This is a genomic window from Bradyrhizobium sp. Leo170 (genome assembly GCF_004296405.1).
GTDB lineage: Bacteria > Pseudomonadota > Alphaproteobacteria > Rhizobiales > Xanthobacteraceae > Bradyrhizobium.
Genome location: NZ_PSRR01000019.1, coordinates 1 through 50,024 on the forward strand (window position 1 = coordinate 1; position 50,024 = coordinate 50,024).

Sequence of the window (50,024 nt, forward strand, 5' to 3'; positions counted from 1 at the left end):
TGCAACCGGCACCCGGCTTTCCCTGCGCCCTCCGCTCAATGAGAGGGTGAAACGAACGCAAAGCTCGGACGCAAAGCGCCGCGAGAATGTGGACTCACATCCGCCGTTTGAATCCGACGTAGGATGGGTAGAGCGAAGCGAAACCCATCATTCGCGCAGCTTGCTCCCAAAGCTGATGGGTTTCGCTGCGCTCTACCCATCCTACGGAATCGCTGTTTGACATTTGAATCAGAACTCTCCGCACGTCATTGCGAGCGCAGCGAAGCAATCCATCGCGCCGCTTGCCGAGGCATGGATTGCTTCGCTGCGCTCGCAATGACGACAGAGGAAGCGCTGGCCCTCGCGGCGCCGCGCCTACTTCATCGCTCCGAAGCGGCCGTCGAAGGAGTTCGGCTGCACGATCGGCTGCGAGCCGGAGAGTTGCGTGTCCTTGGCGGCCGGCGCGGCTGCGGCGGTCGAGGTCGCCGGCGCATCGGTGACGGTCGGCTTGAGCGTCGGCTTGACGGCGGCGAGCTTGGTGTCGGGCTTCGGTGCGACGCGAACGACCGATTGCGGCTTGGTCTGAGCAGCCTTGATCTCAACAGCCTTGGCGTCGGCAGCCCTGGCCTCGACCGCCTTCGGCTTCGCGGCCGCCGCGGGTGCGGAGGGCGGCACGCTGGTGGCGGCGGCGTTGGCGTCGGCCGTGGCGCCGATCCCGACCTTGCGGGCGATGCTGGAGAAGAAGCCTTCCGACTGCTCGCCTGACTGCGTCGCGGGCGTCGCGGAAGCGACCTTGGTCGACGAGGTCGATGACGTCGATGAGGTCGACGACACCGCCACCACCGGCTCTTCGGGCTGCGCCAGGTTCGGCTTCGGCGGATTGACGGTGGACGGGATCGTGCCGGGCGCACGCGCCAACTGCAGCGACGCCAGGCTCTGGCTGTCGCCGCCCTCGGAGAGGCCGGTACTGCCCTCCGGCAGCTTGGAGGCAAAGATCTTGTTCATGCCGCCATCGATGCCGGTGTTCATCCGCGCCACTGGCGTGCCCTTGGAGATCAGCTTGGCGACTTCGGCCGCCTCCTGCTGCTGCCTCTCGCGCACGGCGCTCGCGATTTCGTCCGGGATCACATAGGCAGGGCACTTGGCGGACGCATCGAATGCCGGATCGCGGGTAGCGCCCGCAGGTTTGGCGGCGTCGAAGACATATTTCCTCTCGCAGAAGTCGACCTTCGGCTCCTGCTTCGTCACCTCGAAATGGTCGTAGCCTTCCTTGATCATCTTCCAGAAAGGCATGTTCGGGTTGTTGCGGTGCTTGGCCATGTTCACCGGCGTCATCCGGAACGGATAGGCCTGCAACTGGAATGCCTTCTGGCCGCCAAAGAAGGACTCGCGGCCGAGCGAATAGATCTCCGCGATCTGCTCGTCGGTCATCGCGTAGCAGCCGCGCGAGGAGCAGTCGCCATGCACCATCAACTGCGAGCCGGTGCGGCCGAGCGCCTTGTCGAAGGCGTTGGGATAGCCGGTGTTGAAGGAGAGATAGTAGGCCGATTGCGGGTTCATCTGGCCGGGGCTGATCGTATAGAAGCCCTCCGGCGCCTGGCGGTCGCCCTCGCGGATCTTCGGGCCCAGATCGCCGGACCAGCGGCAGATCGGATAGGTCTTCAGCAGCGCGAACCTGCCGGAGCGGTCCTGCTTCCAGACTTCGAGCTCGGCTTCCTGCTTGAACAGGCGGACCAGGATCGGCGACTGCAGATCCATGTCCTTTTCGGCAATCGCCGCGACCAGCTTCGGCGGCACCGGCTGGTTGGCCTTGGCATTCGATGCGAGTGAGATGTCGTCGCTATTGCAACCGGCGAGCAATACAGCGGCCGCAAGGGCAGCCGAGGCCAGAAGCGCGCGAACCAGCGTGCGGTGATTCAAGTCCAAGCTCCACACCCACCAGGCATTTCGGGCAACCCCAAGTCAGCCTTTATGCCTTGAAGCGATCGTTAAAATACTAACCTTTGGACTTCCCACCCGCAACCTGAACGGGGTCCGGCGGGCCGGAACCATGACAGGCATGGTCAAGCAAGGGTTAAAAACCCGCCTCTAGGCCGAATTGCGGCCAAACTGGCCGACCTGGAGCAAAATGCCGCGATTTGCGGCCAGCTAGGCGAGCTTGCGGCCGATATCGAGAAACTTCTGGCGGCGCTGCTTGCGGATCGCGTCCGCATCAAGATTTCGTAGGTCGTCGAAGGCCTGCGCGATGGCATCGCCGGTGGACGCGATCATGGCGGCGGGATCGCGATGGGCGCCGCCCGGCGGCTCCTTCAGGATCTGGTCGATCACGCCGAATCGCAGCATGTCCTGGGCGGTGATCTTCATGCTGTTGGCGGCTTCCTGCGCCTTGGTGCCGTCCCGCCACAGGATCGAGGATGCCGCCTCCGGCGAGATCACGCTGTAGATCGCGTGCTCCATCATCAGGACGCGGTTGGCCGTGGTGATCGCGATCGCGCCGCCCGACATGCCCTCGCCGGTAATGATCGCGACATTGGGGACGCCCAGCGACAGGCAGGCGTCGGTCGAGCGCGCAATCGCTTCGGCCTGTCCGCGCTCCTCCGCGCCGATGCCGGGATAGGCGCCGGCCGAATCGACGAGGGAGAGTACCGGGATGCCGAAACGGTCGGCCATTTCCATCAGCCGGACCGCCTTGCGGTAGCCTTCGGGCCGCGCCATGCCGAAATTGTGCTTGATCCGGCTCTCGGTGGAGGCGCCCTTCTCCTGGCCGATCACGCAGATGCTCTCGCCGCGGAAGCGGCCGAAGCCGCCGAGCAGGGCTTCGTCGTCGGCGAATTTGCGGTCGCCAGCCAGCGGCGTGAATTCGGTGATGAGCGCGCTGACGAAATCGGTGAGATGCGGCCGCTGCGGGTGCCGGGCCACCAGCGTCTTCTGCCAGGGCGTCAGATTGGCATAAAGGTCGGCCAGCGCCTGGCCGGCCTTCTCCTCGATCCGCGCGATCTCGTCGCCGATGTCGCTGCCGGACGCCGCCAGCGCGCGCAATTCGTCGATCTTGGATTCAAGCTCGGCGACGGGTTTTTCGAAGTCGAGGTAACTGCGCATCTGATCCGGCATTACGGCAATATAGGAAGGAACCTGGCGGGCGGCGAAGCGGGTCTGGGGTCTGGAAGAGAAGTTTTGTATCTTCAATAAGTTAACACGCAGCCTAAGCCGAGGCGCGTGGGCTGACCGCAAGCGGTGACGCTCTTTCCTGTGAGAAGCCGCGGAAGTCAAGGCGTAACCCGTAGCCCGGATGGAGCGAAGCGCAATCCGGGGATCGACCGGGCTAGGCCTTCTCCGCCAGCGGATGCAGGTCGCGCACCAGGCTCTTCAGCCGCTCCTCGACCACATGGGTATAGATCTGGGTGGTCGAGATGTCGGTGTGGCCGAGCAGGGTCTGGACGATGCGCAGGTCTGCGCCGTTGTGGAGCAGGTGGCTGGCAAAGGCATGCCGCAGCACGTGCGGGGAGACGAGCCGCGGCGCCAGGCCGGAGGCGGCCGCCAATTCCTTGAGGTCGCGGGCAAAATGCTGCCGGGTCAAATGGCCGCTCTCGCCGAAGGAGGGAAACAGCCATTTCGACGGCGCGGCCTTCTTCTCCGGCTTCATGACCTGCATCGCCGCGAGATAATCGGCCATCGCCTGCCGCGAGGCCTCGTTCAGCGGCACCAGCCGCTCCTTGTTGCCCTTGCCGCGCACCACGATCATGCGCGCATCGCGCCGCGCCGCCGATAGCGGCAGCGAGACCAGTTCGGAGACGCGCAAGCCGGTGGCGTACAGCACCTCGAGCAGGCAATGGAGCCGGAGCGCGCGCAGCCGCTGCGCCGGCGTCGTGTCGGTCTGCGTGAGTTCCTTCGCCCGCGTCAGCATGCGGTCGACGTCGGCGATCGACAGCACCTTGGGCAGGCCGCGGCCGCGCTTCGGGCCAGAGAGGATCGCAGCAGGATCGTCGCTGCGGATGCGCTCGTTGAGCAGGAATCGGAACAGATGCCGCATCGAGGAAAGCCGGCGGGCGACGCTGGTTGATTTGAACCCGCGCGTGTCGAGGTCGGCGAGGTAGTCGCGCAGCGTCTGGGTGTCCGCGCCGGCAAAGCTCTTGCCGGCATGGGTGAGGAATTCGGAGAGGTCCTCGAGGTCGCGGCGATAGGCGTCGAGCGTGTTCTCGCCCGCGCCCTGTTCGGCCGCGAGCATGTCGAGGAACAGGCTGATCAGCCCGGCATCGGATGTCTTGGCAGGTGTCTTGGCAGGTGTCTTGGCAGGTGTCTTGGAACGTGTCTTGGGACGCATCGCCGAATCATAGCGGCTATTTCTTGAGGAACTTATCCGGTGGGATCGTCACCGTCATTTCCCGCGGTTTCGGGGTCACGAAATTGGCCAGCGCGAAGATGATCCCGTAGCCGATACCGCCGATCACGGCGACGACCGTCAGGAAGCGGAACAGGCTCGGCATATCGAAGGCTCGGGCGGCGAATTAACCATCGGCATCATCCACCATGTTCCCTCAGCCGTTGCAAGACTCTGGCAACGGTATCGGCGGGGGTAGTATAGGTGACCGGAATGCCGCAAATTCGCCGAGAGACCGAGCTTTAGATGCCAGACAGCGCCCCACCGCTACCTGCGCTCCCGTCCCTGGAGGCCGACATCCTGGCCGCGCTGGGGTCGAGGTCGATCGTGCTGGTGGGCATGATGGGCGCCGGCAAATCGACCATCGGCCGGCGGCTGGCCGCGCGGCTGAGGCTATCCTTCACCGATGCCGACACCGAGATCGAGGCGGCGGCGGGCATGTCGATCCCGGAGATTTTCGAAACCCATGGCGAGGCCTATTTCAGGGATGGCGAGGCGCGGGTAATCGCGCGCCTGCTTAGCGACGGGCCGGCAGTGCTCGCCACCGGCGGCGGCGCGTTCATGCGTGAGGAGACCCGCAACTGCATCCGTGCCAAGGCAATCTCGCTCTGGCTGCGCGCCGATGCCGATGTCATCATGCGCCGGGTGCGGCGCCGAGCCGATCGCCCGCTGTTGCAGACCGCGGATCCCGAGGGGACGGTCAACCGTCTGCTCGGCGAGCGCGAGCCGGTCTACCGGAGCGCTGACCTGACGATTTCGTCGCGCGACGTGCCGCATGACCGGATCGTCGAAGAGTGCCTCGAAGCGTTGCATACCCATCTCTGTGGCAACGGCACGGCACAACCGGAAACGAACGGAATTAGCATCCCATCATGACTGCGCCACTGAAACACTCGGATCCCATCACCGTCGATGTCGCGCTCGGCGACCGCGCCTACGACATCGTGATCGGGCGCGAGGTGCTGCCGTCGCTCGGGCCGCGCATTGCGGCGCTCCGCCCGGGTACGCGCGCCGCCATCGTCACCGACCGCACCGTGGCGAAGCATTGGCTGGAGCCGACCGAGGCGTCGCTTGCGGCGGCGGGCATTTCGAGTTCGCGCATCATCGTCGAGGAGGGCGAGGGCTCGAAGAGCTACACCGGCCTGACCCAGGTCAGCGAAGCGCTGATCGCGGCCAAGATCGAGCGCAACGATCTCGTGATCGCGCTCGGCGGCGGCGTGGTTGGCGATCTCGCGGGCTTTGCCGCGGCCATCCTGCGCCGCGGCGTCGATTTCGTGCAGGTTCCGACCTCCCTGCTGGCGCAGGTCGATTCCTCGGTCGGCGGCAAGACGGGGATCAACTCGCCGCAGGGCAAGAACCTGATCGGCGCCTTCCACCAGCCGGTGCTTGTCGTCGCCGATACGGCCGTGCTCGACACGCTGTCGCCGCGTCAGTTCCGTGCCGGCTATGCGGAGGTCGCCAAATATGGCGTGCTTGGCGATGAGGCTTTCTTCGCCTGGCTGGAAGCCAGTCACGCCGACATCTTCTCGGGCGGCGCGGCGCGCGAGCACGCGATCGCAACCTCGTGCCGCGCCAAGGCCGCGATCGTCTCGCGCGACGAACGCGAGACCGGCGAGCGCGCGCTGCTCAATCTCGGCCACACGTTCGGTCACGCGCTGGAAGCGGCGACGGGCTTTTCCGACCGGCTGTTCCACGGCGAAGGCGTTGCCATCGGCATGACGCTGGCGGCAGAATTTTCCGCTTCCCTCGGCATGATCGCGCAAGCGGACGCGGCGCGCGTGAAACGCCACCTCGCCGCGGTGGGATTGCCGACCCGGCTGCAGGATATCGGCGGCTTCGCCCAGGAAGGACTGGCCGATGCCGACGCACTGATGGCGCTGATGGCGCAGGACAAGAAGGTCAAGCGCGGCAAGCTGACTTTCATTCTGCTGGAAGCCGTCGGCCGCGCGGTGATCGCGCGCGACGTCGAGCCTGCGTCGGTGCGTGACTTTCTGAAGGCAAAATTGGCCGAGAATTAAGAGCATGATCCGGAAAAGTGGGAACCGGTTTTCCGAAGAGATCATGCCCAAGACAAAGACGCTGCTCGGATGACGTAGCTTGACCTGGGTTTCGTTCGCAATCGTCGTCGTCTGCCTGTTGGTCTCCGCCTTTTTCGCGGCGAGCGAGACCGCGCTGACCGGCGCTTCGCGCGCCAGCATGCTGCGGCTGTCCAAGCAGGGCAACCGCGAGGCCGGCGTCGTCTCCAGCCTGTTCAACATGCGCGAGCGGCTGATCGGCGCGCTGCTGCTCGGCAACAACATCGCCAATATCGGCGCATCGGCGCTCGCAACCGGCATCCTCACCGCCTGGTTTGGCGATGTCGGCGTGCTCTATGCGACCGCGGTGATGACGGTGACGGTCGTGATCTTCGCCGAGGTGCTGCCGAAGACCATCGCGATCAACGCGCCCGACCGGATATCGCTCCTGGTGGCGCGGCCGATGAAGGTCACCGTCTATCTGCTCGGACCGTTCCTGACCGTGATCGAGTTCATCGTGCTCGCTCTGATGAAACTCTTCGGCATCAAGGTCGGCGCCAACCAGGCCATCCTGTCGCCGACCGAGCGACTGCGCGGCGCCGTCGACCTGTTGCATCATGAGGGCAAGGTCGAGAAGCTGGACCGCGACATGTTCGGCGGGCTCCTGGATCTGCGCGAGTTGCAGGTGTCCGACGTGATGGTCCATCGCACCGAAATGACCATGATCAACGCGGACCTGCCGCCGGAGGAACTGGTGCGTGAGGTGCTCGCCACCGAGTACACCCGCATTCCGCTGTGGCGCGACAAGCCCGAGAACATCATCGGGGTGCTGCACGCCAAGGATTTGCTGCGCGCCATCCGCGCCGCCGATGGCGACACGTCGAGCATCGACGTCTCGACCATCGCGCTGCCGCCCTGGTTCGTGCCGGAGATGCGGCCTGTCTCCGAGCAGCTCAAGGCGTTCCGCCGCCGCAAGACGCACTTCGCCCTCGTCGTCGACGAGTATGGCGAAGTCGAAGGCCTGGTGACACTGGAAGATATCCTGGAGGAGATCGTCGGTGACATTTCCGACGAGCACGACGTGGTGGTCGCGGGTGTTCGTGCCCAGCCCGACGGCTCCGTGGTGGTCGACGGCTCGGTGCCGATCCGCGATCTCAACCGTGCGATGGACTGGCATTTGCCAGACGAGGAAGCCACGACCGTGGCGGGTCTCGTGATCCATGAAGCGCGCTCGATTCCCGAACGCGGCCAGAGCTTCACCTTCCACGGCTTCCGCTTCCGCGTCCTGCGCCGCGAGCGCAACCGCATCACGGCACTGCGCATCACCGCGCTGCCACGCGAAGCCGAGGCCGAAGAGCCTAGGCCGAAGCGCGCGGGGACGGCGTTCTAGTCAGCCCGCGCAGCGCATATCCGCTCCATCTCCTCAGGGTGAGGATCGGGCGGGAGGATGAGGATCAGGCAGGGCGCCTATTCAATGTCGATGGTGATGCCGGAAAGCTTCCAGGTGCCGTCGGCGGGGATGAAGGCGAGCTGATACTTCACCTGCTTCGGCGTGGTCTCGAAATGGCCCTTCAGGCGCAGCACGCCCTTGTCGTCAATCTTTGCCTCCTCGTCTGCAACGACGGGCTTTGCCACCACGGCGTCGAACACCGCGTGCTTGTCGACGAGATCCTTGAAGACGGCCTGCAGCTTCTCCGGCGGAAACTGCCCGGCGAACGGCTTTGAGAGCTTGGCGTGCAGGACCGTGAAATTATTGGCGGCGACGGCATCGCTCAGCGTCACCAGAATGCTTTTCACGAGCACTTCCTGAACGAGCGGGCTCGGCATGGCCTGTGCCGCAGCCGGTACGGGCACAGAGAGCGCCAGCATTGCCATCACGGCCGCGGCCAATCGCAGATGTGCCCAGTGAACCATCTGACAGCCCCTCGTTACAGGTGACGATGGTGCAATGAGCCTGCCCAATTCCAATGGAACTGTCCATCGCCCAGGCAGCTATCTCTGATAAAGGAAAACAGCCGTGGCGTCTTGCGCGACGTTGATCAAAACCGCAGTTCGGCCGTGTTCTTCAGCTAAATTTCCAGGCGGCGTCCTTCAGCGCGGTCGTTCCGCTGGGGCCTGCGCGTGGATCGCGAGCGCATGCACGCGATCCACGAGTTCCTGAGCCAGTGCCGCATTAATCATGCGATGGCGTTCGATCCGGCTCTTCCCTTCGAACGCTTGAGATACAATATAGACACGGAAATGCGTCTCGCCGCCTGGCCGATGCCCCGCGTGGCCCTCATGCAGATGTGATTCATCGTGGACCTCGAGGCTTTCGGGCAAGAAAGCTTCACGCAACTTGTTTATAATAACATCTCTTGTGCTCATGGCGGCGGCAATAGTTCGAAGGCTGCATTTCGTCAATGGCACATCCGAAGCAGAGGTATTCGCAATGTCAAGACTTGAAGCTTTTTGCATTGCGTAGTCAAAGTCAGTCATGGCGATCGATTCATCAAAATTCTTCGACTCCATTCGCATCAAGCCGACGAAGGTGAGTGCGAAGCGCCAGGCGCAGGCTGGCCAGGAAGCCATCACCTGCGAATGGGCCGGCTGTCAGAACAAGGGTTCGCACCGCGCGCCGAAGGGCCGCGAGAACTCGCGCGAGTATTGGCATTTCTGCCTCGACCATGTTCGCGAATACAACCAGTCCTACAATTTCTTCCAGGGCATGAATCCCGAGGCGGTGGCGCGCTACCAGAAGGATGCGCTGACCGGCCATCGCCCGACCTGGAAGATGGGCGCCAACACCAGCGCCAAGCATGGCAAGGGTAGTGCCGAGGACGATCTCGGCGGCGCCGCCGATCCCTTTAACGTGTTCTCCGAACTCAATGGCCGTGCTGGCTGGCGGCCTGGCCCCGGCGCGCAGGCCAAGCCCGAGGCGCGCAAGGTAATGAACGCCGAGCGCAAGGCACTGCAGGTGATGGGACTCTCCGCCGAGGCGACGCTCGAAGACGTCAAGGCGAAGTACAAGGCGCTGGTGAAGCAGCACCATCCCGACGCCAACGGTGGCGATCGTTCTACCGAAGACCGCCTGATCGAGATCATCAAGGCGTATAACTATCTAAAGACGGTGGTGCGCGAGGCGTAGCACACTGTCGTCCCGGGCTTGACCCGGGACCCATAATAACCACAGGATCCCGTGGTTACGGCAAAATGTCGGCCCAGTCTTAGTTACAATTCACGTCAGTGGTTATGGGTCCCGGGGGCGGAATTTGTGTCGCTGCCGTCGTCCCTTTGACGGTCTGCGCCTCACACTTTCGGCATTGGCCCCACATAGGACGAGCTTGGCCGGATCAGCCGGCCGGTGCGCTGCTGTTCGCGCGCATGCGCGGTCCATCCCGCAGAGCGCGCCACCGCGAAGATCGGCGTGAAGGCCTGCCGCGGAATGGAAAGCGCATCGAGCAGGATCGCGGTGAAGAACTCGACATTCGTTTCCAGCGGCCGGGTCGGATTCTTCCGCCGCAGCGCCTCGCGAATATAGGCCTCGACCTCACCGGCGAATGGCAGGTCGGCGCCTTCGGCAGCTAACCGCTCGATCGCATCCTTCAGCACATCCGCGCGGGGATCGCGCACGCGATAGACGCGATGGCCGAATCCCATCAGCCGCTCGCCGCGCGCCAGCGCCGCATCGACCCAGGGCCTGATGCGCTCGCGCGTCCCGATCGCATCGAGCATCTCAAGTACCGGCTCCGGCGCGCCGCCATGGAGCGGCCCGGTCAGCGCGCAATAGCCGGCGGTGACGGCCGCGAACAGGTCGGCCTGCGTCGAGGCCACCACGCGCGTCGCGAAGGTGGAGGCGTTCATGCCGTGATCGCAGACCGTGACGAGATAGGCATCCAGTGCCGCGACCTCGCGCGGCTCCGGCTTGCGGTTGAGCAGCATCGTCAGCGTATCCGCGGCGTGGCTGACATTCGGATCCGGTGCGACTGGATCGTTGCCCTTGGCCCGCTGCACCAGCGCGCCGGCGATCACCGGAAAGGCGCCGACGATCGTCGCTTCGTGCTCAAGCCCGTTTTCGGCGCGCAAGCCCGCCACCGCGGCGCGGAAGCCGTCCACGATCGACATGCCGCGGGTCGCCGGCAGCAATTCCGGCAATCGCGCGAAGGCGCGCTCGCGCGCGGCACCAAGCTTGGCGCGCACATTGGCCTCGCTGAGCGCGCTCCCGGTTGCGGCGTTCCACAATCGCGCGGTGACGCCCTCGAAGCTCGATGTCGAGGCGAGCACCCGGATGTGCTCGCCCGCGATGATCAGTTCGCCGCGCTCGCCGTCGACGTGGCTAAGCACGGTTTCGGCGGCGGGAATGCCGTCCAGCCCGATCGGGCTCTTCGTCACCTGGATATTCATGGCGGATCTCCTTTCGTGATTAGGAAAGTCGATCCTCTCGACAGATTGATCAATCTTGATTAGCTTAATCAAGATGAAAAAATCCGATGGCCTTTACCTCTCCGCCCGCGAGGCAGCGGCCGAGCTCGCGATCTCTCCGGCTACGCTCTACGCCTATGTCAGCCGCGGCCTGATCCGCTCCGAGCCATCGGCGGATTCCCGCAGCCACCGTTATCGCGCTGAGGATGTGCGCGGGTTGAAGGAGCGCCGTACCCCGTCGCCGGAGCCGCGGGGCCTGCGCAGCTTCGATGCCGATCTGCCGGTGATGGACTCGGCGATCGCGACGATCACAGAGGACGGGCCGATCTACCGCGGCGTGAACTGCGTCGATCTCGCCGAGAAAGACACGCTCGAACACACGGCGACGCTGTTGTGGGACGTGACGGGCGTCGATCCCTTCGCGCCGGGCAACTGCCCGTTCGTCTCGGACGAGATGCGTGCCATCGCGGAGGCCGCGCGCCGCGCCGCACCGATCGACCGTGCCATTGCCGTGCTGGCGCTGGCCGCAAGCGCCGATCCGCGTGCCTTCACCCGCGCGCCAGACGGCCGCGCCATGGTCGGCGCGCGCATCGTCAGGCTGCTGGTTGCGACCATGCTGAACCGCGAGCCGTCGTCCGAACCGTTACATGTGCAGATCGCCGACGCCTGGGCGGGCGACAACAAGCATGCCGCCGACCTGATCCGCCGCACGTTGGTGCTGCTCGCCGATCACGAATTGAATGCCTCGACCTTCACGGCGCGCTGCGCCGCCTCGACCGGGCTCAATCTCTATGACGCCGTCATCGCCGGCCTCGCCGCGCTGAAGGGTCCGAAGCACGGCGGCGCCGGCGTGCTGGCGTCGCGGCTGGTGAAGACGCTCGTCGACCAGGACGTCGAACCCGTGATCCGCGAGCGTGTCGCGCTCGGCGAGCGCTTCGCTGGTTTCGGTCATGGCGTCTACCGGCGCGGCGATCCTCGTGCGCAGTCGCTGTTGGATGCGCTCGCGCGCACCGGCGCCGCGCGCAAATTCACCAGGGAGGTTCCGGAGCGGATCGCGGAGGCGACCGGCGAGTTCGTCAATATCGACTATGCGCTGGCCGTGCTGGTGCACAGCCTGCGGCTTCCGGTCGACAGCGAACTCGCGCTGTTCGCGATGGCGCGCAGCGTCGGCTGGATCGCGCATGCCAGCGAGCAATTGCAGCACGGCCGGCTGATCCGCCCGCGCGCACGATATGTCGGGCCGGCGCCCGGACGCAGCGCGGCCGCCAAAACCATTTGAGATGCGCAGCCCGGGTGGAGCGCCAGCGTAACCCCGGACCGCCGGCGACCATTGATAGGGATGTCCCCGGTTGCGCGGAGCCTGTCATCGGGCGCGCGTTCGCGCGACCCGTTGGCTCCACCCAGGCTACGTGCCGGACTTTGCCGCTGGCTCGATCACGCCGCGCCGGCGGCGGATGATCCAAAGCACCAGCGTCAGGATCAAGGCGCCGCCGATCACCGCCAGCATCCAGATATGCTTGCCGACGTGATGGTGATACGGCAGCCCGCCATACTCATGCAGCGCCGAGATCGCGAGCACGCCCGGCAGCACATGCACCGGCGCCCAGAGCAGGACCGCGGGGATATTGACGCTGTAGAAGCGCACCGGCGGCATATCCAGCGCGCCGGCGGTGAGCGGCACGAAGGCGCGGAACGGCGGCACGAAGCGCGCAAAGAACACCGCGAGCGTGCCCCAACGGTGGAAGAATGCCTCGCTCTGCTCGATCAGGCGCGGATAGCCGGACAGCGGCCATGCGCTCAGAATCTCGCGCTGGCGGCGATGGCCGATCCAGTAGGCGGAGCCGTCGCCGAGCAGGGCGCCTGCGGCGGTGGCCGCCAGCACGGGCCAGAGCTTCAGCTCGCCGCCGGGGATGAGCGCGCCCATCGCCAGGATGATGGTCGAGCCGGGCACCAGCGACCCCGCCACCGGAACCGCCTCCAGAAAGGCGGCCAGAAACAGCGTCAGATAGGCAAGCCACGCATGGGCCGAAACGAAAGTGATCAGGGGGTCGAGGAATGTGGTCACAAAATTCCCGCAGCTCACGGTCTTGCCTGACCTCCAGAGCTAACAACTCGCCTCCGGCGTGGAAAGGGATCGCGGCGCGCCCTCGCGGCAAAGTGCAGCACGATTCGCAGGGCAGCCCTCCAAAAACCGCGTCCAGCACCTATCTTTATGAAAGGACAACGGAACTTTGATCGCGCCGCGGGCTTCTGCCGGCGGTTGCACTCTGCTAGGCTTGTGCAGAGCACCCAATCCGCAGCCAAACGAATAATCTGGTTTCGGGATTCCCGGGACCTCGGAGGACGAATGACGACCGCCGCCCAGACCACATTGGAAGACACCGTCGGCTTGCCCGACATGAAAGTATCGGTCCGGCAGGTGTTCGGCATCGATAGCGACCTTGAGGTGCCGGCCTATGCGGAAGTCGACCCGCACGTGCCGGAGGTTGATGCGGATTACCGCTTCGACCGCGCCACCACGCTCGCGATCCTCGCCGGCTTCGCCAGGAACCGCCGCGTGATGGTCACCGGCTATCACGGCACCGGCAAGTCGACCCATATCGAGCAGGTTGCAGCGCGGCTCAACTGGCCCTGCGTGCGCGTCAATCTCGACAGCCATATCAGCCGTATCGACCTGGTCGGCAAGGACTCCATCGTGGTCCGGGACGGCAAGCAGGTCACCGAGTTCCGCGACGGCATCCTGCCCTGGGCGCTGCAGCACAATGTCGCGCTGGTGTTCGACGAGTATGACGCCGGCCGGCCTGACGTGATGTTCGTGATCCAGCGCGTGCTGGAGGTCTCCGGCCGGCTGACGCTGCTCGACCAGAACAAGGTGATCAAGCCGCATCCGGCGTTCCGTCTGTTCGCGACCGCCAACACGATCGGCCTTGGCGACACGTCGGGCCTCTATCACGGCACCCAGCAGATCAACCAGGGCCAGATGGACCGCTGGTCGATCGTCACCACATTGAACTACCTCGCCCATGACGAGGAAGTCGAGATCGTGCTCGCCAAGGCGAAGCACTATCGCAGCCAGGAAGGCCGCGACATCGTCAACAAGATGGTGCGGCTCGCCGATCTCACCCGCAACGCCTTCGCCAATGGCGATCTGTCGACGGTGATGAGCCCGCGCACGGTGATCACCTGGGCGGAAAACTCCGAGATCTTCGGCGATATCGGGTTTGCCTTCCGCGTCACCTTCCTCAACAAGTGCGACGAGCTCGAGCGGCCGCTGGTGGCTGAATTCTATCAGCGCTGCTTCAATGCGGAGCTGCCCGAATCCGCTGTCAACGTAGCGCTCAGCTAAGGACCGACGATGTCGTCCCGGACAAGCGAAGCGCGATCCGGGATCTCCCGAGCGAGCGCTCGCGCTCGTCGCGATAACCCCAGGACGTGGTTGTTGCGAAGATTGGGGCCGCCATCGCGCTCAACAACTTCTTCCTGTGGTTATAGGTCCCCGCCTTCGCGAGGACGACGGTGAGATCGAGATGACCATCTCCAACTCGAAATTCCGCGGAACGAAGGAAGCGCCGACCGAGCCGTTCAAGCGCGCGGTGACCTCGTGCCTGAAGGCGATCGCGAAGGCGCCGGAGCTCGAAGTCTCCTTCGCCGCCGAACGCCCGGGGCTTGCGCCCGGCAAGGCGCGACTGCCGGAGCCTGCGCGCAAACTGACCAAGCGTGACGCCGCGATCGTGCGCGGCCACGCGGACTCGATCGCACTGAAGCTCGCCTGTCACGATCCCAAGGTGCATCGCAAGCTGATCCCGGGCAATCCGCAGGCGCGCGGCGTGTTCGAGGCGGTCGAGCAGGCGCGCGTCGAGGCGATCGGCTCGCGGCGGATGGCGGGCGTTGCGAAAAACCTCAACGCGATGCTCGACGATCATTTTCACCGCGGCAAGTATGACGAGATCACCGACCGCGCCGATGCGCCGCTGGCGGATGCGCTGGCGATGCTGGTGCGCGAGCGGCTGACCGGACTGGCGCCCCCTCAGGCTGCGCGCAAGATGGTCGACCTTTGGCGCCCGCTATTGGAAGACAAGATCGGCACGCGGCTCGATAAACTGGCGCGATTCACCGAGGACCAGGCCAGGTTCGGCGACCTCGTGCATGATCTGTTGTCGGCGCTCGACCTCGGCGACGAGCGCGACATGGACTCCGACGAGGACGACAACCAGGATGAAAATCCGGATGGCGAGAGCGATCAGTCCGGCGCCGAAGGCTCGCCTGATTCCGACGCCGCGCAGGAGATGAGCGCCGACCAGGCGCAGACGACCTCGGAAGAGATGTCCGAGAGTGCGATGGAAAGCGCGCAGGCGTCCACCAGCGACACCTTCGACGACGGCGAGCTCGGCGACGACGAAACGCCGGGCGAGGCGACGCGGCCGAACACGCGTGGCGGCAACGAGCCGCGCGGTCCCGAATATCACGCCTTTGCACCGAAATTCGACGAGATCGTCGCGGCCGAAGACCTCTGCGACCATGACGAGCTGGAGCGCCTGCGCTCCTATCTCGACAAACAGCTCGCGCATCTGCAGGGCATCGTCGCGCGGCTGGCCAATCGGTTGCAGCGCCGCCTGATGGCGCAGCAGAACCGCGCCTGGGAATTCGACCTCGAAGAGGGCATTCTCGATCCTGCGCGCCTGTCGCGCGTCGTCACCGATCCCTATCACCCGCTGTCGTTCATGCGCGAGAAGGAAGCGACCTTCCGCGACACCGTGGTGACGCTGCTGCTCGACAATTCCGGCTCGATGCGCGGCCGCCCGATCACAGTCGCCGCCACCTGTGCGGATATCCTGGCGCGCACGCTGGAGCGCTGCGGCGTCAAGGTCGAGATCCTCGGCTTCACGACGCGCGCCTGGAAGGGCGGGCAGTCCCGCGAAGCCTGGCTTGCCGCCGGCAAGCCGCCGAATCCCGGCCGGCTCAACGATCTCCGTCACATCATCTACAAGTCAGCCGACGCGCCGTGGCGGCGGGCGCGGAAGAATCTCGGCCTGATGATGCGCGAGGGCTTGCTCAAGGAGAACATCGACGGCGAGGCGCTGGACTGGGCGCACAAGCGCCTGCTGGCTCGTTCCGAGCAGCGCAAGATCCTGATGATGATCTCCGACGCGCGCCGGTCGATGATTCCACGCTGTCGGTCAATCCCGGCAACTACCTCGAGCGGCATCTGCGCCACATCATCGAGGAGATCGAGACCCGCTCGCCGGTCGAGCTGATCGCGATCGGGATCGGCCACGACGTCACGCGCTACTATCGCCGCGCCGTCACCATCGTCGATGCCGAAGAACTCGGCGGCGCCATCACCGAGAAGCTCGCCGAGCTCTTCAGCGAGACTCACGGCCCTGCTCCCGCGGAACGCCGGCCCAGGCGGCTGCATTCTTGAACATCATGACATGACGCGCCGCGCCAACGGATCGTCTCATCCCGAGGAGCGGCGTCGCCGCTGCCCCTCGGACGACGAGGAAGCTGCCGGGCCTCATGGTTCGAGACGGCGCGAATGCGCCTCCTCACCATGAGGGATGGAGATCTTTCCCGCCGCCGCTTCCTGGGCATCGCCGCGGCGGGTCTTGCGACCACGGCGCTGCCATCCGCGGCGCGCGCGCAGACCGTTCTCGAGCCGCCGACGAAACCGATCCTGCCGAGCGAGTCCACGGTGGCGGCGCCGGTCTCGATCGATGTCAATGCGCGGCCGCTGGCTTCCTTCGATATCCGCGATCGCGCGCATGTCAGGTTCGGCGCGCTGGAATATCGCAGCGGATTGGTGCTGACCTCTTCCTTTCGCGGCTTCGGCGGCCTGTCGGCGTTGCGGCTCGATGCAAAGGGCGAACGCTTCATCGCCCTCAGCGACCACGGTAGCTGGTTCACCGGCCGCATCGTTTACAAAGGCCGCGAGATGACGGGGCTCGCCGATGTCGAGGCGGCGCCGCTGCTCGGCCCGGATGGCAGGCCGATCACCGCGCGCGGCTGGTACGATTCTGAATCCATGGCGCTCGACGGCTCGTTCGTTTATGTCGGGCTCGAGCGTGTCAACCAGGTGCTGCGGTTCGATTTCGCCAAGGGATTCACGCGCGCACGTGGCGAGGTGGTGCCGCTCCCGCCGGCCGCGAAACGGCTTCCGAACAACAAGGGGCTGGAGGCGCTGGTGATGGTGCCGCAAGGCCAGCCGCTGGCGGGAACGCTGATCGCGATCTCTGAGCGCGGCCTCGATGCGCGGGGCAACATCATCGGCTTCCTGGTCGGCGGCAAGACGCCGGGGCAGTTTTCCGTTCGCCGCACCGACAGTTTCGACATCAGCGACGCGGTGCTGCTGCCGTCCGGCGACCTGCTGCTGCTCGAGCGCAAATTCTCCTGGGTTGGCGGCGTCGGCATCCGCATCCGCCGCGTCGAGCTTGCGTCCGTGATGCCGGGCGCCGTCCTCGACGGTCCTTCGGTCTTCAACGCCGATCTTGGCAACGAGATCGACAACATGGAGGGCATCGACGCCCACACCACGGCCGAAGGCGACACCGTGATCACCATGATCTCCGACGATAATTTCTCGATGATCCAGCGTACGCTCCTGCTGCAGTTCACGCTGGTGGAATAGGAGACTGGTTTCGGGGTTGGCAAACCCGGCGGCCAGCGGAACGGTTCTTGCAGCGCCGCGGCGTCAATCGAAATCGAGAGCCATGATGCGCAAGTTGTTTTCCATTCTCATCGCCGCGAGTTTGTTTGCCGCAGTTGCACAGGCGGAGACCTGGCCCTCGCGCCTGATCAAGGCGACGATCCCGTTCGGCGCGGGCAGCGCCACCGATGTGGTGCCGCGCCTGGTGTTCGATCGGCTCTCGGCGAGCTCGGCCAGCCCTTCGTGATCGAGAACCGCGCCGGCGCTGGCGGCACGCTCGGCACCGGCCTCGTCGCCAAGGCGGAGCCTGACGGCTACAACGTGCTCGCGCATTCCTCGGCGCTGACCATTGCGCCGGCAATCTTCCCGAATCTTTCTTTCGACGCGACCAAAGACCTTTCGTCGGTGCTGATGATCGGCTCCAGCGCCAATGTCATGATCGTGCCGAAAGAGCGGCCCTGGAAAACCATCCAGGATTTCATTGCCGACGCCAAGGCGAAGCCCGGCTCGATCTCCTTTGGTTCGGTCGGCGTCGGCAGCGCCGTGCATATCAGCGCCGAAAAATTCCTTCTCGCCGCCGGCATCGAAGGCACCCACGTGCCCTATCGCGGCGGTCCCGAAGTGATTGCCGACATCCTGGGCGGGCGCATCGATCTCTATTTCTGCCCGCTCGCGACCGCGCTGCCCCTGATCCGCGACGGCCAGGTGAAGGCGCTGTTGGTGTCGACGCCGAAGCGCGCCGCCGATTTGCCCGATGTGCCGTCTCCGTCGGAGATCGGTTTGACCGGCGCCGACAGCATGAGCTGGTTCGGGATCTTCGTGCCGGCGAAAACGCCGCGCGACATCATCGACAAATTTCACGCTGCAGGCATGAGGGTGTTGAATGATCCGGCGACGCAGGCAAGCCTGAAGAAGCTCGGCGTCGAGCCGATGCCGATGACATCAGACCAGATGGACGATTTCATCAAGCGCGAGACCGCCGCTAACCTGGAGTTGATCAAGGCGGCCGGAATCAAGCAGTAGCTGACAGCTTGAGACGGGGCCGGGGCGTCGCTAGATGAAAGGGCAGTTTCCCTCCTATCCGGATCCCCACATGAGCGCCCTGTTTTCCCCGATCGAGCTGCGCGGCCTGAAATTACCCAACCGGATCATGGTATCGCCGATGTGCCAATATTCGGCAGAAAACGGCGAGGCCAATGACTGGCATTTCACGCATATCAACATGCTGGCGCTATCGGGCGCGGCGATGTTCTGCATCGAAGCCACGCATGTGGAGGCCATCGGCCGCATCACGCCCGGCTGTCTTGGTCTCTACAACGACGCCACCGAAGCCGCGCTGAAGCCGATCCTGGCCTCGGTGCGCAAACATTCGAAAGCAGCGGTCGCGATGCAGCTTGCGCATGCCGGCCGCAAGGGATCGAGCCATCGACCCTGGGATGGCGGGCAGCTGATCCCGCTGTCCGAAGGCGGCTGGCAGACCGTGGCGCCATCGGCCGTTCCGCACAAGGAAGGCGAGGCGGCGCCGCTCGCGTTGGACGAGGCCGGGCTCAAGCGCATCCGCGACGATTTTGTGACGGCCGCCAAGCGTGCCGACCGGCTTGGCATCGACGCGCTCGAACTGCATGGCGCGCACGGCTATTTGATGCATCAGTTCTTGTCGCCGATCTCGAACAGGCGCACCGACCAGTATGGCGGTTCGCTCGAAAACCGCATGCGCTTCCCGCTTGAAGTGTTCGACGCGGTGCGTGCCGCATTCCCGGATCGCAAGCCCGTTGGCATCAGGGTGTCGGCGACTGATTGGGTCGAGGGCGGCTGGGACGTCGCGCAGACGATCGAATTCGCTAAGGAATTGAAGACGCGCGGGGTCGACTGGATCGATGTGTCCTCCGGTGGCGTTTCGCCATTGCAAAAGATTCCACTGGGCCCGGGCTATCAGGTGCCGCTCGCGCAGGCCGTGAAAGAAGCAACTGATGTCACCACCATGGCAGTCGGCCTGATCACGGATGCTAAGCAGGCTGAAGAGATCGTCGCCTCCGGCAAGGCTGATATGGTCGCGCTCGCCCGCGGCATGCTCTACGATCCGCGCTGGGCTTGGCACGCCGCTGCTGAACTCGGCGGACAGGTTGACGCACCGCCGCAGTATTGGCGTTCGCAACCGTCGACGCACAAGGCGTTGTTCGGCGCGACGACGTTCGGGGCGCGGTAAGTCTTCACCGTCATTGCGAGCGAAAGTGAAACGGCCATTCCGCTCTGCAATGACGAAAGCCACTATTCCGCCGCAACCGGGGTGAGTACTCTCGCTTGTGCATGAGATGCGACGGCAAAGTCGCACCAGAAACAAGCGAGAGGAAAGCCATGGAACTAGGATATTTCGCGATGCCCTCGCATCCGCCGGAGTGCGGATTGAAGGAGGGCCACGATTGGGACCTGCAGGTGCTCAGGTGGCTGGACGAACTCGGCTATCAGGAAGCGTGGATCGGCGAGCACCACACCGCGCCCTGGGAGCCGCATCCGTCTCCGGATCTGTTGGTCGCGCAGGCGTTGCTGCAGACCAAGAACATCCGCATCGGTCCCGGCGGCTTCCTGCTGCCCTATCACCATCCGGCTGAACTCGCGAACCGCGTCGCAATGCTCGATCATCTCTCCAATGGGCGGCTCAATTTCGGTGTCGCTGCAAGCGGCCTGCCGAGCGACTGGGCGATGTTCAATGTCGACGGCATGTCCGGCCAGAACCGCGACATGACGCGCGAAGCGCTCGAGATCATCCTGAAGCTTTGGACCGACGATGCTCCGTGGACATACAAGGGCAAATACTGGACGGTGACGAAACCGGACACGATGTTCGATTTCCTCAAGCCCCACCTCAAGCCGAAGCAGGCACCGTATCCGCCGATCGGGGTCGCCGGCCTGTCCAAGAACTCTGACACGCTGAAGCTGGCGGGCGAGCGCGGCTTCATCCCGATGAGCCTCAACCTCAACCCGGCCTATGTCGGCAGCCACTGGGATTCGGTGGAGGCGGGCGCAGCGAAGACTGGTCGCAAGCCGAGCAGGCAGGATTGGCGATTGGTGCGCGAAGTCTTTGTCGCCGACACCGACGAGGAAGCCTGGCGTCTGTCGACCGGCGACATGATGGGGCGGATGATGGGCGAGTATTTCCTGCCGCTGCTCGGTCACTTCGGCTTCAAGGACTATCTGAAAGCCACGCCCGACGTGCCGGACAGCGACGTCAACGTCGAATATTGCGCCCGCCACAACTGGATCGTCGGCTCGCCCGCGACCGTCACCGAGAAGATCGAGAAGATCTATCAGGAAGTCGGCGGCTTCGGCGTGCTGCTCGTGTTCGGATTCGACTACAAGCACAAGCCGGAAGCCTGGCACCACTCGCTGCAACTGTTGAAGCAGGAAGTGCTGCCGCGGCTCAAGCATCTCGGCAGCGAGTTCGGCCGCGCAGCGTAGCAGAAGCGATCGCAGAGCATAGCGTGGGCAAAGCGACTACATCCACCGCAGCTCACCACAAGTGACGATGAAAGCGTGCCCACCATTGCGAGCGGAATGCTCGATGGTGGGCACGCTGCGCTTTGCCCACCCTACGAGAGCTGCGAGTCTGCAGAAAATCGATAATCGCGGTAACTAATCGCCGTTATCAGCGCAATTTGCGGTGAACATGGGCCGCCGACATGTGCAGCGCCACATGCGAACGGTATCTTTCACGCTATCGGAAAGAGGCGTAGCCTGATCATTATCATGGGGGATCGGCACGATGCGGTCCCGCGTACGAAAGTTCGCCCATGTTCTCGAGCGCCTTGGCCTTGCCATGGCGGGAGCCGCGAGCGGCCTGTTCGTGGCGGCCCTTGTCGGGTCAGGCATCTCTGCCTTTACGTCGCAGGGATTTCTTCTGCTCATGATGATCTGCGGCGCAATCGGCTTCTATCTCGGCATCGACACGCCGCCACTGCCATTCCAGCCGCCGAGCGATCAATCCTCGCGCGGGAATATCGATGCGGCGGAATTCATGAGTGCGGTCGGGACGTTTCTTGCGGCACTGGTCGCCTTCGTCTCGGTGGTCCTCATCGTGCTTCGCATCGAGCCGCATGTCGCCTGGACGGTTGCGATCATGATCGGATGGGTGTTCGGCGTCGCCATGCAGATTGTCGCCGGCACGATCGCGCGTATGCGCTAGGTCGAAGCTGCCGACGGGGCTCGGATGCATTAATTGTATATAATATCAATGACTTAATTTCTGAAGCGGCGGCTGCCTGTCGATCGGGCATGTGCGCTTTCGGTCCTTGCGAAGATATTTCTTGAGCGACGCTCATTTTCGCGCTATAAAATGAGCGTTGCTCAAATTCATCCGGAGGCCGCTCACATGGAAACACTTGTCCTGCAACTGACCCGGCAACTGACCACGACCTTCTTCGTGGATGTCCTCAAGTCCGTCCTGGAATTTGGCAGGTCGATCGCCCGCGTCATCACCGCGCCGATCAATCGTATTGCCAACGCCTGCGACGTTGCCGGCGTGCTCGAACGCCGCCGGTTTGCAGCACAGATCCGGCGTCGTGCGCGGCAAATGCAGCGTCCCCGCGGGCGCTGGCCGTTCGGTTCGCTCAGCGAGCTCACCTGAGACGGCCGAACGGTCCAATTCGCCTCGATTGCGGAGCCGGTTCCTAACCAAGAAATCACCATGCTCCGCATTGTCGCCGGCCAACATGGCCGCACCACAACCAGGCACAAGGTCTCGTACATCTTTGCCGTGCATGGTCAGCCGATGCCGCGACTTGCGACGTCGAACCGCGAGGCAATCAAGAACACTAATAGCAACGGCATCACTGCTTAACTTTCGCTTTTCCTGACCCCGATAACCCCAAAACGAATTTTACAAGGCCAAGGACTTTCGGCCGAACTGCCCAGGAACCGGTTATGATCAAACAGTTGATGTCGTCCCGCCGTTTCGCGCCATTGTTCTGGGCGCAGTTCTTCTCGGCCCTTAATGACAACGTCCTGAAGAACGCGCTGGTCATCATTCTGCTCTACGGCGCGACCGCCGGCGAGAATGCGTCGCTGGTAACACTTGCCGGCGCCGTTTTCATCTTTCCCTTCTTCGTATTGTCGGCGCTCGGCGGTGAGCTCGCGGACAAGTATGTGAAATCGGTCGTCGCCCGGCGGCTGAAATTCCTCGAGATCTTTGCTGCCTGCTTTGCGGCGGCCGGCTTCTTCCTGCATTCGGTGCCGCTTCTGTTCGCCGCGCTGGCGCTGTTCGGCACGGTCGCAGCGCTGTTCGGCCCGGTGAAATACGCGATCCTGCCCGACCAGCTCTCGGTTGGCGAGCTCGCCACCGGCAACGCGCTGGTCGAAGGTGCAACTTTCCTGGCAATCCTGATCGGCACCATCGCCGGCGGCCTGTTCGTCGCGGGCGCGAGCCACATGGGCTGGATCTCGCTTGCCGTGGTCGGCCTGTCCGTCCTGTCCTGGGCGTTCGCCGCGCGCATTCCCGCCACCACGCCGTCCGCACCCGAACTCGCCATCACCGCCAATCCGTGGACGTCCACGGTGCGGCTGCTCAAGTCGCTCTATGCCGAGCCACGTCTGTGGGACGGCATGGTGATCGTGTCCTGGTTCTGGCTCGCCGGCGCGGTCGTGCTGTCGCTGCTGCCCGCGCTGATCAAGGAAGGCGTTGGAGGCACCGAAGGCGTCGTCACTTTGTGCCTTGCGACCTTTGCGATCGGCATCGCGACCGGCTCGTTGATTGCGGCACAGCTCAGCCACGTCAGGCCCAATCTCGCGCTGGTGCCGATCGGCGCCATCATCATGGGCGTCGTTGGTCTCGATCTCGCCGCGGTGATCGGCGCGACCGTGCCGGGCAACGGCGTGACCGCGGCAGCGTTCGCGACCTCGTTTGGCGGGCTGCATATGCTGGTCGGCTTCTTCCTGTTCGCCATCGGCGGCGGCCTGTTCGTGGTGCCGGCGTTCGCCGCGGTGCAGGCCTGGACCGCGCCATCGGAGCGCGCCCGGATCATCGCGGCCGGCAACATCCTGCAGGCCGGCTTCATGGTGGTGGGCTCGCTGTTCGTCGCGCTGCTGCAATATGCCGGGCTTTCGATCGCCTGGATCTTCTTCGGCCTTGCCGTCGCGAGCTTCGGTTCGGTGTGGTTCGTGCTCAAGAAGTGGGGCAAGGAGGGTGTGCGCGACTTCGGCGCCTTGCTGTTCCGTGCGCTGTTCCGCGTCGAGGTTCGCGGCATTGAGAATCTGCCGCCCGCGGGCACGCGCATGCTGATCGCGCCCAACCATGTCAGTCTGGTCGACGGCCCGCTGCTGCACGCGACGCTGCCGATCGACGCCAGCTTTGCCGTCGATACCGGAATTGCGAAGGCGTGGTGGGCCAAGCCGTTCCTGAAAATGGTCCGCCACATCACCGTCGATCCGACCAAGCCGCTCGGCGCGCGTGACCTGATCAAGCTGGTCGCCTCCGCTGAACCTGTCGTGATCTTCCCCGAAGGCCGGCTGACCGTGCATGGCTCGCTGATGAAGGTCTATGACGGCACCGCGATGATCGCCGACAAGGCCGATGCCGTGATCGTTCCTGTCAGGATCGAGGGCGCGCAGCGCTCGCATCTGAGTTATCTCAAGAACGGCGAGATCAAGCGCTCCTGGTTCCCGAAGGTGACGATCACGATTCTGCCGCCGGTTACATTGTCGATCGACCAGTCGTTGAAAGGCAAGGCCCGCCGCAATGCCGCCGGCGCTGCGCTGCAGGACGTCATGATAGAAGCGATGGTGAAGAATGCTATGCTCGATCACACCCTGTTCGAGGCGCTTGCCCATGCCCATCGTGACCGCGACACCGGCAAGGTGGTCGTTGAGGACGCGCTGGGCACGAAACTCACCTATCGCAAGCTCATCCTTGGTGCACAGGTGCTGAGCCGCAAGCTCGAGCAGGGCACTGCCATCGGCGAGAACATTGGCGTGCTGCTGCCAAACTCGGCCGGCGTCGCCGTCGTCTTCATGGCGCTGCAAACCATCGGCCGCGTCCCGGCGATGCTCAACTTCTCCGCTGGCCCCGTGAATGTGCTCTCGGCGATGAAGGCGTCGCAGATCAGGACCGTGCTCACCTCCCGCGCCTTCATCGAGAAGGGTAAGCTCGACAAGCTGATCGCGGCGATCGCTCCTGAAGCGCGCATCGTCTATCTCGAAGACATCCGCGCGACCGTCAACGCGCTCGACAAGATCCTTGGCCTCTTGGCCGGCACCGCGCCGCGTGTCGCGCGCAGGGCGGATGATCCCGCCGTGATCCTGTTCACCTCGGGCTCGGAGGGGACGCCGAAGGGCGTCGTGCTCTCCCATCGCAATATCCTGGCCAACGCGGCGCAGGCGCTGGCGCGGGTCGATGCCAATGGCAACGACAAGGTGTTCAACGTGCTGCCGGTGTTCCATTCGTTCGGACTTACGGGTGGCATGATGATGCCATTGCTCGCAGGGATTCCGATCTTCATGTATCCGTCGCCGCTGCATTACCGCATCGTGCCGGAACTGATCTACCAGACCGGCGCCACCATCCTGTTCGGCACCGATACGTTCCTCACCGGCTATGCCCGCTCGGCGCATGCTTACGACTTCCGCACGCTGCGGCTGGTGCTGGCGGGCGCGGAGGCGGTGAAGGACCGCACGCGGCAGGTCTATATGGAGCGCTACGGCATCCGCATCCTCGAAGGCTATGGCGTCACCGAGACCGCACCGGTGCTCGCCATGAACACGCCGATGGCGAACCGCCCCGGCACCGTCGGCCGGCTGTCGCCCCTGATGGAATACCGTCTCGATCCGGTCCCCGGCATCGAGGAGGGCGGCCGGCTCTCGGTGCGCGGGCCGAACGTGATGCTCGGGTACTTGCGCGCGGAAAATCCGGGCGTGCTGGAGAAGCTCGTCGATGGCTGGCACGACACCGGCGACATCGTCACCATCGACGCCGCGGGCTTCATCGCCATCAAGGGCCGCGCCAAGCGGTTTGCGAAGATCGCGGGCGAAATGGTGTCGCTGTCGGCGGTGGAAGCGATGGGGTCCGCGTTGTGGCCGCAGGCGATCTCGGTCGCGGTCTCCATTCCCGATGCGCGCAAGGGCGAACGCATCGTGCTCCTGACCACGCAGCGCGATGCCGAGCGATCTGCGATGCAGCGACAGGCCAAGGCGACAGGCGCCTCCGAGCTTGCCGTGCCGGCCGATATCCGCGTCGTCGACAAGGTGCCGCTGCTCGGCTCCGGCAAGACCGACTATGTCGCGGCGATCGCGTTCGCCAAGGAACTCGCTGCCGCGGCGCCGCCGCCAGCAGAGCCGATGGCCGACGTGGCGTAACATCGCTGCGAGTTCCGTAGCCCGGATCGAGCGCAGCGAAATCCGGGCCGCTCGATCCGACGGGATGAATCCCGGATTGCGCTGCGCTCCATCCGGGCTACGATTCGACCAAACAACAATGATGCCGGCCAACAAAACGCCGGCCGGAACTCCGGAGGAACTCGATGCCTCTCCCGCTTGATCCCGTGATCGAGAAGATCATCCCGCTGCTGCCGCTGCGCGATCCAAAGGCCATGACGCCGCAGAGTGCGCGGCAGCAACTGCGCGATCTCGCTGCCGCGCGCGCGGCGATCCCGCCGCCGCTGGTCGAGCATGTGAAGGATATCAACGTGGCCGGCGGCGCAGGTCCGCGGCCGGCGCGGGTCTATCGCAACGGCAGCGGGATTGCACCAACGGTCGTGTTCTTCCACGGCGGCGGCTGGGTCGCGGGCGACCTCGAGACCCATGACCGGCAGGCGCGCAACCTTGCCATCGAAACCCGCGCGGTGGTGGTTTCCGTCGACTATCGCCGCCCGCCGGAGACGCGTTTCCCCGGCGCGTTCGAGGATGCCTTTGCCGCGGCGCGCGACGTGGTCGGCCGCATCAAGGAATTCGGCGGCGACGTAGCTCGCGTGGGCGTTGCCGGCGACAGCGCCGGCGGTAATCTCGCAGCCGCCAGCGCGCTCGCCTGCCGCGATGCCGGGATCAGGCTCGCCGGCCAACTGCTGGTCTATCCCGTCACCGACGTCGTCGGCAATTTTGCAGACGCCGCGGAGAATGCGCGGTTTCCGTCGCGGGCCGAGAATGCGGAAGGATACTTCCTGTCGCGCGCGGTGATGGAGTGGTTCTGCGGGCATTATCTCGAAGAGCGCGCACACGGCGCGGATTGGCGGGTCTCGCCGCTGCGGGCGAAGGAGTTGAAGGGCGTCGCACCCGCCGTTGTCACCACCGCCTGGTTCGATCCGCTGCGCGATGAGGGCGTCGCTTACGCCAACGCGCTGCGCGAGGCTGATGTGCCGATTACGCACCATGACGGGCAGGGCCTGATCCACGGCTATTTCGGCCTCGTCGACGCCTCCGAGGCCGCGCGAGCCGAGGCGCAGCGCGCGCGGGTGGATTTCAAGGCGCTGCTCGACAAGGGCGCGTAGAGCATGATCCGGAAAAGTGGAGACCGGTTTTCCCTCGCGACAAACGCGAAGCGTTTGCGCGGAGATCATGCTCAAACAAAAAGATAGAGCGGGATGACGATTCGAAGAAAAGTCGTCGCGCTCTAGCATCAGCCGACGGCGCGTACGCCTTTCGCGAATGGGCTCAAGCCCAGCCATTGCTGCATCGAGCGGGCGATCGCCTTGTCGCCGGTGAGCTCGATGCCGCCGTTTGCCACCTCGCGCTCGAGCGTCGAGATCCCCATCCACACCGCGGTCATCGTGCGCAACGGGCACGTCACATAGAGATCGACCTCGTAGCCGGGATCGGTCAGGCAGAGGTCGACGATGGCGCCGTCGATCACGAGCCACCAGGATCTGCGGTCGCCCGACAGCTCCGGATAGATGAACTCGATGGTGCAACGGCGCGGCGGCAACGGCTCGGGGCGCAGATTCCGCCGCATGTCCCACATCAATAGCGACGGATCGAGATTCTTCAGCGACAGCGAGGACTCGACCCAGCGCTGGGCCCAGAAGCCGAGCGACATGATCACCTCGCGCAAATCCTCGCCGGCCTGCGTCGGCCGATAGTTCATCACGCCCGGTTGGCCCGATGGCATCACACTGATCAGCCCGGCCACCTCCAGTTCCTTCAGCCGCTTCGACAGCAGCGAGGGCGACATCCGCGGCACGCCGCGGCGGAGGTCATTGAAGCGCGTGGTGCCGCACAGGAGCTCGCGCAGCACCAGCACGGTCCAGCGGTTGCAGACGATCTCGGCTGCCATCGCGACCGGGCAAAACTGCCCATAGCTTCCGCGCTCGGTCCTGTCAGGCAATCGGCCTCTCCTGAAATGCGGTAGTACAGATATGCTAGCGCGGACCCGGCGCCAGGCCGGAAGACGCGGCGGAAAATGTAAGCAATTCAGACGTGCTCTCGCCCCTCTCGGCGGTCACGGCGTCGCAGTACAGTTCCTGAACTGGAGCGCCCTTTGCGGCGGAATTAGGCTCTCCCACGGTGGATATTCTCAACGATGGAGAGTGTCATGAGCAGCAACGCAGCACACAGTCTCGATGCGTCAAAATCGCGCAGCGCGGTCGAGATCGCAGAGGAGCTTGGCCCGGTCTTCGCGCGGCGCGCCGAGCAGCAGACGGATGAGGACAGGTTCGTCGCCGAGGATTTCGCCGACTGAAGGCCGCAGGCCTGGTTGAGGCCGGCGTGCCGGCCGAGCTTGGCGGCGGCGGCGCCGATGTCGACGAGCTTGCCGAGATGCTGCGCACGCTGGCCCATTACAGCGGCTCGACTGCGCTCGCCTTCTCCATGCACACCCACCAGGTCGCGATTCCCGCCTGGCGCTGGAAGGTGCAGAAGGCGGCCCCCGTCGAGCCGCTGCTCCGGCGCATCGCCAATGAGCGCATCATCCTGTTGTCGAGCGGCGGCTCGGACTGGATCGGCGGCTCCGGCCGCGCCGAGAAGGTCGACGGCGGCTATCGCATCACCGCGCGCAAGGTGTTCTCGTCGGGCTCGCCCGCCGGCGACCTCTTGATGACGACCGCGGTGCTGGAAAGCGAAGGCGAGCCGGCAACGGTGCTGCATTTTGGCGTGCCCATGAACTCGCCGCATGTGAAGGTGCTCGACAATTGGCGCACGCTCGGCATGCGCGGCACCGGCTCCAACGATGTTGTGATCGACGGCCACATCGTGCCGGAGGCCGCGGTCGCGGCGAGACGCAAGGCCGGCGAATGGCATCCGCTGTTCCAGATCATCGCGACCACCGCGTTCCCGCTGATCTACTCGGTCTATCTCGGCGTTGCCGAGAGCGCCCGCGACATCGCGATCGCAACCGCGAAGCGCAAGACGCCGGACCAGCATGCGATCCGGCTCGCCGGCCGTATGGATACCGAGCTCGCGGCGGCGCGGCTCGCGCGTGAATGGATGCTGGCTGCCGTGCGTCTCAACGCGCCGTCGGCTGCGACCGTCAACCAGGTGATGATGGGCCGTCAGCTCGTCGCGCGGCATGCGATCGCGGCGGTCGAATATGCGATGGAGCTCGCCGGCGGCGCCGGCTTCTATCGCGCCACGGGGCTGGAGCGGCGCTTCCGCGACATCCAGGCAGCGCGCTACCATCCGCTGCAATCGGGCCCGCAGGCGCAATATGCGGGATCGATGGCGCTCGGTCTGCCGGTCGACCGGGTGTATTGAGCACCGCGTTGATGACGACAACTCGCGGTCGCGCCGCGTTCGTTGTCGCGAGGCAGGCAATCCGTCACGCCGCCGCCGGCGTCGAATGGATTGCCGCCGCACTCGCGCAACACATGATGACGACGGCCCATGCCGGCGCGACGTTTTCGCTTCTGATGTCAAAGAGCCGAGGGGACGCGCGCCGTCGTCCTCGCGGCGGAAGACGTCCGAGGCTTGCGGCCGTTTCACCCTCTTGAGGAACGAATCGTAGGGTGGGCAAAGCGAAGCGTGCCCACCGCCACGAGCCGAGTACGGAGGGTGGGCACGCTGCGCTTTGCCCACCCTACGCTTCTGATTTGCCCGCTGGGCAGTCACACTCCGCTGTCGTTCCCGCGAAAGCGGGGACCCATAACCACAGGTGATTGTTGTGGCGCGAGCAAGCGATTGCGGCGGAGCAGACTACAAACGCTTGTGGTTAGGGGGCCAGGGTCCCGGCTACGCCAAGGCTTCGCCGCGGCGCGCAAGCCCGGGACGGCGGGAGAGGGCTCGGTCGGCTGCGTCGACCGTGGCTGCCTCCCGGTTTTGATCCTGATCGAGCTCAGCAGCATCGCGGCGACGATCATCACCAGGATTCCACCAAGGCTGAGCGCAATCTGCATCGCAAGCCCATCCGAGATGTCGAGCAGCGCCACGTGGCTGGCGAACGCCAGCAGAACGCCGAGGCAATAGATTGGAAGCGAGTTCGCGCCACAGCGTATCGCGCCGCGCATCACGGGCGTCGCCAGCCCTCGCCAATTGTGAGGCACAAACCATGCAGCCAAAACCGCAAGAGCAAGAAAATGCAGCAGTCGCAATGGACTGAGATTCGATTTGTCTACTGGGAAAAGCAGATTCGTCAGGGTCTGCGGGAGCAGCGGTTCCAGCGGCTTGATGCTCGAGCTCAATGCGATGATCAGGCTGAAAACCAGATAGAGAACGGCCAGGATCAGCGCCGCGCGCGAGGTCACCCACGGCCGGAATCTGTTTCCCTCGATGACCCACCAGGCGCCAAGCACAAGCAGAAGCTGCCAGGCAAGGGGATTGAAGAACCAGACGTTGTGCGGCCAGGCGGGCACGGTCCAGCCGAAGACGTGCACGAGCCCATAAAGCAACACCGAGGCGCCAAGCGTCACGTTCGGTACGCGCAACAGCAGCCACAGAAGCGGCGCGAACAGGACGTGATAAATCACGAAAACCGGCAAGATGTCGGTGTTGACGGGACGGTATTGCAGGATCGCAGCGTGCGCGAGCGCCGTGCCCGGATGCTCCAACAGGATGCGCGTATTGGTCGCGTCGGCAAGATGGTCGCTGCCTGCAAGGTAAACCATGATGACGCAAGCGAGCGTGAGCAGCAAAGATGCAGCATATATGTCCCATCCTCGCCGCAGCGAACGGCTGAGCACGCCGCTCCAGCCCTCGCGCTGACGCGCCCTGCCGTAGGCCAGCGCGCAGGTCACGCCCGACACGAACATGAATACTTCCGCGGCATCGCTGAAGCCGTAGTGGCGCAGTGTTAGCCAACTTCCGATGTTGTCGGGGACATGGTCAAGAAAAATGCACCATAGTGCGATGCCGCGGCAGGCATCGATCCGCAGGTCGCGGCCGAACCCCTCGAGTTCCGGCGGCGACTCGTCAGCCAATCGCTTCGAGATGTGAGTTCGATCATGCATCTGGTACTCTGTCCAGCGTGCGAGCGCGCTCTCGGTCGGACACAGGTCGACGAGACAGCCGATGCGGTTACGAGGCCCGGCTATCGGATGGCTTGGGCTTCTTTCGTGGCGGGGCGGTCGTCCCCACCGCTAACCCGATCACCAGGGCCGGCAGGATCGCCGGCGTCGCAATTCGCTTCCCGGATTTCGTCGTTCGCAACCGGGATCAGAAGCTGCTGTCGCATTTCGGCGAGGCGGGCGCGGCAATATTCGCGGTAAAGCAGGTCTAATATGATGGACATGATCGAATCCTCGCTTGATCATCACCGTCGACATCCCACGCATTTCCCCCGCGGCCGAAAATGACCTGTGCCGGGGGAGTTGGTTTCCGACGAGATCTGATGACGATTTTCGTGCCGCCAAAGTACGAAACGAAATCGGTATCAGCGGACATCCAAGTGCTGCAGATCGATCTGCACCGCGGATCGTTGAGTTCGATCAATCGCGAACAACGTGGTAAAGCTGAACCAGCGCTTGCAGGCGCCGGCGATTTCTAAAAATCGGCGTGATGGCGGCAACGAGAAATAGAGTTGTCACGGCTATCTCTCCTTAAAGGAGATTTTTGACGTCGATTTTCGCAATAATATTATGGGTCTAATTTTCTGGCCGCCAAGTGAGCCAATTCACATCAGCATCGATCACGGGTGAGTGAGACTAGCAGGCGGACGCTGTGGTTTCTTGGACTGCTGCGCACCGCATAAACGAAGGTTGGTGCGCGAATTGCAAACTACACATGCCGGCATCATTGTTGGAGCACTTTATCCGAATGTTTTATCAACGCTGGGAGAGTGGCCATGTCTACCGGCGCAACCGATTTCGTATCGTATCGATTCTCGACGCGCCAGCTCCCGGAGCGGATTCGCATCCCGATGTGGCGCGAGAATTTTGGTCGAACCATAGTCCACGCCGATATCGAGCCTTCATCGGAGGTGCCGTTTCAGGCCGAAGCGACATTACACGCCCTTCAGGGGTTGCGCATGCTCTCCTTGAAGGGTTCAGCAATGCGCTTCAAGCGGTCGCAAACGAACATTGTTGATGGTGATGACTCGATCGGCCTCATCGTCAGTCTGCCCGGCAGGAGTCAGCTATCGCAGCGCGGCCAGGAGTTCGAGCTCCGCGGCGGCGATGCAACGGCGATTCTGCATTCGGAGCCCGTCGCTGTCACCTATCTGGAAGGATTGCAATTTGGTCTGGCCTTGCCGCGCGATGCGCTTGCGTCGCGCGTGACCGAGGTCGACGACCTCACCATGCGGCCGATTTGTCGCCGAACCGAAGCGCTCCGACTTCTCATGACTTATGTGAAGTTGGCATTGAAGGAGGACGCTCTAGCTGCCCCTAAGCTACGTGATGCGATCGTTAGTCACATCCACGATCTCGCGGCGCTCGCAATCAGCGAGCACGCTCCCTTGGGCGAGAGCAACGCGAGCGCAGTCATGGCTGCGCGCCACAGCGCCGCCCTCGACCATATCGCGGCGCACTTTCAGGACCCGGAGCTCACCCTGGAGGTGGTAGCCGATAGGCAGGGCATCTCTCCTCGTTATCTGCAGCGCCTGATGGCGTCATCCGGAACGTCGTTCACGGGGCGCGTGAATGAGTTACGGCTCCAAAAGGCGTTTATGCTGCTGTTCCAGCCCCAGGACAACGCGCGGCGAATTTCCGACATCGCGCTGGAAGTCGGCTTCTCGGATATTTCGCATTTCAACCGGCTATTCCGCGCCCGCTTCGGCGATTCGCCACGCCGCGTGCGCAGCGCCGGAGGGGGTAATGGTGCGTGACACGTGACCCCGATCCGCGGGTGCCGCGAGCAGTGCGGCGCTGGCGTCGCGCAACACTTGCATCTGTCGTAGGGTGGGCAAAGCGCAGCGTGCCCGCCGCCACGAGCGGAGTGTCGATGGTGGGCACGCTTACGCTTTGCCCACCCTACGCGGCTGCGCTCACTCAATCATTGCCGATGGTTTCGCCGAACAGCTCCCAGGTTTCGCCATTGAAGCGCTGCAGGCGCATGGCTTCGATCGGGAAGTAATCGGTCGGTGATGTCCTAAGCTTGATGCCGGGCAGCAACATCGGCAGCGTCACGTCGAGATTGGCGGCCTGCTTCATGATGTTCTCGTGCGTCAGCTCGTCGCCGCACTGCTTGAGCACCTGCACCGTTGCTTCCGCCACGACATAGCCGTAGACGATGAGCTGGTCCTGCATGTTGCCGTCAGGAAAATAGGTCTTCATGAACGCAAGCCATTCCTGGACGTCCTTGTCGTCCTTCCACTGTGGATCGTTCGGATCCTTCAGCGAGTAGGACGAGATGATCCCTTTCGCATGGTCGAAGCCGGCGGGCTTCAGCACCGAGGAGACCGAGGTCGAGGTCGCGGCCAGGAAGAACATGTCCGGCTTCCAGCCGATCTCGCCGACCTTGCGGATCGCCTGCGCCGCCTGTTTCGGGATCGCATGCATGAATAGCACGTCCGCGCCGGATGATTTCAGCTTCACGATCTGGCTGTCGATGGTCGGATCGGTGGATTCATAGGTCGCTTCCGCCACGATCATCTTGGCGTGCTCCGGCCCCAGCCCCTTCTTGAAGCCGTTGCCGTAATCCTTGCCGGCGTCGTCGTTCTGGTAAAACAGCGCGATCTTCGCGTCCGGCTTGTTCTTCAGCACGTATTTTGCGTAGACCGCGGTCTCGGCCTGGTAGGAAGGCTGGAAGCCGATCGAATAGGGGAAGTGCTCGTGGTCGCCCCACAGCGTCGCGCCGGCGCCGACGAAGAGTTGCGGCACCTTCTTGTCGTTGAGATATTTGCGTACGCTCAATCCGGTCGGCGTGCCCAGCGGGTTGAGGATCGCGGCCACTTCCTCCTGCTCGACCAGCTTGCGGGTCTGCTCCACGGTCTTCGGCGGGCTGTAGGCATCGTCGAGGCTGATCAGGTTGATCTTGCGTCCGTTAAGGCCGCCCTTGTCGTTGATCATCTTGAAATAGGCGAGCTGGGTCTTCGCGATGACGCTGTAGGCCGAGGCCGGCCCGCTATAGGGCGAGGTCTGGCCGAGCCGGATCTCGGTGTCGGTCACCCCCGGACCATATTTCTTCTCCGCCGCCGCGGCCGCCGATGTCACGAGCGCCGCAATCGCGACGAGCGCCTGCCATTTCATTGTCTCTCTCCCTTGCTGTTGTTCTGCTTGTTGTCGGATCGAGCCCGCCGCACGCGCGGCGTGTCGATACGATGAGCAAACCAGCGGGCGGAGATCGTGACAAGCGCGCGGGCAGGGAGGTTGCGTCGCGGCGGATGCATGCGATTACCGGCGCATGCCGCGGGAAGGAATTACGCTTGCGCCCGTCATTCCGGGGCGCGCGAAGCGCGAGCCCGGAATCCATTTCGCCGTCTACGCCTGCGGCCCGATGGATTCCGGGCTCGTCCTTCGGACGCCCCGGAATGACAAGCGCGGTTTGCGGGTCGAGCCGGAGACGACGGCGCTACACCTCACGCCGCTTCCGGCGGGGCCTGCTCGGTCGGCGCTTCCGGCATTGGGAAGGTCTTGTACTGCTTCGGCAGGTTGATCGGCCGATAGTCCTTCACCGCGTCCATGCGCTTGATCACGGATTCGTGGATCACGGCATCATCAGGGATCAGCCGCGGCTCGGCGTCGGGGATGTAGAAGCCGAAATGCGATTTGCGCTCCGGCCATTCCTTGTAGGTGGCCTTCTTCGGCAGGTATTCCATCATGCGCCAGCCCCAGGTCATCGGGTCGTGCATCTCGCCCGCGACGTCGGGCTTGACGTAAGTGAACGGGCTGCCCCTGCGCTGCACGCCCCAGGCGAGCTGCTTCACCATCTGCATGTTCACCGTGAGCCCGGACTTCGTGGCCTCCTCTAACATCCAGAGCAGCGGATATTTCGACAGCGCGCTTTGCGCTTCCGGATAGCCGCCGCCGATGTCGCCATGCGCGCCGGCGAACCACACCTGCAAAATGTCCTGAGCTTCGGCCTTCTCATCGGGGATGAAGCGGTTGCTGAAGAAGAGCTGCGGCTCGTCATACTTCTTCAGGCGGAACATGCAGCGCCGCTCGTCGATCGAGATCGCCTGGCGGAAGATCCTGATGCTCGGATTGTGCAGCGTGAAGGCGAGCTCTTCCAGGCTCGGCCAATAGAGCCGGTCCGGCCTCGGCACGAAGACGCTCGCGACCGTATCCCAAACGCCGACGAAGCGGATGGTCGGCCAGCGCACCGAGAGGATGCGCGCGAATTGCGCCGCATTGTCGTAGCGGTCCTTAGGCAGCGGTCCGAACTCGTCGCTCGCCGGCCGTTGCAGCCTGGCATCCGTGCCCGCTTTGCCGTCATCGGAGAACTGCTTGTAGGCGGTGAGCCCGCTGCCGGCGAGGTTGACCTGTTCCGGCGAGATCAGCCCGACCTTGTGGATCAGCCTGGCCAGCACGCGCACGGTGTAAGCGCCGCGCGAGAAGCCGAACAGGTAGACCGCATCGCCATCCTGGTAATGGTGCACCAGGAATTCATAGGCGGCGAGCACGTTGTCATCGAGCCCATAGCCGGTGGTGAGCCCCAGGATCGCATTGAAATCCTGCTTCAGCTTCCGCCACGGATCCGGCCGCGCCAGCGTCCCGACCCCGGGATCGTAATAGACGAACTGCCGCGGCGACGTCTTCTCCGTCTTGCGCAGACAGCGATACAGCTTCAGGACGTTGGAAATGTTCTCGTTGATCTCGTTCCCGGTCCCATCGCAGCAAATCACGATGTTTCGCATGGCGGTGATGTTCCCCGTGCTACCGGTGCGAGTATCGAATTCGCTTTAGCCGGAAAAGAGAGTTTCAGGCTCAAAATCTAAGTGGAACGTTCAAGGTGATTCCGGTGCTGGTGCGCGAGCGCCATTCGCCGATCCCGAGTGGTACTTGACCATTTGACCACTTTGTCTGCCTTCGATCTCGGTTGGTGCTCATTTAGATAGCTTTGCATCAGCGATCGAAGCGACGATTGATGCGAGGCTCTTTGGACGAAGACCAGAAAATCAGGACGGCGGTCTATTTGGCCGAGAACGCGCAGCAACAGAATACCCTCGACAATGACCGGCTGTTTCAGAACTGCTCTAGCATCGAGGGTCTCGGCTAGGTCCTCAAGCCGATACTGTAGAGGTTCGCTATCACGTATTATGTACAAGTCTAGATGAACGGCAGGCATCTCAAGCTGCCAACTAAGCCATGCCGCCAGTGAGGTTTTTCCAGCGCCATCCAACCCATCGATGCCTATTAGCAGCGGACGACGCTCATTCGGAAATCCCAACGCTTTTCTAATCAGAGCTCGCGAGTCCTTGTATGGCTTTGGGGCAGCAAACCATGGTGCCAGGGTCTCATCCTGTAGGTCACTCTGCATTGATCTGCGATCGCCCGTTAGCTGTCTTAGTCGAGCGAAAACTACTTCGAACGGAGTGGATTGGAAATTTCCTGCAGAAGATTGGGAAGTCTGGATTATCCTTTATATGCCCGTGCCGGAATTGATCTGCATGGCAACGGATGCAAAGCAATCTTATATTGGACGGGTGACTGACGGCATCACCTTCTCAGAACCGATGGAGTTGCTCCACGCGCTCACCTCGGGCGAATGGCTGCCAATGCCGTTGCCGCAAGGGCCGATCGGCGCTGCGCTCTATTCAAACCGCATCATCTTTGGCCGCGAAGCCCTCGAGATTCGACGGGCCGGCGGATCGCGCTTCGCTGGCATGTTCGGGCTGAAGGAATATCCGGCGTCTACTCGGCCTGGGCTGCTGAACACGCTGCTTTCGGCGACGTTTGAACTCATCGTCACGCAATCATTCGCGTTTTTGGCGAAAGCTGACGCCAAGACGGTTCTGACGCGCAAGCAGAACCAACTGGTCTCGGCCCAGGATCCGGCGGCCTCGCAGATCGACGAGCTCTCTGACGCGCTCGACGATCTCGAATCCAATCGGTTCGTGCTTGGAGACCATCACCTGTCCCTCCTGGTCTACGCCGATACGCCGTCGCAGCTGCAGGAGCACATGAGCGTGGCACGGCGCGCACTGGCCGATGCGGGTGCGGTGGTCGCCCGGGAAGATCTTGGACTTGAAGCAGCCTATTGGGCGCAGCTTCCCGGGCTATTCAAATACCGGGCACGCACTGGTGCGGTCAACTCGCGGAATTTCGCGGCGTTCTCTCCGTTCCACACCTATCCCACCGGACAACCTGCCGGCAACCATTGGGGACCGGCGGTGGCGATGCTCAAGACCGCGTCCGGCTCGCCTTTCTATTTCTCCTTTCATCATGGCGACCTCGGCAACACCTTCATCTGTGGCCCGTCAGGGTCCGGCAAGACTGTCGTACAGAACTTTCTGCTGTCGCAGGCGGAGCGGTTAGGTGCGTCCTTTGTTTTCTTTGACAAGGACCGGGGCGCTGAGATTTTCGTGCGCGCTGCCGGTGGCACCTATCTGACGCTCCACAATGGCGCCCCGACGGGGTGCGCGCCGCTGAAGGCGTTGGAGCTGACGCCAGCAAATCTTCCCTTCCTGGGCGCACTTGTCCGGAAACTCGTCACGCCGGACGACCGCCCGCTGACGGTGATCGAGGAGGAGCGCATCGACTCGGGATTGCGAGCGCTCGGTCAACTGCGCCAGTCGGAGCGATCGTTCGGGACATTGCGGGCGTTTCTCGGCCAGCAAGATCGTGAGGGCATCGGCGCGCGGCTCGAGCGATGGTGCCGAGGCGCTCCTTTCGGCTGGGTGCTCGACGGTGATCACGACGCCATCGGTCTGGATGCCCGGTTCATTGGTTTCGATATGACCGATCTCTTGGATCATCCCACCGTTCGCACGCCGCTGATGATGTACCTGTTCCATCGGGTGGAGCGACTGATCGACGGCCGGCGCCTGATCATCGACATCGACGAGTTCTGGAAGGCGCTTGGAGATGAGGCGTTTCGCGATCTTGCCAACAACAAGCTGAAAACCATCCGCAAGCAGAACGGCGTCATGGTGTTCGGGACGCAGTCGCCACGCGACGCGCTGGCCTCGCCGATCGCGCACACCATCGTCGAACAATGCCCGACCCAGATTTTCCTGCCGAACGCACGGGGAACACGCTCGGACTATGTAGACGGCTTCCACCTCACCGACACGGAATTCCGTCTGATCAGGGACGAGCTCGCTCCCGAGAGCCGCCGCTTTCTGATCAAGCAGGGCCATAACTCGGTGGTGGCGGAACTCGACCTCGGCGGTTTCGACGACGCGCTCGCCGTTTTGTCGGGACGCACGGAAACCGTCGAGCTGCTCGACAGCATTCGCAAGCAGGTCGGCGACGACCCCGCGCAATGGCTGCCGGTATTTCACGCAGAACGGAGGAAAGCCCAATGATGGTTCGACGTATGTCGGTGGTTCTCGCCCCCCTGTCAGTCATGACCCTCCTGATAGCCTCGCCTGCAGGGGCTGAGATCGTATTCGATCCCAGCGTGTATGCGCGGCAGTTTGAGCAACTAACGGAATTGAAGAAGCAGGTCGACACTCTGACGTCGCAGCTCAAGGTCGCGCAGGATCAATTGAGCCAGGCCAAGCAGCTCTATGACAGCTTTAACAAGCGGACCAACGCCAACGACATCGGCACGCTCTTAAACACGCCGCAATTCCGGAAGGTTCTGCCCCAGCAAATCTCTGACATCGAACGTCTCGTTGCGGGGCAGGGTGGGGGCAACTTCGCGGACGCCATCAATCATTACCTTTCGCAGAATCGCGCGTATGCCGGCAACAGCGGCAATTCGTACTACCAGAGCGAGCTCGACCGGATCGCCCGGCAGACCGGGGCGAAACACTCCATGGGCCAGGCGATCTACGACACCGCCTCGCAGCGCATCGATGCACTTGAGGAGCTCAGGGCTCGCATCAGCTCGGCGACCGACGCGAAGGAGATCCTCGATCTCTCAGCGCGGCTGCAGGCCGAACAGGCGCTGCTGCAGAACGACGTACTCCGAATGCAGGGTCTGGCAATGATCCAGCAGGCTCGCATAGACATGGATGGTCAGCGGGAGCGGGAGAGACGGCGACAACTGGTCGATCAAATGAAGGCGGCCCTGCAATGAAGACGAGGCTTGCCATTGTTCTCGTCACCGTCGCCACGGCTTTTACGGGCTGCAACGACGCCAACAAGGGTCAAGAAGCCAAAACCGTCGGCTGGTTCCTGGATCATCGGGATGAGTTCGCGATAGATCTCAAGTCGTGCCGCGACAATCCGGGCGAGCGCAGGAACACTCCCGACTGCATCAACGCCAATGAAGCCCGCAAGAAGGCCTTCGTCAAAGAGATGAAGCACGCCCTGAAGTAAGGACCGCCACGATGGCTGTAAACGTCTTCGACAGTTTCTTGAAGGAGTTCGAGCAACCGATCACGGCATTCGTGTCGACGTCAGTATCGAATCTCGCCACCTACATCGATGGACCACTTCGCACCGCCGTGACGCTCTATGTCATTCTCTACGGTTTCGCGGTCATGCGCGGCGCGATCTCTGAGCCGATCATGGAATTTGCCTGGCGGGCGATGCGGATCGTGGTCGTGGTGCTGCTGGCGACAAATTCCAGCGCGTTTCAGCAATACGTCACCAGTTTGTTCTTTGACTCGCTGCCGAAAGAAATTGGCAATGCGTTGGCGGGCTCAGGACTGAATACCAGTTCCGGAGCTCCCTTCGATCAACTTCTCTCCAAAGGGATCGACGTCGCCAATAAGATCTACGATCAAGCAGGAATAACCGACGTGGCGCCGGCACTGATTGCGGGCATTCTTCTCGTTTTTGTGGCAGTTGGTTCTTTCTTGCAATTTGCTATCCTCCTCTATGCCAAAGTTGGTTTAGGCGTTGTGATCGCACTCGGCCCGATCTTCATTGCGCTGGGACTATTTGAGGCAACGCGCCCCTTTACAGAAGCCTGGCTTAGGCAACTGGCGAACTTCGTGATCCTGCTGGTGCTGGTGGTCGCCCTGGTCGGACTGATGCTGAGCACCGTCAGCGGCTTCATCGACAGGTTTGGGGCCAACGCAGGAACGGCGGGCGAGATGGTCGTGGCCGCAGTCGCCATCAGCGCGGTGCTGGGTCTGTCAGGATACATCGCGCTTCAATTGCCGGTCATCGCGGGCGGTCTGGCCGGCGGCGGGGCGTCGCTGGCGAGCCGACTGGTCACGAGTCCAATGATTGCCAATGCCACGGCCGCGGCCGGAGGCGCCTATGCCGGCGCCCGCTGGTCGGCCGGCCGCGGCCTCGCTGCCCTCAGAGCCAACCGTCAGGGCGGCAGCATGCAGCGCGCTCAATCGCGTGGCACGACGGCGGCCTAAGCAATGGTCGCCGGAATCAGGCGACAAATAAAACAGGGGCATCAGAACGATGTGGCGTCGACTATTCATCATTTGCGTCATCGCATGGCAGCTTGGCGGCTGCGCGAACTGGTCAAAGGGGCCGCCGTCATGTGATGGCCTGGCTCGACGGCCGCTTAACCGTTCATTGTGGGATTGGGAGTCCGGCGCGCCATCAGCGACACCCGAGCCGCCTGCTTCGCCATCCGCACCCATCATCCGGAAGGGAGAAAGCAATTCGACCGCGCCTTCGGCCCCTCTCGCCGCGTCCGGCCGCTGGGCCGACATAGCGGCATCCTACCGCGCCTGCGGCAAGGAGGCGTAAGATGGTCCGGCATGATGACCTGAAAAGCTACTTCGAGAATGCGCGGCGATGGGAACAGGACCTATTGCTCTCGGCCCATCGCTCGCGGCGAACAGCGTGGGTGGTTGCCGCTGGCGCCTGCGCCTTGGCGGTGGCCTCGGTCGGTGCGGTCGCAGCACTTGCGCCTCTAAAGACGGTCGAGCCGTTCGTCATCCGGGTCGATAATGCCACCGGCATTGTCGACACCGTCTCGGCCCTCAATTCGACGCCGGCACGCTACGACGAAGCCGTCACCAAGTATTTCCTTGGACGGTACGTTCGCGCGCGCGAAGGCTACAGTTATCCAGAAGCGGAAACTAATTTCCGGACTATTTCGCTGCTTTCGGGCCAAGGCGAACAGGTCCGCTTCGCGGCCTGGTATCGCGGCTCTAATCCCGAGAGCCCACAGGTCACTCAAGGCCGCTTTGGCGTCGCCACAGTCCGGATCAAAGCGATCTCTCTCCTAGCCGACAATGTGGCGTCTGTGCGGTTCATGAAAGAGACTCGCAAGGGCGAGGAAACCCACATCACTCACTGGGTCTCGACCCTGACGTTCACTTACGCCAACGCACCGATGTCGTCCGCCGACCGTCTAATCAATCCGCTCGGCTTCCTGGTGTCGGAATATCGCGCGGATCCGGAGGTCGTGCCATGAAACGTTTCGCGCTTCTGATCACTTTCGCTCTCGGATTTGCGGCACCCGTGCTGGCGCTGCAGCAGCCGGTGCCAGGTCAACACGACGCGCGCGTGCGCACTGTGACCTATGACCCGGCCAACGTGGTCCGCCTCAACGGCGTCATTCGCGCCTCGACCCAGATCGTGTTTGCCGATGACGAGGAAATCGTCCATGTCGCCATCGGCGACGCGATCGCATGGGAAGTTGCCCCCGCAGGTTCGATCCTGTTCCTCAAACCCCGCGAGAAACATCCGCCGACCAATCTGCAGGTCGTCACCACCCGCCCCGACGGGCGCAAGCGCTCCTATCAATTTGAGCTGTCGATTGCCGAGACTACGCTGGCCGACAGCTACTTCGTCGTCCGCTTTGCCTATCCCGGCGACGAGATCGAGCGCCGGCGCATCGAGGCGACAGCCCGAGGCGCCGAGCGGGAAGGCGCGCTCATCGAGCAGACGTTTGACCTGCATCACGCCTATGGGGCCCGCAACTGGCGCTTTTCGGCGCAAGGCTCGAGCGACCTCGAACCCGAAGCTGTCTTCGATGACGGCAAGGAGACCACGTTCCGCTTCGCGGGCAATCGCGAGATCCCGGCGATCTACCTGATCAACTCGGATGGCTCTGAAAGTCTGGTGCCCAAGGACGTCCGCGGCGAGCTGGTGGTGGTCCACGCCACGGCCCGCGAGTTTCGGCTGCGCAAGGGTGACATCGTGCTCTGCATCTTCAACGAAGCGTTCGACGCTGTCGGCGTCAATCCCGGCACCAACACCACAAGCCCCTCGGTCGAGCGGCGGCCGAAGAGGCCATCTCCAACCCTTAAGGCACAATAGGCAGGCGCAACATGACCGAGATGGAGAATGAGACGCTTGCCGGCGAGCGCGGAATTACTCCGGTGGGAGGAGGGGACAATGGTCGAACGGCGATGCTCAAGCGCGGCTTCGGCGCGCTCGCGCTCACCGCATTCGCCTTTCTGATCATTTGGGGAACCTGGAAAAGCGACAAGCCGGTCGGTGAGTCCGCGCGCAAGCTCATGATTCGCCAGGCGGCGGCCTTCGAGCCTGCCGCGGAGCTACCTATCGCACCCATCACCACGGCCTCCATTCCGGTCGCACAGATCGCAGCCGCGCCAGCGGCCCCCGCGCCCGCAACGGACCAGATGCTGGAAAGTGCTCGGCGCGCGCCAGTGCTGGCCTATAATCGGCCGATCGCATCGGGGCGTCCCGCCCGTGATGCCCCGACTGGAAGCGTCCCCGTCGATCCCTATGATTTCGGGCGGGCCGAGCCACGCAATGAGCTCGCCGACAAGCTCAAACCCACGCCGATCGAGGGCGTGCGGGCAGCGCGGCTTCCCAATCGCAATCTTCTGGTCACACAGGGCACGTCGATTCCGTGCGTGCTGGAGACCGCGATGTCGTCGGATGTGGCCGGCTTCGTCTCCTGCGTCGTGCTGCGCGACGTGATGTCGGATTCCGGCAACGTTGTGCTCATGGAAAAGGGTACGCAAGTCGTTGGCGAATACCGCGGCAATGTCCGGCGCGGCTCAAAGCGGATGTTTGTGCTATGGGCTCGCGCCAAGACGCCGACAGGCGTCATCGTGGCGCTGGCCTCGCCCGCTACGGACGCGCTCGGCCGTGCCGGCTTCGACGGCGACATCGACACGCACTTTTGGGAGCGCTTCGGCTCGGCGTTGTTGTTGTCAATCGTCGGCGATGCCTCTTCGATCGGACGCCAGCAACTACAAGACGGCTCGATTCAGATCAACAACACGGCTGGCGCGACCAACACGGCCGCCGGCATCGCCGTCGAGCAGTCCATCAACATCCCGCCAACGCTGAGTAAGAATCAGGGCGAGCTCGTCAATATCTTTGTCGCGCGCGACCTGGATTTCTCGTCGGTCTACCAACTCAAACGGATCGAAAGCCGCACCCAGATTCTCGACCGCACCATTCCCGGACGCCTCGTCGGGCCCGCCGTGGTGACGAAATGAGCCAAATCGCATCCACCGGGCAGGACGGTGGTCGCCTGGTGCTGGCGCGCTACCTCGAGCCGTTGGCTCCTTACCTCGCGGACGACACCCTGACCGAAATTGTCGTCAACCGTCCCGGCGAGATCTTCGTGGAAGGGCCTGACGGTTGGACCCGACATGAATCGGCAGCCCTCACGCAAACGTACCTCTCACATCTTGCAACCGCGGCCGCCAGTCACACTCGTCAGGACATCGGGCCGGAATACCCGGTGGTATCGACCAGCCTGATCGGCGAGGAGCGCTGTCAGATCGTCGTGCCGCCAGCCGTGCCTGCTGGCACGATCAGCCTCACGATCCGCAAACCCTCGACACTGACCATGAACCTGGACGCGCTTGAGCGGGTAAAGCTGTTCGATGAGGTCCGCTCCGCGAGTGACGAACTGAACGCCGATGAGCATCGATTGCTCGCGTTGAAAGAGGCCGGCCAATGGCGCGAGTTCCTCGAGCTTGCGGTGCGCACCCGCCGCAATATCCTGATCTCGGGGGCGACGGGTTCCGGCAAGACGACTCTGTCCAAGGCGCTGATTGCGGCGATCCCGGCGCATGAGCGGCTGCTCACTATTGAAGACACGGCCGAGCTCGTCATCCCGCATCAAAATTGCGTCCGGCTGCTCTACGCCAAAGACGGGCAGGGTGTGGCCAAAATCGGTCCCCGCGAACTCCTAGAATCTTCCTTGCGCATGCGGCCTGACCGCATCCTGCTGCAGGAGCTGCGCGACGGCACCGCCTTCTTTTATCTCAGGAACGTCAATTCGGGGCACCCAGGATCGATTACGACCGTTCACGCGGACAGCGCCCGCCTTGCCTTCGAACAGATGACGCTGCTGGTGAAGGAGAGTGCGGAGGGACGGGACCTTCATCGCGACGATATTCGTTCGCTCTTGCTGCATCTCGTCGACATCGTCGTCCAGATGCAGAAGCGTAACGGTAGGTACCGGATCTCAGAAATCTACTATGACCCCGTTCGCAAACGCGACCATGCCCGCTAAAGCGGCCAGGGGCACGGCGCTTGCGCTCCTGGCGGGCGCAGTCTTCCTGCTGGTTGCCTCGAACGTTCTCCTGCTCGGGCTCAGGCTTCATGATGGCGGCTTCCACTGGTCGGAAATCGCCACAGGCTGGCCGCGTTATGGGAGAGACCCGCGCTTCGACCGATGGCTGACACTATCGACGCTCGCCGCGCTGATTGTTGTCTTTGGCCTGCTCGGCGCCATCCTTCGGCACCGTCCGCTTCCCCTTCACGGCAAAGCCCGATTCGCCTCCGAGCGCGAGATCAAGGCCGCCGGCTTACGATCCAAGGAGGGTCTGTTGCTCGGCCGCAAGGACGGCAAAATGCTCTGCTTCGGCGGATCGGAACACGTCCTTCTCTACGCCCCAACCCGCGCCGGAAAGGGGGTCGGCTATGTCATTCCGAACCTGCTCAATTGGCCGGATTCAGTTGTTGCGCTGGATGTAAAGAAGGAGAACTGGGATCGCTCGGCCGGCTTTCGCGCAGCCCACGGGCAGGAGGTCCATCTGTTCGACCCGCTCGACGAGAACGGTCGCACCGCGCGCTACAATCCGCTTGGTTACGTACGCAGCGATCCCGCCGACCTCTATGACGATCTGCAGCGCATCGCGGTGATGCTGTTTCCGGCCGAAAGCCGCGGCGATCCGTTCTGGTTCGAGGCGGCTCGTTCATCCTTTGTGGCGATCGGCGGCTACGTCGCGGAAACGCCTGGCTTGCCATTGACGATCGGCGAGATCCTGCGCCATCTTTCGGCGACCCAGGATCTCAAAGCCCACTTCGACAAGATCATCGCCGACCGCAAGGCGGCTCCGTCCCCGCTGTCGCGACACTGCATCACAGCGCTGAACGATTTTCTCGCTGCCTCCGAGAATACGTTGAACTCGGTCCGCAAAACCGTGACGGCCCGCCTTGGCCTCTGGCTCAATCCCCGCATTGACGCCGCAACCTCGGCCAATGACTTCGATCTGCGGCAGCTGAGGCAGCAGCCCATGTCGATCTATCTCGGGGTGACACCCGACAATCTTGACCGCATGGCGCCGCTCCTGAATCTGTTCTTTCAGCAGGTGGTCGACCTCAACACCCGCGAACTACCGGAACAAAACCGCAAACTCGCTCGCAAAGTGCTGCTCTTGCTGGACGAATTTCCGGCGCTGGGCAATGTCAATGTCCTAGCGAAATCGGTCGCCTTCGTCGCCGGATACGGCATCCGCCTCCTCACCGTCGTCCAGAGCCCGGCGCAGCTCCGCGCGATCTATGGGGTCGATGCGGCCCGGAACTTCATGACCAACCACGCCGTGGAGGTCGTGTTTGCCCCGAAGGAGCAGGACGTGGTAAATGAGCTCTCGGAGCGCATCGGCTACGATACGGTGACTGCACGCAGCCGCAGCGGACCGAAAGGACTTACCAGGCGGTCTACCAGCGAGACGGTGTCCGAGCATCGTCGCGCCCTGATGCTGCCGCAAGAGCTCAAGCTTCTTCCGAAATCCAAAGCCTTCATTCTCGGCACCGGCATTCCCCCCATCATCGCCGACAAGATAATCTATTACGAGGATAAGTCTTTTCTGGAACGATTGCTGCCCGCGCCTGTCCCGCAGATGCCCAAAGGTCGTTCGAATGCACTGCTCGACGCTGAGATCAAGGAGCTGCGCTCCGAGATTGCCGAGTTGCGCGTGGTACTGCGAGCGCGGCCAATGACCGATGAGGAGGTGGCCGACCCCTCCACCATTCCTGCCGGCGCCAGTTTTGATTTCGGTAACGTGGATGTCGACCTTGAAGGCCTCTCCGAAGACGAACTGCAAGCCTGGACCCTGAACTACATCGACGCTCAGATCATTCCGCCGACGCGGCGGACAGGCCGCAAGCAGAGGGGTGAGCAGCATGAACGAAAGGCATGACGCGAGCGAGGAATTCAGCCTGGAGCGACAACGTCGCGAGGGGCGCGCTTTCGCTCGAGAAAAGGGGGAAGATGAGTCCATAGCAACAGCCCCCAACAAGCCTTCATCTGCCGAGGTTACCGATAGTGCGTTTCCGGACCGTATTCGTCGGAAATATTACGTGGTGGCCAGTGAATCCGAGAAGGATGGATCTGACCGCGAGGCGCAGCTCTATGCCGACGAGCGGAAAGAGTACCTCGCGTTCAAGACCACTGAAGATCGCCTGGTCACCCGCCTAGCTGCCGCCGAAGTGATCCGGGACATGGTCAGTGTGGCACAACATCGCCAGTGGGAGGCACTTCACGTCCGTGGTTCCGTCGAGTTCCGACGCGAGGCTTGGCTCGAGGCTGGCGCGCGCGGGATGGATGTTAAGGGCTATCAACCAAGCGAACTTGATGGCCAGGCGCTCGCCGACCGACGAGCCGCATGGAATCGAGCCCACGGCCGGACCAACGATGTCGAGACTCGCTCGGCCTCCGACAGGTCACTGCAGGCGGATCGGCTCGATTACGACAAGGGCGTTTCCGGACGTCTGATGGAGGTCGGTTTTGGCCCGTATCGCAACCGCGCCGACGCGGAGCCGTCAACCTATGTAGCCATCGAACTGGATGATGGCCGGCGACATCAGGTGTGGGGAGTCGGCGTTGTAACGGACGTAGCAGACAGTGGCGCCAGGCCGGGCGACCGCATCTCTCTGCGAAGGGATGGCGTCGAACCCGTCATCAGGGCGATCAAGTCCATAGACGCCGCCACCGGAATCGCTGGCATTGAACGGCGCCAGATGTGGCGCAACATGTGGAAGGGCCGGCGGCAGGGCATGATTCCGACCTGCTCGCGGCCCATTCCCAGATTGTGGTCATCAACAAGCTTGTCGAACGCGCTCTGCCGAACGATGACAATGCTCGCCAGCGCATTATGGCATTCGCCAAGGAGCGGATCGCGCACCATCTCGAAAACGGTCGTTCGTTTGCACGCGCGACAGTCCTAGACTCCGTTCAAGAGCGCCACCTACCGCGAACCGACAAAGACGAGGCGCGTCATGAAGGACGGTTAAGATTGAAGGAGCAAGAGCGCTGACTTTTCTTTCCTGGTCTGGGAGCTGCACCTGACTCCTAGTCAGCGGGTCCCAGGTTCGAGCTGTCCAATGCGCTTTTGAACATATTGAACACACCTGCATGTCCGATGCCGGGTGGAGTGGCCTAAAGCGTTATATTCTTGCCGTGCCAGGTTGAACGTCTGGAGGGACGCCCTCCTGGCCGGGCCAGGCTCGATGCAGCAACATCTGGCAAATCTATCAACCTTAAGAGGCGTTATCACTTCAGTCGTCCACGCCGCCGTCGCGGCCTTGGCAAGTCTAGGAACTTTCATTCGTCGAGTGCAATGCAATGGCAGTTCTTTAGGAATTGCCTGACACAAGCCTTCTCAGGACTTGCTCTCGTCGACCGGTGGGTGAGCGATGCTCCGGGGTTCGACGTCCGCTGACATACACTCGACTATCTCGATGATGCGTCGACGGTCGGCAGGAGTCTGCAGCCCACGAAAGGCCTTAAGAGACGGAAGGTCTCTGCGACCTCGTCAGAACGGCTCTTGATCGACAAGGAAACGCGAGTAGTTCACGCTGATCTAGATCTCCGAAGGCCTCCGCAGACGTGGGTGCATATAGCTCGCGCTGTTCCCGCAACTCCCTTAAAATGTCGACATACCCCGATCATGGCTTCACCGTCCAAAGCTAGCGAGGTCGTGGCAAGCCCAAGCCGTAGCCGGGAACAACTTTGCTCGCGGCTGCTGCCATTCCAGCAACCTTGCAGTCCGACAGCGTCGCCATGTAGCCCTCTAGTCTTACTGCGTCACAAACGATGATCTGTGTAGTGGTCGAACTTGATCGCACAACAAGGACATCTCGACAGCGTTCGGACGAGCCCATGTTCGAGCCGCCGTCGCATCGTCGCGATCGAATTTGGAATGTGACGTTGGGTCCGCAGCGGCAGATCCGCGGGGTCTGTAATCTGCGGGAACGCGATCGAGCGGGATCGGCCGGTCGCGCCGAGCGCCTGAGGGGGGAATCGTCTCCCGCTCGGAGATCAGGAATCCGTAGGCTGCAATGCACATCGTTGCGTGATGATGAAAGCCGCGCCAGCCGCGTCCCTCGAAGTGGCCGAGCCCGACCTCCTGCTTGAGTTCCTGATAGTCGCGTTCGATGCGCCAGCGCAATTTAGCCGTCTCAACGAGCGTCCGGAATGCCACATCATCCGGCAATGTCGAGAGCCAGTATTTGGTAGGCTGGTCCTCGCCTTTCGGCCATTCGATCAGCAACCATTCCTCCAATCGCCGGGTGGCTTGCCAATAATCACGATGCGCGGCACGGACCCGCACGCGTGCAAAGCGCGAGGTCAGCTTTCGTTCCTTGCCGCCAGGTGATGGTGCGCCAAGCTTTGGCCGGCAGGCCGATCGCGAGCGCCTTGACGGCGGCCGGCTGATGCTGACGGTTGCGGCGCATCAGTTTCGGTGGACGGCCGCGGCCCGACCATGGCTTCGGCGGCAAGGGACCGGTGCCGGCTCGACAGAAGACCCGCCACATAGGTCAATCCCAGCGCCGTGATCTCCGTGCGCAGGTCGCTGTTGTTGCCATAGCCCGCGTCCATCAGCACGACACCGCGCGGAAGGCCGCTCGCACAAGCCCACCGCAACTGCCCCAGCGCGATCTCCGGCTTGGTTCGGAAGCCGACTTCGGCAGGAATGCCCACCTTTCGCCGCCGATCGCGGTCCTCAGTCCATTCCTTCGGAAGATAAAGACGATAGGCGACAGGCAGGCTGGCGTGGTGGTTGGCAATCGACAGTGAGACCGCCACCTGACAATTATCCTGCTTGCCGAGCTGCCCGCAATATTGCCGTGCAACTCCAACTGAATGGCGCCCCTGCTTGGGAAATCCGGTATCGTCGATGATCCAGGCTTCGATGGGGCCTTGGCGTTCAATCGCCGGCAGGACCATCTCGCGTACCTTGCCCAGCACCTTCTCATCCGACCAGGCGCCGCTGCCGACGAAATGCAGCAGTGATTGATGCTGGGCGGCCGTCCGTTCCGGAGCTGTCACCGCCGCCATCGGCTCCACGCTTTTGCGACCGCCACAGGCAATCAGGCCGACGCAATAGTCGCGCAGCGGCGCCTTCCGATCAGCATGATCGATAACACTGGCAAGCCCTTCCAAATACGCCGCAAATCGCTTCTCGCTCGTCTTGGTGCCACGCCTGCTCATGTCGGCCTCATCGGCTGATGGTCCATGCTTCAACCATCACTGATTCTGGCCGGCGGTTTTGTGACTCAGTCAGACTAGTACCTCGTCACAGAGGATTTGACTGGTTGATTTCGAGCCATTTGAGGATTGGGATTTCGTCTGGAGGAACGAGGAGCTCGATACTTCGTGCGACGCCGGGTTGACGTCGGATAAGACCGGCTCGTTCGAGGGTGACGACCATCTGATGAACCGAGGGTGGGCTAACCTGGAAGTGGCGTTGCATGTCGGCTTCGGCGGGGGCGCACCGGAACATGTGCGAGTAGGTGTAGATGAAAGCGAGGTACTCGCCCTGCTTTTCGGTGAAGCCTTGCGCGCCGGGGCGGCGGGCGAGGCCTGATTTCCGATTCATTTGTCGATTCATCCGGCTCTCCGACAAAGGGGGCCGAGATGAATATACGTTATCGAGTCGAACTGAGCCAAGCCGAACGCGACGAACTGACCACGATGCTGAGCAAGGGCAAATGCGCTGCCCGCAAACTCAAGCGAGCCCAGATTCTGCTGGCGGCGGATGCCGGCCGCAGCGACGAGGAAATTGTGCGCACCGTGGCGGTGGGCGGCTCCACCGTGTACCGGACCAAGCGGCGCTTCGTGGAAGGCAATCTGGAAC

General features: G+C 63.2%; 47 protein-coding genes and 2 pseudogenes. 33 read left to right on the forward strand and 16 right to left on the reverse strand.

The window, feature by feature from the left end; all coding sequences use genetic code 11:
• On the forward strand, window positions 1-220 hold a 220-nt coding region (locus CWO89_RS46840; protein WP_207234409.1), incomplete at its 5' end, for a hypothetical protein.
• 134 nt (window positions 221-354) lie between these two features.
• Here the strand turns inward: CWO89_RS46840 and CWO89_RS05805 are convergent.
• The 4 genes from CWO89_RS05805 to CWO89_RS05820 all read right to left on the reverse strand — a co-directional run bounded on the left by CWO89_RS05805 (window position 355) and on the right by CWO89_RS05820 (window position 4,463).
• On the reverse strand, window positions 355-1,899 hold the full coding sequence (locus CWO89_RS05805) for a L,D-transpeptidase family protein (RefSeq protein ID WP_130577685.1): 1,545 nt from the start codon (window positions 1,897-1,899) through the stop codon (window positions 355-357).
• A gap of 228 nt (window positions 1,900-2,127) precedes the next feature.
• Entirely contained in the window at window positions 2,128-3,090 is a 963-nt protein-coding gene (locus CWO89_RS05810; protein WP_130577686.1) for an acetyl-CoA carboxylase carboxyltransferase subunit alpha, read from the reverse strand.
• Between the two features lie 211 nt (window positions 3,091-3,301).
• Entirely contained in the window at window positions 3,302-4,222 is a 921-nt protein-coding gene (gene xerD, locus CWO89_RS05815) for a site-specific tyrosine recombinase XerD (RefSeq protein WP_349644865.1), read from the reverse strand.
• A 94-nt stretch (window positions 4,223-4,316) separates the two neighbouring features.
• Entirely contained in the window at window positions 4,317-4,463 is a 147-nt protein-coding gene (locus CWO89_RS05820; RefSeq protein ID WP_130577688.1) for a histidine kinase, read from the reverse strand.
• Between the two features lie 140 nt (window positions 4,464-4,603).
• Between CWO89_RS05820 and CWO89_RS05825 the strand changes: the two genes are divergently transcribed.
• The 3 genes from CWO89_RS05825 (at window position 4,604) to CWO89_RS05835 (ending at window position 7,762) form a co-directional block, all read left to right on the forward strand.
• A complete protein-coding gene (locus CWO89_RS05825) occupies window positions 4,604-5,233 on the forward strand; it encodes a shikimate kinase (protein WP_130577689.1) in 630 nt (209 codons plus the stop codon).
• Window positions 5,230-6,375, forward strand: a complete 1,146-nt coding sequence (gene aroB / locus CWO89_RS05830) for a 3-dehydroquinate synthase (protein WP_130577690.1) — start codon at window positions 5,230-5,232, stop codon at window positions 6,373-6,375. Before CWO89_RS05825 ends, aroB begins: the two co-directional genes overlap by 4 nt.
• A 79-nt stretch (window positions 6,376-6,454) precedes the next feature.
• A complete protein-coding gene (locus CWO89_RS05835; RefSeq protein ID WP_130577691.1) occupies window positions 6,455-7,762 on the forward strand; it encodes an HlyC/CorC family transporter in 1,308 nt (435 codons plus the stop codon).
• 77 nt (window positions 7,763-7,839) lie between these two features.
• Here CWO89_RS05835 and CWO89_RS05840 read toward each other — a convergent pair whose 3' ends face one another.
• Window positions 7,840-8,286, reverse strand: coding sequence for a hypothetical protein (locus CWO89_RS05840; protein ID WP_130577692.1), 447 nt, complete (start codon window positions 8,284-8,286; stop codon window positions 7,840-7,842).
• A gap of 177 nt (window positions 8,287-8,463) precedes the next feature.
• On the reverse strand, window positions 8,464-8,739 hold the full coding sequence (locus CWO89_RS05845) for a BolA family protein (protein ID WP_130577719.1): 276 nt from the start codon (window positions 8,737-8,739) through the stop codon (window positions 8,464-8,466).
• Window positions 8,740-8,848: 109 nt separating this feature from the next.
• On the opposite strand from CWO89_RS05845, the gene CWO89_RS05850 reads away from it, so the two are divergent.
• Window positions 8,849-9,499 (forward strand): J domain-containing protein, encoded by a 651-nt coding sequence (locus CWO89_RS05850; protein WP_130577693.1) that lies wholly within the window; start codon window positions 8,849-8,851, stop codon window positions 9,497-9,499.
• A 161-nt stretch (window positions 9,500-9,660) separates the two neighbouring features.
• On the opposite strand, the gene CWO89_RS05855 is transcribed toward CWO89_RS05850, so the two are convergent.
• Window positions 9,661-10,755, reverse strand: coding sequence for a citrate synthase/methylcitrate synthase (locus CWO89_RS05855; RefSeq protein WP_130577694.1), 1,095 nt, complete (start codon window positions 10,753-10,755; stop codon window positions 9,661-9,663).
• 73 nt (window positions 10,756-10,828) lie between these two features.
• On the opposite strand from CWO89_RS05855, the gene CWO89_RS05860 reads away from it, so the two are divergent.
• Window positions 10,829-12,052: a citrate synthase family protein gene (locus tag CWO89_RS05860; protein WP_130577695.1), complete on the forward strand. Its 1,224-nt coding sequence runs from the start codon at window positions 10,829-10,831 to the stop codon at window positions 12,050-12,052.
• Between the two features lie 126 nt (window positions 12,053-12,178).
• On the opposite strand, the gene CWO89_RS05865 is transcribed toward CWO89_RS05860, so the two are convergent.
• Complete coding sequence (locus CWO89_RS05865; protein ID WP_130577696.1) at window positions 12,179-12,838, reverse strand: DedA family protein; 660 nt, start codon at window positions 12,836-12,838, stop codon at window positions 12,179-12,181.
• A gap of 282 nt (window positions 12,839-13,120) precedes the next feature.
• Here CWO89_RS05865 and cobS point away from each other — a divergent pair, with 282 nt between their 5' ends.
• The 12 genes and pseudogenes from cobS to CWO89_RS05915 all read left to right on the forward strand — a co-directional run bounded on the left by cobS (window position 13,121) and on the right by CWO89_RS05915 (window position 26,883).
• Window positions 13,121-14,119: a cobaltochelatase subunit CobS gene (cobS, locus tag CWO89_RS05870; RefSeq protein ID WP_130577697.1), complete on the forward strand. Its 999-nt coding sequence runs from the start codon at window positions 13,121-13,123 to the stop codon at window positions 14,117-14,119.
• A gap of 181 nt (window positions 14,120-14,300) precedes the next feature.
• Window positions 14,301-16,195 (forward strand): annotated as a pseudogene (gene cobT / locus CWO89_RS05875) (cobaltochelatase subunit CobT).
• A 114-nt stretch (window positions 16,196-16,309) separates the two neighbouring features.
• Window positions 16,310-17,398 (forward strand): esterase-like activity of phytase family protein, encoded by a 1,089-nt coding sequence (locus CWO89_RS05880; RefSeq protein WP_245475757.1) that lies wholly within the window; start codon window positions 16,310-16,312, stop codon window positions 17,396-17,398.
• Window positions 17,399-17,483: 85 nt separating this feature from the next.
• On the forward strand, window positions 17,484-17,663 hold the full coding sequence (locus CWO89_RS47615) for a hypothetical protein (protein ID WP_245475758.1): 180 nt from the start codon (window positions 17,484-17,486) through the stop codon (window positions 17,661-17,663).
• Complete coding sequence (locus CWO89_RS05885; protein WP_245475760.1) at window positions 17,660-18,439, forward strand: Bug family tripartite tricarboxylate transporter substrate binding protein; 780 nt, start codon at window positions 17,660-17,662, stop codon at window positions 18,437-18,439. The genes CWO89_RS47615 and CWO89_RS05885 overlap by 4 nt, the downstream gene beginning before the upstream one ends.
• Before the next feature lie 70 nt (window positions 18,440-18,509).
• A complete protein-coding gene (locus CWO89_RS05890; protein ID WP_130577698.1) occupies window positions 18,510-19,622 on the forward strand; it encodes an NADH:flavin oxidoreductase/NADH oxidase in 1,113 nt (370 codons plus the stop codon).
• Window positions 19,623-19,771: 149 nt separating this feature from the next.
• Window positions 19,772-20,872 carry an LLM class flavin-dependent oxidoreductase gene (locus tag CWO89_RS05895; RefSeq protein WP_130577699.1) on the forward strand — a complete coding sequence of 367 codons (1,101 nt, stop codon included), beginning with the start codon at window positions 19,772-19,774 and terminating at the stop codon, window positions 20,870-20,872.
• Window positions 20,873-21,176: 304 nt separating this feature from the next.
• On the forward strand, window positions 21,177-21,596 hold the full coding sequence (locus CWO89_RS05900) for a hypothetical protein (RefSeq protein WP_130577700.1): 420 nt from the start codon (window positions 21,177-21,179) through the stop codon (window positions 21,594-21,596).
• Between the two features lie 186 nt (window positions 21,597-21,782).
• Complete coding sequence (locus CWO89_RS05905; protein WP_130577701.1) at window positions 21,783-22,037, forward strand: hypothetical protein; 255 nt, start codon at window positions 21,783-21,785, stop codon at window positions 22,035-22,037.
• Between the two features lie 60 nt (window positions 22,038-22,097).
• Window positions 22,098-22,250 carry a hypothetical protein gene (locus tag CWO89_RS45725; protein ID WP_165421019.1) on the forward strand — a complete coding sequence of 51 codons (153 nt, stop codon included), beginning with the start codon at window positions 22,098-22,100 and terminating at the stop codon, window positions 22,248-22,250.
• An 83-nt stretch (window positions 22,251-22,333) separates the two neighbouring features.
• Window positions 22,334-25,756: an acyl-[ACP]--phospholipid O-acyltransferase gene (locus CWO89_RS05910; RefSeq protein ID WP_130577702.1), complete on the forward strand. Its 3,423-nt coding sequence runs from the start codon at window positions 22,334-22,336 to the stop codon at window positions 25,754-25,756.
• Window positions 25,757-25,920: 164 nt separating this feature from the next.
• A complete protein-coding gene (locus CWO89_RS05915; protein WP_130577703.1) occupies window positions 25,921-26,883 on the forward strand; it encodes an alpha/beta hydrolase in 963 nt (320 codons plus the stop codon).
• 128 nt (window positions 26,884-27,011) lie between these two features.
• Here the strand turns inward: CWO89_RS05915 and CWO89_RS05920 are convergent, their stop codons facing one another.
• Entirely contained in the window at window positions 27,012-27,665 is a 654-nt protein-coding gene (locus CWO89_RS05920; protein ID WP_130577721.1) for a winged helix-turn-helix transcriptional regulator, read from the reverse strand.
• A gap of 258 nt (window positions 27,666-27,923) precedes the next feature.
• On the opposite strand from CWO89_RS05920, the gene CWO89_RS47620 reads away from it, so the two are divergent.
• Together CWO89_RS47620 and CWO89_RS05925 are read left to right on the forward strand one after the other, a co-directional pair.
• Entirely contained in the window at window positions 27,924-28,070 is a 147-nt protein-coding gene (locus CWO89_RS47620) for a hypothetical protein (RefSeq protein WP_245475761.1), read from the forward strand.
• A 26-nt stretch (window positions 28,071-28,096) separates the two neighbouring features.
• Entirely contained in the window at window positions 28,097-29,080 is a 984-nt protein-coding gene (locus tag CWO89_RS05925) for an acyl-CoA dehydrogenase family protein (protein ID WP_245475762.1), read from the forward strand.
• 350 nt (window positions 29,081-29,430) lie between these two features.
• On the opposite strand, the gene CWO89_RS05930 is transcribed toward CWO89_RS05925, so the two are convergent.
• Window positions 29,431-30,768 (reverse strand): OpgC domain-containing protein, encoded by a 1,338-nt coding sequence (locus tag CWO89_RS05930; RefSeq protein ID WP_130577704.1) that lies wholly within the window; start codon window positions 30,766-30,768, stop codon window positions 29,431-29,433.
• Window positions 30,769-30,848: 80 nt separating this feature from the next.
• On the reverse strand, window positions 30,849-31,049 hold the full coding sequence (locus CWO89_RS05935; protein ID WP_130577705.1) for a hypothetical protein: 201 nt from the start codon (window positions 31,047-31,049) through the stop codon (window positions 30,849-30,851).
• A gap of 99 nt (window positions 31,050-31,148) precedes the next feature.
• Between CWO89_RS05935 and CWO89_RS45730 the strand changes: the two genes are divergently transcribed.
• Together CWO89_RS45730 and CWO89_RS05940 are read left to right on the forward strand one after the other, a co-directional pair.
• Window positions 31,149-31,304: a hypothetical protein gene (locus tag CWO89_RS45730; protein WP_165421020.1), complete on the forward strand. Its 156-nt coding sequence runs from the start codon at window positions 31,149-31,151 to the stop codon at window positions 31,302-31,304.
• Between the two features lie 297 nt (window positions 31,305-31,601).
• On the forward strand, window positions 31,602-32,582 hold the full coding sequence (locus CWO89_RS05940) for a helix-turn-helix domain-containing protein (protein ID WP_130577706.1): 981 nt from the start codon (window positions 31,602-31,604) through the stop codon (window positions 32,580-32,582).
• Between the two features lie 163 nt (window positions 32,583-32,745).
• Here CWO89_RS05940 and CWO89_RS05945 read toward each other — a convergent pair whose 3' ends face one another.
• Window positions 32,746-33,945, reverse strand: coding sequence for an ABC transporter substrate-binding protein (locus tag CWO89_RS05945; RefSeq protein ID WP_130577707.1), 1,200 nt, complete (start codon window positions 33,943-33,945; stop codon window positions 32,746-32,748).
• 329 nt (window positions 33,946-34,274) lie between these two features.
• Entirely contained in the window at window positions 34,275-35,552 is a 1,278-nt protein-coding gene (locus CWO89_RS05950) for a T6SS phospholipase effector Tle1-like catalytic domain-containing protein (RefSeq protein WP_130577708.1), read from the reverse strand.
• A 492-nt stretch (window positions 35,553-36,044) separates the two neighbouring features.
• Here CWO89_RS05950 and CWO89_RS05955 point away from each other — a divergent pair, with 492 nt between their 5' ends.
• The 10 genes from CWO89_RS05955 to CWO89_RS06005 all read left to right on the forward strand — a co-directional run bounded on the left by CWO89_RS05955 (window position 36,045) and on the right by CWO89_RS06005 (window position 47,112).
• A complete protein-coding gene (locus CWO89_RS05955; RefSeq protein ID WP_245475763.1) occupies window positions 36,045-38,165 on the forward strand; it encodes a VirB4 family type IV secretion/conjugal transfer ATPase in 2,121 nt (706 codons plus the stop codon).
• Entirely contained in the window at window positions 38,162-38,884 is a 723-nt protein-coding gene (virB5, locus tag CWO89_RS05960; protein WP_130577709.1) for a P-type DNA transfer protein VirB5, read from the forward strand. Before CWO89_RS05955 ends, virB5 begins: the two co-directional genes overlap by 4 nt.
• Complete coding sequence (locus CWO89_RS05965) at window positions 38,881-39,126, forward strand: EexN family lipoprotein (RefSeq protein WP_130577710.1); 246 nt, start codon at window positions 38,881-38,883, stop codon at window positions 39,124-39,126. Before virB5 ends, CWO89_RS05965 begins: the two co-directional genes overlap by 4 nt.
• An 11-nt stretch (window positions 39,127-39,137) precedes the next feature.
• Complete coding sequence (locus tag CWO89_RS05970) at window positions 39,138-40,124, forward strand: TrbL/VirB6 family protein (RefSeq protein ID WP_130577711.1); 987 nt, start codon at window positions 39,138-39,140, stop codon at window positions 40,122-40,124.
• Window positions 40,125-40,468: 344 nt separating this feature from the next.
• Entirely contained in the window at window positions 40,469-41,140 is a 672-nt protein-coding gene (locus CWO89_RS05980) for a VirB8 family type IV secretion system protein (protein ID WP_130577713.1), read from the forward strand.
• Window positions 41,137-41,988, forward strand: a complete 852-nt coding sequence (gene virB9, locus CWO89_RS05985; RefSeq protein ID WP_130577714.1) for a P-type conjugative transfer protein VirB9 — start codon at window positions 41,137-41,139, stop codon at window positions 41,986-41,988. Before CWO89_RS05980 ends, virB9 begins: the two co-directional genes overlap by 4 nt.
• An 11-nt stretch (window positions 41,989-41,999) precedes the next feature.
• A complete protein-coding gene (gene virB10, locus CWO89_RS05990) occupies window positions 42,000-43,145 on the forward strand; it encodes a type IV secretion system protein VirB10 (RefSeq protein ID WP_130577715.1) in 1,146 nt (381 codons plus the stop codon).
• On the forward strand, window positions 43,142-44,173 hold the full coding sequence (gene virB11 / locus CWO89_RS05995) for a P-type DNA transfer ATPase VirB11 (protein WP_130577716.1): 1,032 nt from the start codon (window positions 43,142-43,144) through the stop codon (window positions 44,171-44,173). The genes virB10 and virB11 overlap by 4 nt, the downstream gene beginning before the upstream one ends.
• Window positions 44,139-46,085 (forward strand): type IV secretory system conjugative DNA transfer family protein, encoded by a 1,947-nt coding sequence (locus tag CWO89_RS06000; RefSeq protein WP_130577717.1) that lies wholly within the window; start codon window positions 44,139-44,141, stop codon window positions 46,083-46,085. The genes virB11 and CWO89_RS06000 overlap by 35 nt, the downstream gene beginning before the upstream one ends.
• Window positions 46,069-47,112 carry an LPD7 domain-containing protein gene (locus tag CWO89_RS06005; protein WP_245475764.1) on the forward strand — a complete coding sequence of 348 codons (1,044 nt, stop codon included), beginning with the start codon at window positions 46,069-46,071 and terminating at the stop codon, window positions 47,110-47,112. Before CWO89_RS06000 ends, CWO89_RS06005 begins: the two co-directional genes overlap by 17 nt.
• 851 nt (window positions 47,113-47,963) lie before the next feature.
• Here CWO89_RS06005 and CWO89_RS47625 read toward each other — a convergent pair.
• The 3 genes and pseudogenes from CWO89_RS47625 to CWO89_RS06015 all read right to left on the reverse strand — a co-directional run bounded on the left by CWO89_RS47625 (window position 47,964) and on the right by CWO89_RS06015 (window position 49,778).
• The gene (locus tag CWO89_RS47625) at window positions 47,964-48,497 is read right to left on the reverse strand and encodes a transposase (RefSeq protein WP_245475765.1); all 534 of its coding nucleotides are present in this window, start codon (window positions 48,495-48,497) and stop codon (window positions 47,964-47,966) included.
• Window positions 48,472-49,378, reverse strand: a pseudogene (locus tag CWO89_RS47635) (IS701 family transposase). Before CWO89_RS47635 ends, CWO89_RS47625 begins: the two are co-directional and overlap by 26 nt.
• A gap of 85 nt (window positions 49,379-49,463) precedes the next feature.
• Entirely contained in the window at window positions 49,464-49,778 is a 315-nt protein-coding gene (locus tag CWO89_RS06015) for a LexA family protein (RefSeq protein ID WP_245475767.1), read from the reverse strand.
• A gap of 26 nt (window positions 49,779-49,804) precedes the next feature.
• Between CWO89_RS06015 and CWO89_RS06020 the strand changes: the two genes are divergently transcribed.
• On the forward strand, window positions 49,805-50,024 hold a 220-nt coding region (locus tag CWO89_RS06020), incomplete at its 3' end, for a helix-turn-helix domain-containing protein (protein ID WP_130577718.1).

Bases quoted from the DNA above. Each gene is read 5' to 3' on its own strand.
- CWO89_RS05855 (WP_130577694.1), bottom strand. From the start codon at position 10,755: ATGAATATCCAGGTGACGAAGAGCCCGATCGGGCTGGACGGCATTCCC.
- CWO89_RS05915 (WP_130577703.1), top strand. From the start codon at position 25,921: ATGCCTCTCCCGCTTGATCCCGTGATCGAGAAGATCATCCCGCTGCTG.
- CWO89_RS06000 (WP_130577717.1), top strand. From the start codon at position 44,139: ATGACCCCGTTCGCAAACGCGACCATGCCCGCTAAAGCGGCCAGGGGC.
- CWO89_RS05965 (WP_130577710.1), top strand. From the start codon at position 38,881: ATGAAGACGAGGCTTGCCATTGTTCTCGTCACCGTCGCCACGGCTTTT.
- CWO89_RS47620 (WP_245475761.1), top strand. From the start codon at position 27,924: ATGAGCAGCAACGCAGCACACAGTCTCGATGCGTCAAAATCGCGCAGC.
- CWO89_RS05910 (WP_130577702.1), top strand. From the start codon at position 22,334: ATGATCAAACAGTTGATGTCGTCCCGCCGTTTCGCGCCATTGTTCTGG.
- CWO89_RS05845 (WP_130577719.1), bottom strand. From the start codon at position 8,739: ATGAGCACAAGAGATGTTATTATAAACAAGTTGCGTGAAGCTTTCTTG.
- virB11 (WP_130577716.1), top strand. From the start codon at position 43,142: ATGAGCCAAATCGCATCCACCGGGCAGGACGGTGGTCGCCTGGTGCTG.
- CWO89_RS05980 (WP_130577713.1), top strand. From the start codon at position 40,469: ATGGTCCGGCATGATGACCTGAAAAGCTACTTCGAGAATGCGCGGCGA.
- CWO89_RS05850 (WP_130577693.1), top strand. From the start codon at position 8,849: ATGGCGATCGATTCATCAAAATTCTTCGACTCCATTCGCATCAAGCCG.
- CWO89_RS05840 (WP_130577692.1), bottom strand. From the start codon at position 8,286: ATGGTTCACTGGGCACATCTGCGATTGGCCGCGGCCGTGATGGCAATG.
- CWO89_RS47615 (WP_245475758.1), top strand. From the start codon at position 17,484: ATGCGCAAGTTGTTTTCCATTCTCATCGCCGCGAGTTTGTTTGCCGCA.
- CWO89_RS05930 (WP_130577704.1), bottom strand. From the start codon at position 30,768: ATGCATGATCGAACTCACATCTCGAAGCGATTGGCTGACGAGTCGCCG.
- virB5 (WP_130577709.1), top strand. From the start codon at position 38,162: ATGATGGTTCGACGTATGTCGGTGGTTCTCGCCCCCCTGTCAGTCATG.
- CWO89_RS05950 (WP_130577708.1), bottom strand. From the start codon at position 35,552: ATGCGAAACATCGTGATTTGCTGCGATGGGACCGGGAACGAGATCAAC.
- virB10 (WP_130577715.1), top strand. From the start codon at position 42,000: ATGACCGAGATGGAGAATGAGACGCTTGCCGGCGAGCGCGGAATTACT.
- cobS (WP_130577697.1), top strand. From the start codon at position 13,121: ATGACGACCGCCGCCCAGACCACATTGGAAGACACCGTCGGCTTGCCC.
- CWO89_RS05860 (WP_130577695.1), top strand. From the start codon at position 10,829: ATGAAAAAATCCGATGGCCTTTACCTCTCCGCCCGCGAGGCAGCGGCC.
- CWO89_RS06005 (WP_245475764.1), top strand. From the start codon at position 46,069: ATGAACGAAAGGCATGACGCGAGCGAGGAATTCAGCCTGGAGCGACAA.
- CWO89_RS45725 (WP_165421019.1), top strand. From the start codon at position 22,098: ATGCTCCGCATTGTCGCCGGCCAACATGGCCGCACCACAACCAGGCAC.
- CWO89_RS05970 (WP_130577711.1), top strand. From the start codon at position 39,138: ATGGCTGTAAACGTCTTCGACAGTTTCTTGAAGGAGTTCGAGCAACCG.
- CWO89_RS05880 (WP_245475757.1), top strand. From the start codon at position 16,310: ATGCGCCTCCTCACCATGAGGGATGGAGATCTTTCCCGCCGCCGCTTC.
- CWO89_RS06015 (WP_245475767.1), bottom strand. From the start codon at position 49,778: ATGAATCGACAAATGAATCGGAAATCAGGCCTCGCCCGCCGCCCCGGC.
- CWO89_RS05920 (WP_130577721.1), bottom strand. From the start codon at position 27,665: ATGGCAGCCGAGATCGTCTGCAACCGCTGGACCGTGCTGGTGCTGCGC.
- CWO89_RS45730 (WP_165421020.1), top strand. From the start codon at position 31,149: ATGACGATTTTCGTGCCGCCAAAGTACGAAACGAAATCGGTATCAGCG.
- CWO89_RS05890 (WP_130577698.1), top strand. From the start codon at position 18,510: ATGAGCGCCCTGTTTTCCCCGATCGAGCTGCGCGGCCTGAAATTACCC.
- CWO89_RS05900 (WP_130577700.1), top strand. From the start codon at position 21,177: ATGCGGTCCCGCGTACGAAAGTTCGCCCATGTTCTCGAGCGCCTTGGC.
- CWO89_RS05895 (WP_130577699.1), top strand. From the start codon at position 19,772: ATGGAACTAGGATATTTCGCGATGCCCTCGCATCCGCCGGAGTGCGGA.
- CWO89_RS05820 (WP_130577688.1), bottom strand. From the start codon at position 4,463: ATGCCGAGCCTGTTCCGCTTCCTGACGGTCGTCGCCGTGATCGGCGGT.
- CWO89_RS05940 (WP_130577706.1), top strand. From the start codon at position 31,602: ATGTCTACCGGCGCAACCGATTTCGTATCGTATCGATTCTCGACGCGC.
- CWO89_RS05905 (WP_130577701.1), top strand. From the start codon at position 21,783: ATGGAAACACTTGTCCTGCAACTGACCCGGCAACTGACCACGACCTTC.
- CWO89_RS05810 (WP_130577686.1), bottom strand. From the start codon at position 3,090: ATGCCGGATCAGATGCGCAGTTACCTCGACTTCGAAAAACCCGTCGCC.
- CWO89_RS05825 (WP_130577689.1), top strand. From the start codon at position 4,604: ATGCCAGACAGCGCCCCACCGCTACCTGCGCTCCCGTCCCTGGAGGCC.
- virB9 (WP_130577714.1), top strand. From the start codon at position 41,137: ATGAAACGTTTCGCGCTTCTGATCACTTTCGCTCTCGGATTTGCGGCA.
- CWO89_RS05955 (WP_245475763.1), top strand. From the start codon at position 36,045: ATGCCTATTAGCAGCGGACGACGCTCATTCGGAAATCCCAACGCTTTT.
- aroB (WP_130577690.1), top strand. From the start codon at position 5,230: ATGACTGCGCCACTGAAACACTCGGATCCCATCACCGTCGATGTCGCG.
- CWO89_RS05935 (WP_130577705.1), bottom strand. From the start codon at position 31,049: ATGTCCATCATATTAGACCTGCTTTACCGCGAATATTGCCGCGCCCGC.
- CWO89_RS05945 (WP_130577707.1), bottom strand. From the start codon at position 33,945: ATGAAATGGCAGGCGCTCGTCGCGATTGCGGCGCTCGTGACATCGGCG.